We start from the raw sequence: 56,718 nt of genomic DNA on the forward strand, positions 1-56,718 counted from the left end.
GGGCTTTTTATAGAAAAGTCGCGGCGTATAATATATCTACAACTATAAACGAAGATTCAACAAAGCATTTTGCAAAAGATTCCATTCTGCTATTTCCTCATGAATTAACTCGATACGGCTATCAGGCGGTGTCGTCTGACGGGTTTCAATATGAAAGTCCGCACCCTGACGATTAATACTCACTAACCCTTCCGGAATGCGTAATACACCCTTAACACGCGAAACCGGTGCCAGTCTGGCCCATTCAAGCAGGCCGATGGTATCAAATACAGTTTCACTGTCGAAAATCCAACCCGCCGCAAAGTAACCCTGTCCCTGATTCACTGCCCGCCGCCAGCGCGCGTTGTCGTCCAGCTTCAGCGCGGCCAGCCCGGACTGCGACGGGCGATGATGATGATGGTGCGAGGGTGTTGGCAGCGCTTGCAGGTTGGCGCGCGGTTGATCGAGTAGTGCAGCATCGATCTGGCCGTGAGAGGTGGCAACCAGCTGACGAGGCGTTGCTGTGAGCTGCTGCCACTGATCAAGCCTTTCCCGGTCGGCCTCTTCCCAGCGATCTTGCTTGTTGGCGATAATAATATCTGCGGCGGCAAGCTGGTCGCGGAAGTTTTCATTTTCTACCACGCGTTTATCGGCAAGCTGACGCGGGTCGAGCAGACACAGGGTGGCGCGCAGGTCGATCCAGGGCTGATAAACGGTGGCTGACAGCATATCAAGGATCTGCTTTGGATGACCAAGCCCGGTAGGTTCAATCAGCAGGCGGTCAGGCTTAGCATGCTTCAGCAGCATATTTAGCCCTACCTGCATGGGCAGCCCGTTGACACAACACATGCAGCCACCGGGGATCTCTTTCAGTACCGCCCCCGTTTCTGCCAGCAGGGCACCGTCGATGCCAATTTCACCAAACTCATTCACCAGAACGGCCCACTGCTCACCTTCGGGTTTACTGGCCAGTAAATGGCGCAGAGTGGTGGTTTTTCCGCTGCCAAGAAAGCCGGTAATCAGATTGACTCGGGTCATATTCACTCCTCAGGAAAACTTTAATGATATTTATCGTTCTTGGCCCGTATTTGTTTTCATCACATCAATGTATGTAATTGGCTAAAGTCATCGAGAAGAAGATGAACAGTGAGGTTGATATGAACATTATTGCAACGACAGCCGTCGTTATGTTTTTCGCCTCATGGACGAGCAATGTAGTGGCAGACCAGCGTCAGTTACCAGGCAGTTCGGGAGTCATCCAGTTCAGCGGGAGGATTGTGGAGTCTGAATGCACCCATAAGATTCAGCAAAAACAGGTGCAAGTCTCATGCGAGCGTAATGGCCAGGCAAGACTCAGTCATATGTCGTTGAAAAGCACGGCCCCACAGTCTTTACCCTACAATCTCGGCACCAGCCAGATTCGCTGGCTCGACCAACAACACAAGACGGGCATTCTCTTGGTTGATTATCGGTGATACTGTTATGTTATAACATATTATAAATGGCGCCGTCACCTGACCGCGCCATTTTTCACGATGACTAGTCCGCGCGGCTCATATAACGACGCTCAGGGATATGAATGCGAATCTTATCACCATTGCTGAGGTACTCCGGCACCTGAACGACCAGACCTGTGGCCATTTTTGCGGGTTTTGTGCGGGCGCTGGCGGAAGCACCTTTAATTCCCGGGGTGGTTTCGACAATTTCCATATCTACCGTCTGAGGCAGCTCCAGCGCCAAAATCATACCGTCCATCGTCAGTACCTGAATACCCGGAATACCGCCTTCCGGCAGGAACAGCAGTTCATCTTCGATCTGCTCCTGCTTGAAGTTGTACGGCGTGTAATCCTCATCATCCATAAAGACGTATTCATCGCCATCAATGTACGAGAAGGTCACCTGGCGACGGCTGAGTGAAATGGTGTCGATGATGTCGTCACCTTTGAAACGTTCTTCCACTTTCATCCCGGTGCGGATATCCGTGAAACGCATTTTGTACAGCGTGGACGCGCCGCGTGCGCTCGGGCTTTGTACGTCAATATCTTTAACTAACAGCAGTTTGCCGTTAAAGCTGACGGCCATGCCTTTTTTGATTTCATTGGCTCTTGGCATAAAACAGGTCTCGTATGAAAGATGAGGGGGAAATTTATCGCGACACGTTACTCGCGCCCGCGTCGCCAGGCAAGATGGCCCGGAGAAAAATATGCGCCTGAAGGAATACGCACGGGCCGGACAGGGGGTTCGATCGGACCGAACCGGTTACAGGACAAGAATAGTATTCGCGAGGGCGACCTGCTATTGTCGCGCTTTCGTATTGGAGGTCAGTGATGGAGTGTCGCGCCGCCTGTGGTGCCTGCTGTACAGCACCGTCAATTTCATCGCCTATCCCAGGCCATCCGCACGGAAAACCGGCGAATACACCCTGTATTCAGCTCGATGCTCAGATGCGCTGCAAAATCTTTGGTTCGCCACTGCGGCCTAAAGTGTGCTCAGGATTGCAGCCGCAGTTTGAGATGTGTGGCACAAGCCGCGAGCAATCGATGGTGTATTTGCTGGACCTGGAAGCACAGACCGCCCCCTGAATCAGCCTGCGGGCTGTTCTGTGCTGGTTTCCCCTGACTGAGGTTCCGGCACGCGCAGCAGGCAAAGCAGCGAGGCGGCCATCATGACAACGGCAAACCAGAATACCGCGTGGAAACTCCAGACCTCAGCCACCATCCCAGCCAGCGAGCCGCCAACAATCCAGCCCATACGGGTTGAATTGGTGAACAGCGTTGTCGCTGCACCGGCCTGGCCTGGCATCATGTCCTGAAAGTAAATCATCCCGATGGCTGCCACCACCCCAATAAACATCGCATTCAGCCCCTGCAACAGCAGCATCGATACTTCGCCATCAAACATCAGCGTGCCGCTGTAAAACAGCAATCCTGAAAACGCGGCGCCACGCATCAGGCGGCGCTTACCGCAGCGTTTGGCATAATACCCCGCCAGCAGCATCACCGGGATCTCCAGCCCGGCAGCCAGACCCATCATCAGCCCGGCCAGTTTTTCCGGCAGATGCAGCTCATTCACCACATATAACGGCATGGTAATGAGATACAGACCATTGCTCGACCACATCAGCGTGCAGGCAATAAACAACATCAGCGTGGCACGGCGATGACGGCGCGGAGCCTGAATGGGCTGACGCATCACCAGGGTGGTTTTGCGCATTGAGGGCAGCAGATAGCGCACAATCACCGCGCAAAGTACAAAGGCCACGGCGGCTGTCAGATACATGGTGCGAAAGCCGTAGCCCAGCGCCAGAGCAAAGGCCAGCGGCGGACCCACCATCCAGGCCAGAGAGATCTGCGCACGCATGACCGAACTGAACATCACGTTTTCACGCCCGGTTTTATCTGAATGCTCACGCGCCAGCGCAAACATCTGCGAGGTGGCGCTGGTGCCGAAACTGGAAAGCAAAACGCCTACGAACAGTAAAATAAAGTAGTTGCGGTTCCAGGCAAACAGCAGCGACGCCATTGCGCCCAGCAAACAGCAATAGAGGATCAGTGTTTTACGATCGCCTTTGCGGTCTGAATAGCGCGCCAGAAGCTGGCTGACGACAATGCCAATCACGGCGCTGAGCGTGAAGAACAGGCCAACCATAAAGGGGCGAACATGAACTTCAGTGCTCAGGAACAGGCTGAGGGTTGGCGTTTGCAGCGCACCGGCCAGCCCGGAAATAAATGCCACGATCAGAAATGCAAGGGATTTGCTGTCAGGCAAGGTACGGGCGGGCGCAGCAGGTAATGACATGGGTTCGATAAGCCTGGTGAGGAAAAACGGCGAGATTTTACGCCCTAATATGAAAGTCGGGAAACCTTTTTCAATCGGGGGCGAAAGCGTTTTCATTTTAGGCACTTTTTGCACAATTCAGCGGTGAGAATGCTCGTCAGCATGCCTTCAGCTTTTCACTCTTTTGAGGTGCGTTTTTCTGAAAATGATTGATGAAATGTGCGGAGCGTCAAAAATCTGCTACGCGATTCACAGTAAAACTTGCAACAGATCCGCTATCGGGACCAAACTCATTGAAACGTTTCAGCGTTGTCTCCTCAGGTTGTTAGTGCAGAGATAGCGCTTTTTTTCTCAAATTAGCTGAAACGATTCAAATCAGCAGCGAGGAGAACCATGTTCCAGTTAGAACTCAACGCCATTAAGCCTGGAGCCCAGGCAGGCGACAAACAAGATGCTATCCGTCAGGTCGCCGCCGCGCTGACCGCCGCCGGTAATGTCGGCGAAGGTTATGTCGACGGCATGCTGGCACGCGAGCAGCAGACCTCCACTTACCTCGGTAACGGTATTGCTATCCCGCATGGCACCACCGATACCCGCGATCTGGTGTTAAAAACCGGTGTGCAGGTGTTCCAGTTCCCGCAGGGCATTGCCTGGGGCGAAGATCAAACGGCCTACGTGGTGATTGGTATCGCCGCGAAGTCTGACGAACACCTCGCGCTGCTGCGCCAGCTGACGCATGTGCTGAGTGATGACAGTGTGGCAGAACAGCTGCGCACCACCGACTCCGCAGAAACCCTGCGCAGTATTTTGATGGGTGAAAAACTGGCGGCAGAATTCAAATTCGATACCTCGCTGATCACGATCGATGTGGCCGCCAGTGACCTGATGACCTTACAGGCACTGAACGCCGGTCGTCTGCAACAGGCAGGCGCAGTGGATGCTTCCTTCGTGAGCTGCGTGATTGCCGGTAAGCCGCTGAATCTGGGGCAGGGTATCTGGCTTAGTGACAGCACCAACGGTAACCTGGCCAGTGCGGTTGCCATCAGCCGTGCTGCTGCCCCGTTCAGCGTTAACGGTGAAAGCGCGTCACTGTTGATCACCGTTTCCGTCACCGACGACCAGCCGCTGAATGTGCTGAACTACTTAAGCGATCTGCTGATTAAGCAGAAAGCGGATCGTCTGCTGAGTGCGGACGCAGCCGGAATTCTCGCCTTGCTGACCAGCGACGTCTCCGAACAGGCTGACGTATTGACCGAAGAGTTCACCATTCGTAACGAACATGGCCTGCATGCGCGTCCGGGTACAGCACTGGTCAGTGTGATCAAACAGTTTAACTGTGATGTGACTGTCACAAACCTTGATGGTAGCGGTAAACCGGCTAACGGTCGCAGCCTGATGAAAGTCGTGGCGCTTGGCGTGAAAAAAGGCCATCGCCTGCGCTTCAGCGCCAGCGGTGAAGATGCCCGCGCAGCACTGGATGCCATTGGTGAAGCCATCGCTGCCGGTCTGGGCGAGGGTGCATCATGAGCAGACGTGTCGCCACTATTACTCTGAACCCTGCCTACGATTTGGTGGGGTACGTTCCGGAAGTTGAGCGCGGCGAAGTCAACCTGGTGAAAACCACCGGGCTGCACGCAGCGGGTAAAGGTATCAACGTGGCCAAGGTTCTCAAAGACCTGGGCATTGATGTCACCGTGGGCGGCTTCCTGGGTAAAGAGAATCAGGACGGCTTCCAGCACCTCTTCAGCGAGCTGGGGATTGCTAACCGCTTCCAGGTGGTTGAAGGCCGCACCCGTATCAACGTCAAACTGACCGAGAAAGATGGCGATGTCACTGACCTGAACTTCTCGGGTTTTGACGTAACGGCACAGGACTGGGAGCGCTTTACGGCGGATTCACTGACCTGGCTGGGGCAGTTCGACATGGTCTGCGTCAGCGGAAGCCTGCCAGCAGGCGTTGACCCGGATGCCTTCACCGAGTGGATGACGCAACTGCGTACCCACTGCCCATGCATTATTTTTGACAGCAGCCGTGAGGCGCTGGTTGCGGGCCTGAAAGCCGCACCGTGGCTGGTCAAACCCAACCGCCGTGAGCTCGAAATCTGGGCAGGCCGCAAATTACCGACATTACAAGATGTGATTGAAGCAGCACATGCGCTGCGTGAGCAGGGGATCGCTCACGTGGTTATCTCTCTCGGTGCCGAAGGGGCGCTGTGGGTGAATGCTTCAGGCGAATGGATTGCAAAACCACCTGCCTGTGAAGTTGTGAGCACCGTGGGTGCGGGCGATTCTATGGTTGGCGGGCTGATATATGGCCTGCTGATGCGTGAATCGAGCGAGCACACACTGCGTCTTGCAACGGCAGTGGCGGCTATGGCCGTCAGCCAGAGCAACGTGGGCGTTACCGATCGTACCCAGTTGGCCGCAATGATGGCGCGTGTCGACCTACAACCTTTCATTAACTAACAGCAGGAGACGCATAATGAAAACGCTGCTGATAATCGATTCTTCGCTGGGGCTGGCAACGGGCTATCTGGCAAAAAATATCACCACAGCGGCTGCGGCAAGCGCCGGTCTGACTCTGACGGATAATCCGGCAGAAGCGGATCAAGTCATTGTGGCAGGCAAAAATATTCCGGCAGACAGCACGCTGAACGGCAAAGCCATTTATCTGGCTGACATCGAACAGCTGCTGCGTCAGCCAGCCGAGGTGCTGGCAAAGGCGCAAACTCACGCACAACCTTATCAGGCACCGGCGGCATCAGCGGCTGCGCCTGATAAGGTCAGCACCGGGCCTAAACGTGTTGTCGCGATTACCGCGTGTCCGACTGGTGTGGCACATACGTTTATGGCCGCCGAAGCCATTGACACCGAAGCGAAAAAACGCGGCTGGTGGGTGAAGGTGGAAACCCGTGGTTCAGTGGGTGCTGGCAATGCCATTACCGCTGAAGAAGTGGCGGCAGCCGATCTGGTGATTGTTGCGGCAGACATCGAAGTGGACCTGGCAAAATTTGCCGGTAAGCCGATGTACCGCACCTCTACCAGCCTGGCGCTGAAGAAAACCGCTCAGGAACTGGATAAAGCCGTGGCAGAAGCCCGTGTTTACCAGCCTCAGGGTGGACAGTCTGCTGCACAGGATGAGAAAAAAGAGAAAGCAGGGGCCTATCGTCACTTGTTGACCGGTGTGTCCTACATGCTGCCGATGGTGGTCGCAGGGGGGCTGAGCATTGCCCTGTCCTTCGCCTTTGGTATCACTGCGTTTAAAGAGCAGGGTACGCTGGCAGCAGCGCTGATGCAGATTGGTGGCAGCAGTGCGTTTGCCCTGATGGTGCCGGTGCTGGCAGGCTTTATCGCCTTCTCGATTGCAGACCGTCCGGGTCTGACGCCTGGCCTGATTGGCGGGATGCTGGCGACCAGCATTAACGCCGGCTTCCTTGGCGGTATCATCGCCGGTTTCATTGCCGGTTATGCCGCGAAGTTCCTTAGCCAGAAGGTCAAACTACCGACCAGCATGGAAGCATTAAAGCCGATTCTGATCATTCCGCTGGTCGCGAGTTTGATTACAGGTCTGCTGATGATCTACGTGGTGGGCAAACCGGTGGCCGGTATCATGGCAGGTCTGACGGCCTGGCTGGCAAACCTGGGTACGGCTAACGCGGTGGTTCTGGGCGCCATCCTCGGTGGCATGATGTGTACCGATATGGGTGGCCCGGTGAACAAAGTGGCTTATGCCTTTGGTGTCGGACTGCTCAGTTCGCAAACCTATGCGCCGATGGCGGCGATTATGGCAGCCGGTATGGTGCCACCGCTGGCGATGGGTCTGGCAACGCTGGTTGCACGCAGGAAGTTCAACAAAGGTCAGCAGGAAGGGGGCAAAGCGGCGCTGGTACTGGGTCTGTGCTTTATCTCTGAAGGTGCGATTCCGTTTGCTGCCCGTGACCCGATGCGCGTTCTGCCTTGCTGCATCATCGGCGGTGCCGTAACCGGCGCAATGTCGATGGCGATTGGTGCCAAACTGATGGCGCCACACGGCGGTCTGTTTGTCCTGTTAATCCCTGGCGCAATCACTCCGGTCGTCGGTTACCTGGCGGCGATTATCGTGGGTACGCTGGTGGCAGGTCTCTCTTACGCGGTGTTGAAACGCCCGGAAGCAGAAGCGCTGAAAGTATAATCTTATCCCCGTAGGGGCGAGGCACGCCTCGCCCGTTTCACAGGGTCAGGCATACCTGACCCCTACGGGTTTTATTTCTGCTCTGACTTCAACCACGCAATTTCATCTTTCCAGATATCCGGATTGACCGTTTCAAGAATCATCGGGATCCCATCAAAGCGTTTATCCTTCATCAACCAGCTAAATACCGTCTTACCGATATTCCCCTCACCCAGGCTGTGGTGACGATCGACACGGCTGTTAAACTCGCTTTTCGCATCATTGAGGTGCATACCGCGCAGATACTGAAAGCCCACGATGCGTTCGAAATCGGCAAACGTCTTCACGCACTCTTCTTCACTGCGCAGGTCGTAACCCCCGGCAAAGGCGTGGCAGGTATCAATGCAGACACCGACGCGGGATTTATCTTCCACGCCATCAATGATCGCCGCCAGATGTTCAAAGCGGAACCCCAGGTTACTGCCCTGACCGGCGGTATTCTCGATCACCGCCGTCACGCCTTCCGTTTTATCCAGCACGATGTTGATCGACTCAGCAATGCGCTGAAGGCAGTCGTCTTCGCTGATTTGATGCAGGTGGCTACCGGGGTGGAAATTCAACAACGTCAGCCCCAATTGCTGGCAGCGTGTCACTTCATCGAGGAAAGCTTCGCGTGATTTTTCCAGGGCCTCCTCTACCGGGTGGCCGAGGTTGATCAGATAGCTGTCGTGGGGCAGGATTTGCCCGGGAGTGTAGTGATACTTTTCACAGGCAGTGCGAAAGGCCGAAATCACTTCATCAGTCAGCGGAGCCGCGCGCCACTGACGCTGATTTTTCGTAAAGAGCGCGAAAGCAGTGGCTTCCAGTTCGTATGCGCGTTCAACCGCTTTATCCACACCGCCAGCTGCGCTGACGTGGGCACCGATATATTTCATGCCGTTCTCCTGTTAATGGCCTGCCTAATGGCAGTCAGGTCATCATAACCGGAAAAGAGCGGAAACTATGCCATCAAATGTTGAACCAACAGGTTGATAGCACCACCGCCTACGATCAGCCAGATAAACAGCGTCAGGCCCAGAAGAATCGGGCGCATCCCGGCGCGCTTCAGTTGGCTGACCTGCGTCGTGACGCCGAGCGCCGCCATGGCCATCGCCAGAAAGACATTATCCAGCTGATTAATGGCGTTGACGACGGACTGTGGGAACAGATGCAGAGAGTTAAACAGCGCGACAACAATAAACAGCAGAGCGAACCATGGGAAAGAGAGTGCGCTTTTGCTCTGGGTTTCAGTGGCTGGCCGCATGCGCTTCATCTGCCAGTTGAGGATCACTAGGAAGGGGGCCAGCATCATCACGCGCAGCATTTTACTGATCACCGCCGCGTTCTCTGTTTCCGGGGCGATAGCATGTCCTGCCGCGACCACTTGCGCGACTTCATGCATCGTAGAGCCCGTGTAAATACCATAGCTTTCAGGTGTCACCGACGGAAACATCTGTAAGACATGCGGATATAACAGCGGATAAAGGAAAATCGCGATAGTGCCAAAGATCACAACCGTAGCCACGGCCACCGCGACTTTTGAGGCTTCGGCTTTCAGCACGGGTTCTGTTGCCAGCACGGCCGCGGCACCACAGATACTGCTGCCGGCGCCAATCAACCAGGCCGTGTCGCGATCCAGCCCGAAGACTTTACGCCCCAGCCAGCAGGCAATAAAGAACGTGGAGCTCAGGGTCATGATATCGATGATCACGCCACTGATGCCGACGTTGGCTATTTGCTGGAAGGTTAACCGAAAGCCATAGAGAATAATGCCCAGCCGTAGCAGCTTCTGCTTTGCCAGCAGAATACCGCTATCGCAAGACGGATAAATAAGGGGATACAGCGTATTGCCAGCGACGATGCCAAATACAATCGCCAGGGTCAGTGCTCCCAGCCCCAGTCCGGCAACCCAGGGGATATTGCCCGCCCAGATAGCCAGCGCGGCAATCCCGCCTGCCAGCGCGAGGCCTGGAATAAAGTGCTGTATCGAGTGATGATGATTTTTGAGAGCGATGTCAGCCAAAATATCTTCCTCCATAAGATGATGGCGATATGATGATGGCAACTTACTTAAAAGAGAAATTGATTATATACTTATAATCAACCACTCTAAGTGTTAAGCAGTCTACTTGTAAGCCACTTTTTTTGTGAAAGGAATGACGATGCATATCACCCTGCGCCAACTGGAAGTCTTCACCGAAGTCCTGAAAAGCGGTTCAACCACTCAGGCCTCTCAGGTGCTGGCACTTTCCCAGTCAGCGGTCAGTGCCGCATTGGCCGATCTTGAAGGCCAACTGAGTGTCCAGTTGTTTGACCGGGTCGGCAAACGCCTGGTCATTAACGAACATGGCCGCCTGTTATATCCACGTGCCGTTGGGCTGCTTGAGCAGGCGCAGGATATTGAGCAGTTATTCCGTGAAGACAACGGGGCATTGCGCGTATCGGCCAGCAGCACCATCGGTAACTATCTGTTACCCGGCATGATCGCCCACTACCGCCGCGATTTCCCGATGCTGCCTTTAGAGCTGAGCGTCGGTAACAGCCAGGATGTGATTACGGATGTCGCTGATTTTCGGGTGGATATTGGCCTGATTGAAGGGCCATGCCATATGGCTGAATTGATCACGGAGCCCTGGCTGGAAGATGAGCTGGTGGTTTTTGCGGCCCCGAATGCCGATATTCTCAACCAGCCGGTGACGTTACAGAGCCTGGCCGCCGCGCCCTGGATCCTGCGCGAACATGGCTCCGGCACGCGTGAAATCGTCGACTATCTGCTGTTGTCACATCTGCCGCAGTTCGATCTGGCGCTGGAACTGGGCAACTCTGAGGCGATTAAAAACGCGGTGCGTCACGGCATGGGGATCAGTTGCCTGTCGCGGAGGGTGATTGCCGAGCAACTGGAGATGGGGACGCTGGTCGAAGTGACCATTCCGTTGCCAAAACTCAAACGCACGCTGTACCGGATTCATCATCGGCAGAAACACCTCTCGAAGGCGCTGAACCGTTTTCTGAGCTATTGCACGGAATAAAACCCGGGTCGGGCATGCCCGACCCCTGCGAAATCATGCGCTCTGGCAGGGGAGAGCACGCCTCTCCCGTGTTACGCTAATAATTTCCCGCCGATCATGAAGCTAACTTATAACGTGGCGTAATCGCTATACGACCCCCGCCAGGTTGCTATAATCGCGCCTTATTTTTTGCAAGGCGCAGCGTTAAAACATGGATCATGACACAACAACAACACAACCCACTGGATTAAGACGTGAACTGAAAGCACGTCACTTAACCATGATCGCCATTGGCGGTTCGATTGGCACAGGCTTATTTGTCGCCTCAGGTGCCACTATTTCTCAGGCGGGTCCAGGCGGGGCATTACTGTCCTATATGCTGATTGGCCTGATGGTTTACTTCCTGATGACCAGCCTCGGTGAGCTGGCGGCCTTTATGCCGGTTTCAGGCTCATTTTCTACCTACGGCGCCAAATACGTCGAAGAAGGCTTCGGTTTCGCGCTGGGCTGGAACTATTGGTACAACTGGGCGGTCACCATCGCCGTTGACCTCGTTGCTTCACAGCTGGTGATGACCTGGTGGTTCCCGGACACCCCGGGCTGGATCTGGAGCGCACTGTTCCTCTGCCTGATCTTCCTGCTGAACTACATCTCCGTAAAAGGCTTTGGTGAAGCGGAATACTGGTTCTCATTGATCAAAGTGGTCACCGTCATCATCTTTATTATCGTGGGTGTAGCGATGATCGTGGGCATTCTGCGCGGCGGTGAAAGTGCAGGCTGGCATAACTGGCAGATTGGTGATGCGCCGTTTTCCGGTGGCTTTGCCGCGATGATTGGCGTGGCGATGATCGTTGGCTTCTCGTTCCAGGGCACCGAATTAATTGGTATTGCCGCCGGTGAGTCGGAAGACCCGGCGAAGAACATTCCGCGTGCCGTTCGTCAGGTATTCTGGCGCATCCTGCTGTTCTATGTGTTTGCGATTCTGGTGATCAGCCTGATTATCCCTTACACCGACCCGAGCCTGCTGCGTAACAATGTGACCGATATCAGCGTCAGCCCGTTCACGCTGGTCTTCCAGCATGCCGGCCTGCTGTCGGCAGCGGCAGTCATGAATGCGGTGATCCTGACGGCGGTGCTGTCAGCGGGGAACTCCGGGATGTATGCCTCCACGCGTATGCTCTATACCCTGGCTTCAGAGGGTAAAGCACCGCGTATCTTCGCCAAACTGTCCAAAGGCGGTGTGCCGCGTAATGCGCTGTATGCCACAACAGTGGTGGCGGGGTTGTGCTTCCTGACCTCGATGTTTGGCAATCAGACGGTGTACCTGTGGCTGCTGAACACCTCCGGGATGACGGGCTTTATTGCCTGGCTGGGTATTGCTATCAGTCATTATCGTTTCCGTAAAGGGTATGTGGCTCAGGGCCGGGATCTGGCCGATCTGCCGTACCGTTCTGGTTTCTTCCCGCTGGGGCCGATCTTTGCGTTTGTGCTGTGTCTGATTATTACCCTGGGCCAGAACTATCAGGCGTTCCTGTCGGATACCATTGACTGGGGCGGCGTAGCGGCCACCTATATTGGCATCCCGCTGTTCCTGATTATCTGGTTTGGCTTCAAGCTGACGCGCAAAACGCGTTTTGTGAAGTACAGTGAGATGGAATTCCCTAAGTTCGAAAAGTAATGGCGATGGGATAACAGAAGAAGGCGCGGATCCCGCGCCTTTTTTTATCTGAATCATTTATGTCAATAAAACAGACTAAAAATATTACTGATTAGTATTCGCATTTGCTTTATTTTAAGCGGCATTAAATACATTTCTAGCAGGTATTGAGAATGAGTCTGACCCAGGAACCCGTGCAGCACGCGGGCAACATCCCGCCTGAAGGTGTCATGGGGCGTTACCACCAGCTGCTGCGCCACCGACTGTTAATTATGGCCGTACTGGTGCTGGCGATCGCCGCTTCGCTGGTGCTGGACTTCACGCTTGGCCCGTCCGGCCTGTCGTTACAGGTATTATGGCAAACGCTGCTGTCACCGGAGACGGTTGATGCCGGTACCCGGGTGATCGTCTGGGACATACGCCTGCCGTATGCGTTGATGGCTGTGGTGGTGGGCTTAGGACTGGGCCTTGCCGGGGCTGAGATGCAGACCATCCTGAATAACCCGCTGGCCAGCCCGTTTACCCTTGGGGTGTCGTCTGCCGCCGCCTTTGGTGCTGCACTGGCCATTGTGCTGGGCATTGGTATCCCGGGCATCCCGGACCAGTGGTTTATCTCCGCCAATGCGTTTGTCTTTGCGCTGCTGGCTGCACTGATGCTGGACGCGGTTACGCGCTGGACGCAGGTGTCCACCTCTGGTGTGGTGCTGTTTGGTATCGCGCTGGTGTTTACCTTCAATGCACTGGTCTCGATGATGCAGTTTATTGCCAGCGAAGATACTTTGCAGGGGCTGGTATTCTGGACGATGGGCAGCCTGGCGCGCGCCTCGTGGGAAAAGCTGGCGGTGCTCTGCGTGGCGCTGCTGATCCTGGTGCCGTTCTCGATGTTAAGCGCGTGGAAACTGACGGCGCTGCGTCTGGGTGAAGATAGGGCCGTGAGTTTCGGTATTGATGTGCGCCGCCTGCGTCTGGTTACGCTGCTGCGCATCAGCGTGATCTCGGCACTGGCGGTGGCGTTTGTCGGCCCGATTGGCTTTATCGGCCTGGTAGCACCGCATATTGCCCGCATGATTTTTGGTGAGGATCACCGCTTCTATTTGCCCGCCAGTGCGCTGACGGGGGCACTGGTGCTGTCGATGGCATCGGTAGTATCGAAGAACCTGATCTCTGGCGTCATCATTCCTGTAGGGATTGTCACCTCACTGGTGGGCGTGCCGTTCTTCCTGAGTATTATTCTGCGCCATCGGGGGAGTGTCTGATGCAGGGGCTGAAAATTAGCGGTTTCCATGCCGGTTATCCAAAACGTCAGGTGATCAGCAATCTCAATGTTCCGCTGCTGCCACGTGGCAAAATTACCGTGCTGTTGGGGCCTAACGGCTGCGGCAAGTCAACGCTGCTGCGCTCGCTGGCCGGGCTGAACCGCGCCAAAGGTGAACTGTGGCTGAACGGTGAAGACCTGATGGCACTGCCGTTTGCCCGCCGTGCCTCACGCGTGGTGTATCTGCCGCAGTCGCTGCCGGCCGGGGTGCATCTGCATGTGCTGGAGTCGATTATTGTGGCGCAGCGAGCCAGCGGCGGGCGCAGTAATGCCAGCAGCGAAGCCGAAGTGATGGCGCTGCTGGAGCAACTGGGTATCGCGCATCTGGCGCTGAGTTATCTTGACCAGCTGTCCGGCGGTCAGAAACAGTTAGTCGGGCTGGCGCAGTCGCTAATCCGCCGCCCGGAGCTGTTGCTGCTGGACGAGCCGTTAAGTGCACTCGACCTCAATTACCAGTTCCACGTGATGGATTTAGTGCGGCGGGAAACCCGCCTGCGCAACATCGTGACCGTCGTGGTGGTGCATGATATTAATATCGCGCTGCGTCACAGCGAGCACGTATTGATGCTGCAAAACGGTGAGTTGATTGCCGATGGTTTACCGGAAGCGGTGATTACGCCGGAAAGTCTGGCGCGGGTGTATGGTGTAAAAGGGCGCATTGAGCGCTGCTCGCAGGGTGTGCCGCAGGTGTTGATTGATGGTTTAGTGGCAGAGGCCATCAGCTAGCGCGGGCCTGTAGCAGCAGGGTCGGGCATGCCCGACCCCTACGTTCAGGGTGGGTACGGTGATATTGGTAGGGTCGGGCATGGCCGCCCCCTACGTTCAGGGAGGGTACGGTGATATTGGGCAGGGTCGGGCATGCCCGACCCCTACGTTCAGGAGGGTGCGGTGATCTTGGGTAGGGGCGAGGCATGCCTCGCCCTGAGTCGTGCGCGATTTACACCAGCAGATGCTGCGCATGGAAGCGCAGGTGATCTTCCACAAAGCTGGCGATAAAGAAGTAGCTATGGTCGTAACCGGGCTGTTCCCGCACGGTTAACGGATAGTTTAGCTCCAGCGCGATGGCCTCCAGCCGTTGCGGCCTCAGCTGATCGGCGAGGAACTGATCGTTATCGCCCTGATCGACCAGCATCGGCAGAACGGCACCACCGTTACGCATCAGCCAGCAGCTGTCGTACTGCTTCCACGTGTTGATATCATCCCCCAGATAGGTGCGGAAGGCCTTCTGCCCCCATGCCACTTCCAGCGGATTCACAATCGGTGCGAACGCCGACGCCGAACTGAATTTACCCGGGTTACGCAGTGCAATCATCAGTGCACCGTGGCCGCCCATCGAATGCCCCATAATCGCCTGACGATCGCTGACATTGAAATTACCGGCAATCAATGCAGGTAATTCAGTGTTGATGTAATCGTACATGTGAAAATGGTCTGCCCAGGGCGCTTCGGTGGCATTGAGGTAGAAACCGGCACCCTGACCGAGGTCGTAACCGTCGTCGTTGGCAACGCCTTCGCCGCGCGGGCTGGTATCCGGCATCACCAGCACCAGGCCCAGTTCGGCCGCCACGCGCTGTGCACCGGATTTCACGCTAAAGTTCTCGTCGCTACAGGTCAGTCCCGCCAGAAAGTAGACCACGGGTGGCGGTGAACTGCTTTTCGGTCCCGGTAAAAAGACGCTGAAGGTCATCGCGCAGTTCAGCGTCTCAGACTGATGCTGGTAGCGCTGCTGCCAGCCGCCAAACAGGCGATGTTCTTCCAGAAGTTCCAGAGTCGATGGCATCCTTTCCTCTCTTATTTTTTGGCGAAATGCACCACAGAACGAATCGATTTCCCTTCGTGCATCAGGTCGAATGCGTCGTTGATCTCTTCCAGCGGCATGGTGTGGGTAATAAAGTCATTCAGCTGGAAGTCACCCGCCATATAACGATCCACGATGCCCGGCAGCTGCGAGCGGCCTTTTACGCCACCGAAGGCAGAACCGCGCCAAACGCGCCCGGTCACCAGCTGGAAGGGACGGGTAGAAATCTCTTCACCGGCACCGGCTACACCGATGATCACGGACTCGCCCCAGCCTTTATGACAACACTCAAGAGCTGAACGCATCACGTTGACGTTACCAATACACTCGAAGGAGTAGTCAACCCCGCCGTCGGTCATTTCAACGATCACATCCTGAATCGGCTTGTCGAAATCTTTCGGGTTGATCAGATCGGTCGCGCCCAGTTTGCGTGCCAGATCGTATTTGTTGGTATTGATATCAATCCCGATGATGCGTCCGGCCTTCGCCATTTTCGCGCCAATAATCGCCGACAGGCCAATGCCGCCGAGGCCGAAAATCGCCACGGTATCGCCTTCTTTCACTTTCGCGGTATTGGTCACGGCACCCATGCCGGTGGTGACGCCGCAGCCCAGCAGGCACACTTCTTCCAGCGGCGCTTCTTTACTGATTTTCGCCAGGGAGATTTCCGGAATCACGGTGTATTCAGAGAACGTTGAGGTGCCCATATAATGGAAAATCGGCTGACCGTCTTTGAAGAAGCGAGTGGTGCCGTCTGGCATCAGGCCTTTGCCCTGGGTGGAGCGGATCGCCTGACACAGGTTGGTTTTACCGGACAGACAGAATTTACATTTGCCACACTCCGGGGTGTACAGCGGGATCACATGGTCGCCCACGGCCACGCTGGTAACGCCTTCACCCACGGCTTCCACCACGCCGCCGCCCTCATGGCCCAGCACCGCCGGGAACACACCCTCCGGATCTTTACCGGACAGCGTGTAAGCATCGGTGTGGCAGACGCCAGTGGCAACGATACGGACCAGCACTTCGCCTTTTTGCGGTGGCATCAGATCCAGTTCTTCAATTTTCAGTGGTTCACCGGCGGCCCATGCTACGGCGGCACGCGTTTTAATCATCTGCATATGTTGCTCCTGTCTTTCTTTCAAAGGGGTGTAATAAGCGTAACCAGAGTTGAAGGAAACAGCGGTTAATCGCTGGACTTCTCATCAAATTGTTCAATAATCAGATACTTCAGCGCCTCAACGTTGGGCGTGAAGGCATCACGGCGCCACACCAGTCGGGTCTCGGTTTCGCGCATTTCAGGTGGCAGCGGGTGCTGGCGCACGCGTTTGTGGCCCGGCATCTGCGCCAGCACGGCGGCAGGCAGCAATGCCAGCCCGCCGCCGCTGGCAACGCAGGCCAGCATCGCGTGATACGACTGAATCTCCATCACATTGCCCGGCTGGACGCCAGCATCGCGGAACCAGTTCTCTAAGCGAATGCGATAGGAGCAGCCCGGACGAAAGGCAAACAGCGTGCTGCCTGCGGCATCGGCGGGCGTTATGATCCCGGCATGATCCAGACTGGAAATCAGCACCATCTGCTCGGGAAATGCCACACAGCTGTTGAGTTCATCCGCATTGACCGGGCCATCCGCCAGCGCGGCGGCCAGAGTGCCAACGCGCACTTTTTCGATAATCTCAGAAGAGGTACCGGTACTCAGCGCCAGGTTTACGGCGGGATAACGCTGATGAAACTCTGCCAGCAGTGATGGCAGCCGCGTCGCGGCCGTGCTCTCCATCGATCCGAGGGCAAAATTGCCCGCCGGTTTGCCACCGTGAGCCATGTTCAGCGCCTCTTCGCTCAGCGCAAGGATACGCTGAGCATAACAGAGGAAGTTATGGCCCATCGGCGACAGGCGCAGGCGCTGCTTCTCGCGGATAAACAGGTCGGTGCCCAGCTCTTCTTCCAGCTGGCGCAGGCGCGTAGTGAGGTTTGACGGCACCCGATGTAACTGCTCCGCTGCCCGCACGACGGAACCGCTGTCAGCCACCGCGCAGAACATTTTAAGTTGGGTCAGGTCCATTCGTTCTCTTATCGTCAGCAACTTAGTTAGTATTATTCACTTTTCGTGATTTTAACCATCACTCATGCTGATGGCAACTGAAAATCGGCTCGGGAGTCAAAAATGGCAGTACGTGTTGCGCTATGTGCTTTTCTGACGTTGGTGGTGGCGATGGGGATAGGGCGCTTTGCCTTTACCCCACAGGTGCCTTTAATGATAGGCGAAAATCAGCTATCGCTGACGAGTGCGGCGGTGGTGGCGGCGCTGAACTATCTGGGGTATCTGTGCGGTTCGTTTGATGCCATGCGTGCTACGCGGCGCGTGGAATGGCGCTTACAGGCGGGGGTCTGGGGAGCCGTCGTGCTGACGCTGATTTCCGCCCTGGTTTCCGGCCCGTGGCAGCACGGCGTGGTGCGCTTCCTGATTGGCTGGGCCAGCGGCTGGGCCATGGTGCTGATTGCAGCCTGGAGCAATGAGCAGTTGCACCGTTATCAGCGTCCGGGGCTGAGTGCCGCCGTGTTCGCCGGGCCGGGAACCGGGATTTTGATCAGCGGACTGCTGGCGGTGTGGCTGCACAGCCAGCAGGTCAGCGCGGCCTGGGCCTGGGGCGCTTATGGCGTGCTGGCGCTGGCCCTGGTGGCGCTGATTGCCCGCACCTTACCGCGTACCGGTCAGTTGCATCGCCCGGAAACCGCCCCGGAGCCGCTGCGCCTGACACCTGGGCTGAAGCGGCTGGTATGGAGCTACAGTCTGGCCGGATTTGGCTATATTCTGCCCGCAACCTTTCTGTCACAGATGGCGACCACACGTTTTCCCGGCCTGATCAGCCAGTTTGTCTGGCCGGTGTTTGGTGGGGCTGCCGTGGTGGGGATCGCTATCGGTATTCTGACCCGTCACCTGGGTGACAGTAACCGTCGCCTGGCGCTGGTGCTGTGGGTGCAGGCGCTGGGGGTTTTTGCAGCGGATCTGATCCCCGGATTGGGCGGATTGGCGCTGGGATCGGCGCTGATTGGTGGCGGCTTTCTCTGTGTAGTACAGCTTTCTCTGCAATATGCCCGTGAACTGGCCCCGCTGCACACGCGCTATCTCGCCGGATTACTGACCACCGGTTACGCAGTCGGGCAACTGGTGGGGCCGATGTTATCGGCGATCTCTACGGCGCTGACGCACCGTCTTGAACCCGCGTTGTATGTGGCCGGGGCGGCGCTGCTGGTGGCGGGAGTACTGGTGTGGCATCGCGAGGCGGCAGCTGAATGAAACTGTTTCATCGACAATTAAATTGATTCACTGGATCAGACTCCAAATGTGTTCCAAAATAGCGCCTCAGAAATCCTCTTCATCTTTCACGCTGCAGGTGCGTTGTCTGCCCTTACTCACCCCGGTCACTTACTTGTTGTAAGCTCCCGGGGATTCGTTCGGTTGCTGCCTTCCTGCATCATGAAATCTATTGAGGATTGGATTTTGTCAGACCTGCTGGAGAAAAGAGACAAATGGCGACGTTAAGTCAGGAAGCCACACTGGTTCATGAGGCGCTGGTTGCCCGCGGCCTGGAAACCCCGCTGCGTTCACCTGTGCGTGAAATGGATGACGATACGCGTAAGCAGCTGATCGCCGGTCATATGACCGAAATTATGCAGTTGCTCAATCTTGATCTGGAAGATGACAGCCTGGCTGAAACACCGCAGCGTATTGCCAAAATGTACGTTAATGAAGTGTTCTCCGGCCTGGACTATGCCAACTTCCCGAAAATCACCGTTATCGAAAACAAGATGAAAGTGGATGAAATGGTGACCGTGCGTGATATTACGCTGACCAGCACCTGTGAACATCACTTTGTGATTATCGATGGTCAGGCGACCGTGGCCTATATCCCGAAAGAGAAGGTGATTGGTCTGTCGAAAATCAACCGTATCGTGCAGTTCTTCTCCTCGCGGCCGCAGGTGCAGGAACGGTTGACGCAGCAGATTCTGGTCGCACTGCAAACACTGCTGGGCACCAGCAACGTCGCGGTGTCCATTGATGCCGTGCACTATTGTGTGAAAGCGCGCGGTATTCGCGATGCCACCAGCGCCACCACAACGACCTCGTTGGGTGGGCTGTTCAAGTCCAGCCAGAACACGCGCCAGGAGTTCCTGCGCTCGGTACGCCATCGCTAATGTTCAGGGCCAGGCATGCCTGGCCCCTACAGGATTGCCTCCATGTCCCGTATTCTTCCTCTCGATTTTATTCGTGGACTGGCCATTCTTGGCATTCTTCTGCTGAATATCACCGCCTTTGGTTTGCCGAAGGCGGCTTATCTGAATCCAGCCTGGCAAGGATTGCCATCGACCCGCGATTTTCTGGTATGGGCGGCGATGGATCTGTTTGCCCAGGCAAAATTCCTCACGCTATTTGCCATCCTGTTCGGTGCCGGGCTACAACTGCTGTTGCCGCGCGGTAAGCGCTGGATACAGTCACGCCTCTCCTGGCTGGTGATCTTCGGTTTCCTGCACGCCTTACTGCTATGGGAGGGCGATATCCTGCTGGCTTACGGGCTGACCGGGCTGGTGACCTGGCGCATGATCCGCGATGTCCCCGGTACAAAGCAGCTGTTCAATACCGGGTTAATGCTTTATCTGATTGGCAGTGCGGTGCTGGTGGTGCTCGGCATGGCATCCGGGCCAAATCCGAACAGTTCATGGCTGGCAGGCGCGGCCGACGTGCAGTATGAAACCTTCTGGCGCACGCAGGGTGGCTGGGAGGCGATGGTCAATCGCCTGGATATGCTGGGGTCGGCGCTGATGGCGCTGGCGGCGCAGTATGGCTGGCAGCTGGCGGGCCTGATGATGGTGGGTGCCGCATTGATGCGCAGCGGCTGGCTGCGCGGCACCTGGAGCCTGAAACATTATCGCCGTACGGGCGCGATGCTGGTGCTGGCCGGCATGCTGATTGAAGCACTGTCGATTGCGTTACAATGGCACGTCAAATGGGAGTTTCGCTGGGCGGGCTTCTTCCTGCAGGTGCCGCGTGAAATCAGTGCCCCCTTGCAGTCGCTGGGCTACGCCGCGCTGTGCTTTGGCTGGTGGCCGCAGCTCCAACGTTTTCGCCTGACGCTGATGGTGAGTGCGGTGGGCAGAATGGCACTCTCCAATTATCTGTTACAGACGCTGATTTGTACCACGCTGTTTAACCACTTTGCATTGTTCAATCACTTCGATCGCCTGCAATTGCTGCTGATTGTTCCGCTGGTCTGGGTCGTTAACCTGTTGTTTTCCCACTTTTGGCTGCGGATATTCCGTCAGGGCCCCGTCGAGTGGTTATGGCGCCAGCTGACCGGGGTGGGGGTAGAGAAAAAACCGTTGGAAGATGATGTTCATCACAAAGGTTAAAAAATTGTATGTAACCGTTTTCAAGCCTGTGACGGATTTCACGTAGCCCGGGTCTTTCACCTGACAGAATAGACGTCAGAATGCGTCTGGGTCAGGAAGAGCTATGCAAATAACAGGCTTCAGTGGTAATCGCTCATGATTACCATACGTGATGTTGCCCGCGAGGCGGGCGTTTCGGTCGCTACGGTCTCCCGGGTGCTGAATAACAGTGCGGCGGTGACCGGAGACACCCGCGAGGTGGTGCTGAAAACGGTTGCACGCCTCGGTTATCGTCCCAATGCGAACGCCCAGGCGCTGGCCACGCAGGTCAGCGACACCATTGGTGTGGTGGTGATGGACGTGTCCGATCCCTTCTTTGGCGCGCTGGTGAAAGCGGTTGATACCGTGGCCCAGCGTCTGCACAAACATGTATTAATCAACAACTCCTATCATCAGGCGGATAAAGAGCGTCACGCGATTGAAGTATTGATTCGCCAGCGCTGTAACGCCTTGATCGTCCATGCGAAAGCCTTACCAGACGCCGAGCTTGCCTCTCTGATGCAGCAGGTGCCGGGTATGGTACTGGTTAACCGTATTGTGCCTGGTTTTGCCCATCGCTGTGTTTGCCTCGACAACGTCAGCGGGGCGCTGATGGCGATGCGTATGTTGCAACAGCACGGTCACCAGCGCATTGGCTACTTAGGTTCCGTACATCCGATTGAAGACAACGATCAGCGCCGTGAGGGCTGGTCTCAGGCGCTGAGCGAGCAGGGCGTGACGCCCGTTGAAAGCTGGTGTGCCAGCGGTGAGCCTGATTTACAGGGCGGTGAGGCGGCGATGGTGGAGCTGCTGGGGCGTAACCTGCAGCTGACGGCAGTGTTTGCCTACAACGACAGTATGGCTGCCGGGGCGCTGGCCGCCCTGAAAGATAATGGTATTGCGGTGCCGCAGCAGCTTTCTGTCGTCGGGTTCGATGATATTCCCATCTCGCGTTACACCGATCCGCAGCTCAGTACCGTGCGCTACCCGATTGTTTCTATGGCAAAACTGGCCACTGAGCTGGCGCTCAAAGGCGCCGCCGGGGAGCTGGACAGCAGCGCCCAGCACTGCTTTATGCCGACCCTGGTGCGACGCCATTCAGTGGCAACACGACAAAATGTGGCGGCCGTCACTAACTCAGGCGAATCTACGATGTAACCGTTTCCAATCTGTGAGTAAATTCACAGTTAATTAACAAGGCCTTCTCTATGATGGCAGCGTCCTGCAGGGTTTGAAACATTATGTAACGGCAGAACGTCCCATTGTGACGCTCATTTGCCCTCCCTGCGAAACAGTTTCACACACAGCATTCAGGAAGCATTCCGTACAGGGAAGTCGGGTTTGATGTTAGCAATATGTCGGTGCCGCAGATCGTAGATGTAACATTTCGCGCCGCCGCCAACAAACTGATCGCCCCGTGCCTCATCATTGACTGGCACGTGGCGTTGAGTACTACCCTACAAAAACCGGAGATACCATGAATAAGAAGGTTTTCACTCTCAGCGCCCTGGTGGCCACCATGCTGTTTGGCGCAACTGCTCAGGCAGCAGATACCCGTATTGGCGTCACCATTTATAAATACGACGACAACTTTATGTCCGTCGTGCGCAAGGATATTGAGAAAGAAGCCAAGCTCAACCCGGGCGTGCAGCTGCTGATGAATGACTCGCAGAACAGCCAGTCTACTCAGAACGATCAGGTTGACGTACTGGTTGCTAAGGGCGTAAAAGCGCTGGCCATTAACCTGGTTGACCCGGCTGCTGCTGCCGTTGTGATCAGCAAAGCAAAAGCTAACGATATCCCGGTTGTGTTCTTCAATAAAGAACCGACTGCGAAAGCACTGGCCAGCTATGACAAAGCTTACTACGTTGGTACTGACTCTAAAGAGTCTGGCGTGAAGCAGGGCGAGCTGATCGAGAAACACTGGAAAGCGAATGCCAACTGGGATCTGAACAAAGATGGTCAGATTCAGTTCGTGCTGTTAAAAGGCGAGCCAGGTCACCCGGATGCGGAAGCCCGTACCAAATACGTGATCGATACGCTGAACAAAGATGGCGTGAAAACGCAGCAGCTGCATCTGGACACCGCGATGTGGGATACCGCACAGGCGAAAGATAAGATGGATGCGTGGTTGTCTGGCCCGAACGGCAACAAAATTGAAGTGGTTATCGCCAATAACGATGCGATGGCAATGGGTGCAGTAGAAGCACTGAAAGCACACAACAAGTCCTCTGTACCGGTCTTTGGTGTGGATGCGCTGCCAGAAGCTCTGGCGATGGTGAAATCTGGCGCAATGGCCGGCACCGTGCTGAATGATGCGAAAAACCAGGCGAAAGCGACCATTGATATGGCGATTAACCTGGCGGCGGGTAAACCTGCCACCGAAGGTACTGATTACAAACTGGATGGCAAAGTGGTTCGTGTTGCCTATGTCCCGGTCGACAAAGACAACCTGGCCGACCTGCCTAAATAAGTACAATCTGATACGGATGCTGGTTCCAGCATCCGTTTTTCAGGCGTTGAATAAAAAACCTTCAGCCGGGTAGAAATATGGGCAGCGATAACGTGCAAACACAGCGCGAGTTTTTACTGGAGATGACTGACGTCAGTAAGTCATTCCCCGGTGTTAAAGCGCTCGATAATGTTAATTTAAAAGTCCGTCCACATTCGATTCACGCCTTGATGGGGGAGAATGGTGCCGGTAAGTCAACACTCTTAAAATGCCTTTTTGGTATTTACAGTAAAGATACGGGGAGCATTCTTTTTCAGGGCGAGGAAATTAATTACAAAAGCTCCAAAGAGGCGCTGGAAAATGGCGTGTCGATGGTGCATCAGGAATTAAACCTGGTTCTGCAACGTACGGTTATGGATAACATGTGGCTGGGTCGTTATCCAAAAAAAGGCTTTTTCGTCGATCAGGATAAAATGTATCGCGATACCAAAGCGATTTTCGACGAGCTGGATATTGATATTGACCCGCGTGACAAAGTGGTTTCACTGTCTGTTTCTCAAATGCAGATGATTGAGATTGCGAAAGCATTTTCCTATAACGCAAAAATCGTCATTATGGATGAGCCCACCTCATCGTTGACGGAAAAAGAAGTTAATCACCTGTTTACGATTATTCGTAAGCTGAAAGATCGTGGCTGCGGCATTATCTATATCTCTCACAAGATGGAAGAGATCTTCCAGCTGTGTGATGAAATTACCATCCTGCGCGACGGACAGTGGATTGCCACTCAGCCGCTGGAAGGGCTGGATATGGATAAGATTATTGCCATGATGGTTGGGCGGTCGCTGAATCAGCGCTTCCCGGATAAGACCAACGTGCCGGGTGAAACCATCCTGGAAGTGCGTAATCTGACCTCACTGCGTCAGCCGTCGATTCGCGACATCTCCTTTGATTTGCGTAAAGGGGAGATCCTCGGGATTGCCGGTCTGGTCGGCGCGAAACGTACTGACATTGTTGAAACACTGTTTGGTATTCGCGAAAAATCAGGCGGTACGATTAAGCTGCATGGTAAGGCCATTAATAACAACAGCGCCAATGAAGCCATTAATCATGGTTTTGCTTTGGTGACTGAAGAACGTCGTTCTACCGGGATTTACGCTTACCTTGATATTGGTTTTAATTCACTGATTTCAAATATCGGTAAATATAAAAACAGTATTGGTTTGCTGGATAACACCCGAATGAAGAGTGATACCCAATGGGTGATTGACTCTATGCGGGTGAAAACGCCCGGGCATCATACCTCGATTGGTTCATTGTCCGGTGGTAACCAGCAGAAGGTGATTATTGGTCGTTGGTTATTAACGCAACCAGAAATACTGATGCTCGATGAACCCACACGTGGTATTGACGTTGGGGCGAAATTCGAAATCTATCAGCTGATTTCTGAACTGGCGAAAAAAGGAAAGGGGATTATTATCATCTCTTCCGAAATGCCAGAGTTGTTGGGCGTTACCGATCGTATTCTGGTAATGAGTAATGGCCTGGCCGCAGGCATTGTCGAAACGAAGACTACCACGCAAAACGAAATATTGCGTTTGGCATCGTTGCACCTTTAATGATGTAAGGGCTGTTACTATGAAAGCAGTGAATAAGAAAAGTTTGCTCACCTGGCTGAAAGAAGGTGGGATTTATGTGGTGCTGCTGGTATTACTGGCCATCATTATTATCCAGGATCCAACGTTCTTAAGTTTAATGAACCTGAGTAATATCCTGACCCAGTCTTCGGTGCGTGTGATTATCGCGCTGGGTGTGGCGGGTCTGATTGTTACCCAGGGGACCGACCTGTCAGCAGGACGTCAGGTGGGTCTGGCTGCGGTTGTGGCCGCAACGCTGTTACAGGCAATGGATAACGCCAATAAGGTGTTCCCGCATCTGGAAACCCTGCCGATTGCTGTTGTTATCGGGATTGTCTGTGCGATTGGCGCCGTAATTGGTCTGATTAATGGTCTGATCATTGCTTACCTGAAGGTGACGCCATTTATCACCACGCTGGGCACCATGATTATTGTTTACGGTGTTAACTCACTGTATTACGACTTCGTTGGGGCATCTCCGGTCGCGGGCTTTGACGAGAAATTCTCTACCTTTGCTCAGGGATTCCTGCGTTTCGGTGATTTCAAACTGTCATACATTACCTTCTACGCGATTATCGCCATCTTTGTGGTGTGGATCCTGTGGAACAAAACCCGCTTCGGTAAAAACATTTTCGCCATCGGTGGTAACCCGGAAGCGGCACGCGTCTCTGGTGTTAACGTTCCCTTCAACCTGATTCTGGTCTATGCACTGTCCGGTGTGTTCTATGCCTTTGGCGGGATGCTGGAAGCGGGGCGTATCGGTTCTGCTACTAACAACCTCGGCTTTATGTATGAGCTGGATGCGATCGCTGCCTGTGTGGTCGGTGGGGTGTCATTTGCAGGGGGCGTGGGTACGGTTGCGGGTGTTGTGACCGGGGTGATTATCTTTACGGTGATCAACTACGGTCTGACCTATATCGGGGTTAACCCTTACTGGCAGTACATCATCAAGGGCGGCATTATTATCTTCGCCGTTGCGCTGGACTCCCTGAAGTACGCACGTAAGAAATAGCGGCGAGGCGAGCTCGACGGGTTTCGGGACGGGCATGCCCGTCCCCTACGATAAGCGCTCACTCGACGATACGTAGAGGCGAGGCACGCCTCGCCTGAAGGGCTGACCTTTTCTGGTCAGCCCTTTTGTTATTTCTTCTTCTGTATCTCCAGTAACTGCTCCGGGGTCACCGCTGGATAACTCTGGGCGTCTTCCGGTACTTCATGCCGCGCCGGGATGGGCACCAGCGGCCCGAGGAAGCGCGGCTCACGCTTCATCAGATACAGATCGGCCAGCGCACCCAAACGTGCACCGACTTCACGCGTTCTCACGCTCCACATATTTTTGGGCGAGGGAACGGCATAACACTGGGCCTGAATCCCCATATGCAGGGCGATAAACAGCGCACGCTCACAGTGGAAACGCTGAGTGATAATAATAAAATCGTTGGTATCGAACACTTTCCGGGTGCGCACAATCGAATCGAGGGTGCGGAAACCAGCATAATCCAGCACGATATCGGAGGGTGCCACGCCTGCGGCAATCAGGTCGCGGCGCATGGTCATCGGTTCGTTATAGCTTTGCTGCGCATTGTCGCCACTCAGCAGCAGATAACTGACTTTGCCACTGTTATACGCGTTAATCGCTCCCTGCATGCGGTACAGATAATACTGGTTGATAACCCCGGTCCGGTAATATTTGGCGGTACCCAGAACCACGCCAACCTGACGGTGCGGCAGTGCTTTCAGATCGTCATAGACGTAAGGTGCGGTTTTCCAGCTCATCCAGCGATCGAGGCCAAGCGCGGTCAGTACCACCAGGGCAATGATGATAATCAGACCATAAATCAGGCGTTTCAACATGCGGAATGGCGCTCAGGTTGGCGGTGGAATGTGGATTCAAGGCTACTTGAGGCGGAGAGGTGAAGCAAGTCACACCGTGTCGGATGGGGCTTTTTCGCGCAATAACCCCTCCCAGGCGGAGAGTAAGACCCGCCCGGAAGGGAAATCGCGCTATCAGATTGAGGTGCGGCGATAATTACGGTACTGCGGAAGCCAGAAGTTGGCCGCGATAGCCTTCGACAGCACATCTTCGGAGGTCACCACTGCCACGCCTGATAGCTGTGCGGCTTTTCCCACTGCCATGGCGATCAGTTTTGACACGCCCTGAATATCTTTCACTTCAGGCAGGACCGGGCCAGAACCCTCGTTGGCCAGCGGAGAACACTCTGCCAGCGCCCGGCTTGCCGCCATCAGCATGCCGTCCGTGACGCGCGTTGCACCCGACGCAATCACGCCAAGGCCAATCCCCGGGAAGATATACGAGTTATTACACTGGGCAATTGGGTAGATCTTATCCTTCCAGGTGACCGGGGAGAACGGACTGCCCGTCGCCACTAAAGCATTACCGTCGGTCCACGCCATAATATCCTGCGGTGTTGCTTCTACACGAGAGGTCGGGTTAGACAGCGGCATGATGATGGGACGCGCGCAGTGTTTGTGCATTTCGCGCACAATCTCTTCGCTGAACAGGCCTGGCTGGCCGGACACGCCGATCATAATGTTTGGCTGCGCGTTACGCACCACATCGAGCAGTGACAGCGAGTCGCTGCTGCTGTCCCAGGCGGTCAGGTTTTCGCTTTTCTGCACCAGTTTGCTTTGGAAGTTAAGCAGGTTGGGCAGCTTATCGGTCAGCAGGCCGAAACGATCGACCATAAAGACGCGGCCACGGGCCTCTTCATCGCTGAGGCCTTCAGATTTCATCTGCGCGATGATCTGCTCGGCAATACCACAACCGGCTGAGCCCGCCCCCAGGAACACCACTTTCTGTTCACATAGCTTGCTGCCTGCTGCACGGCTGGCGGCAATCAGCGTACCCAGCGTCACTGCCGCGGTGCCCTGAATATCATCATTGAAGCAGCAGACTTCATCACGATAGCGCTCAAGCAGCGGCATCGCATTTTTCTGTGCGAAATCTTCGAACTGCAACAGCACGTTAGGCCAGCGGCTTTTCACGGCATGAATAAAGTCATTCACGAAGCTTTCGTACTCTTCACCCGTAATACGCGGATGACGCCAGCCCATATACAGCGGGTCATTCAGCAACTGCTGGTTGTTGGTCCCCACATCCAGCACCACCGGGAGGGTATAGGCCGGGCTGATCCCGCCACAGGCGGTGTAGAGGGAGAGTTTACCGATAGGAATACCCATCCCGCCAATGCCCTGGTCACCCAGGCCGAGGATACGCTCACCGTCGGTGACCACAATCACCTTCACATTCTGCTTGGTGGCGTTTTGCAGCATATCTTCAATGTTGGCACGGTTCGGGTAAGAGATGAACAAACCGCGTGCACGACGATAAATCTCAGAGAAGTGCTCGCAGGCAGCGCCCACCGTTGGGGTGTAAATGATCGGCATCATCTCTTCCAGATGATTATCGAGCAGGCGGTAGAACAACGTTTCGTTGGTGTCCTGGATATTGCGCAGATAGACGTGTTTATCGTTATTGTTCTTAAAGTCCTGGAACTGACGCCATGCGCGCTCTGCCTGCTCCTCAATGCTTTCCACTGTTTCTGGCAGCAGGCCATTCAGGTTGAAGTCATTACGCTCTTCAATTGAGAACGCACTGCCTTTGTTCAGAAGGGGGAATTCCAGCAAGATAGGGCCAGCATAAGGGATGTATAGCGGTCGTTTACTTTCGTATTCGAGTTCCATGCAATTCATACTCTATTAGGATCGGGATGTTGTGGCGCCAATCCTAAAATAATTCATCTGAAAGTACAGCTTTTGTTAACATGCAATAACAAAAGCTGCGATCTTTCTCGAATTATAAAGACTCTTTTACGATTTTTTCAGCACAACCGTAGTCAAACGCGTGCAACCCAGCGCGGCCAGCGTGGCTGCTGTGGCGCTCTGTTGGCTTAATGCGGCATCCGGGGCTTCGGCCAGAACGGCCTGGTGAATATCGCTCAGGCTATGTCCGCTAAGGCTGAGTAAATTCAGTGCGCCCTGCAACGGAGGCAGGCTGGGATTAAACGCCGCGTTTTCTGCATAACGCCCGGCAAAGATCGCGCCGCTGACGGTTTGTAAGGCGACACCGCTCCAGGCTTTGCTGTAAGGCGCATGACTGTGGCTGGCGGCGTTAATGGCGGCTTGCGTCAGTGCATCGCCCGCCGCGATAAAGCCGTGGTCAATATCGTCCATCAGCAGGGTGGTGATGGCCAGGTCGTGCGGGCCAAAGGAATCCGGCAGATAGTCCCCCAGCGTGGCCGCAGCACGGCCAGGCAGTTCAATCGTCAGCCCGCTGCCGCTGTTCAGCTCATTCATAAACTGTCGGCAGTGGCCGCATGGCGTGTAGTTGACGGTGATGCACGCCAGTGCACTTTCTCCCCGCAGCCAGGCATGCGTCACCGCACTCTGCTCGGCATGAACGGTCTGCTGCATCGTGGTACCGGCAAACTCCATATTGGCACCAAAGAACAGCGTGCCGCTTTTACCACGTGCAATGGCACCCACTTTAAAATCAGACAAGGTGGCTACCGCGCAGGCGGCCGCCAGCGGCAGCAGGGCAAAGGCCAGTTCACTGTCGTTAAATCCGCAGTGCTTCTTCAGTTCACCCGCCTGGCTGGCCGTGATAAATCCGGCGAAGTCATCCGCGGCCAGGATCGGCTGAAGTGCGCTTTGTAACAGGGTAGGAAGCGTGGCAAATGCCTGCTGGTAACGTGGGTGCATAGTGGGGCCTCTTTCGCTGAATGCAGCCCATGTTAGCGGGCCGGCAGCCAGTTATATGTGATCTAAGTCTCTCTATCAATGTAATAAATGAAATTGATCAACAAAATGCGAGACTTATCGCAAGTTTTAACCCCACAGCATCATTAATAGCGGAAAAATAAACGGTGCCAGAAGCGAAGTGATAATGCCGCATAGCACCAGTGCCAGTGAGCTGAACGCCCCCTCCTGGTAATCGATCTCGGCAGCCCGTGCTGTCCCCAGTGCGTGCGAAGCATTTCCGATAGCCAGACCGCGTGAGGATTTACTGCGCACCTGCAGCAGGTTGAGCAGCATATGGCCGAAGACAGCCCCCAGCACGCCCGCCAGCAGCACGCAGATAGCACTAATAGCCGGGATGCCACCCAGCGTGCCGGAGATGGCCATCGCAATCGGCGTGGTGACCGATTTGGGTAACAGCGTGGCGGCAATCTGTGGCGTCGCGCCTAACCACAGCGCAATCGCCGTACCGGACACCATTGCGGTGATGCTTCCGACAAAGCAGACGCTGATAATCGACTTCCAGCGCGAACGGATTTGATGCATCTGCTCATACAGCGGCAGCGCCAGCGCCACCACGGCCGGTTGCAGCAGTTCATTGAGTAGGGCGCTGCCCTGGAAATAGCGCGTGTAGGGCAGTTGCAGCAGCAGCAGCAGCGGAATAATCACCGCCATCGCAATCAGCAGCGGGTTAACGATCGACATTTTGACTTTTGCCGCCAGCTTGCGTGCGGCAAGAAAGACCAGCACGGTCAGCGGCAGCGACCACCAGATATCACTCATCGCTTGCTCCCGTGCGTCGCTGATGGCGGTCATTAAGGCGCTGTGACATCAACCCAATGGTGACCAGCACAATCAGCGTACTCACCACGCAGGAGATCACAATCGGGCCGAACTGAGCGGTCAGAATATCCATATCGTTCATGACGCCAACGCTGATGGGGACGAACAACAGGGCCATATAACGGATCAGCAGATGGCAGCCGGGTTTTACCCAGTGGATCGGAAGCAGTTGCGAAGCCAGCAGCGAAAACAGCACCAGCATACCGAGAATACTGCCGGGAATGACAACAGGCAGCAGGGCCGAAAGGCCGCGACCGGCATAGAGGCAGAGGTAGATAATGATGAAAGCGCGAAGATATTGCCATAAAACCAGGAGAGCGCTGCGCATGGTCAGATCCCAGAGTGCATAGGGGCGGGGCATGCCCCGCCTGGGTCAGGCATGCCTGACCCCCTACGAATTTACTTAACTTGTTGGCCTGGCTGAGCGCCGCTATCCGGGCTGAGCAGGAAGATATCTTTCCCGCCAGGACCCGCCGCCATCACCATACCTTCTGAGATGCCGAAACGCATTTTGCGCGGCGCGAGGTTTGCCACCATCACCGTTAGACGGCCAACCAGTACCGCCGGGTCCGGGTAGGCCGCACGGATGCCGGAGAACACGTTGCGCTTCTCTCCACCCACATCCAGTGACAGACGCAGCAGCTTATCGGAGCCTTCAACAAATTCCGCGTTTTCGATCAGCGCAATACGCATATCGACTTTGGCAAAATCATCGAAGCTGATGGTGTCCTGAATCGGATCCTCCGCCAGCGGACCGGTCACAGGTGCCTTCGCTGCGGCGGCATCTTCTTTTGATGCTTCAATCAAACCGTTCACTTTGTCCATCTCAATGCGGCCATAAAGAGCTTTAAATGGCGCAATGCTGTGGCTCAGAAGAGGTTGCTGAATACCATCCCAGCTCAGCTCCTGATTCAGGAACGCTTCGGTGCGGGCGGTCAGCGATGGCAGCACAGGCTTCAGCCAGGTCATCAGCACGCGGAACAGGTTGATACCCATAGAGCAGATAGCCTGCAGGTCGGCATCACGTCCTTCCTGCTTCGCCACCACCCACGGAGCCTGCTCGTCAACATAGCGGTTAGCCACGTCGGCCAGCGCCATAATTTCGCGCACAGCACGGCTGAATTCACGGCTGGCCCAGGCTTCACCAATGCTGGCTGACGCATCCGTGAAGGTTTTGTACAGCGCCGGATCTGCCAGTTCAGCAGAAAGCTGCCCGTCAAAACGTTTGGCGATAAAGCCGGCATTACGTGATGCCAGGTTAACCACCTTGTTGACGATATCGGCATTCACACGCTGCACGAAATCTTCCAGATTGAGGTCGATATCGTCGATGCGTGATGAAAGCTTCGCTGCGTAGTAGTAACGCAGGCTGTCGGCATCCAGATGTTGCAGCCAGGTGCTGGCTTTAATAAATGTGCCGCGTGATTTAGACATTTTCGCGCCGTTAACCGTGACATAGCCATGCACAAACAGGTTGGTCGGTTTACGGAAGTTGCTGCCTTCCAGCATGGCTGGCCAGAACAGGCTGTGGAAGTAGACGATATCTTTACCGATAAAGTGGTAGAGATCGGCATCCGAATCTTTTTGCCAGAACGCATCGAAGTCGATATCACCGCGCTTATCGCACAGGTTTTTGAAGGAACCCATGTAACCGATAGGTGCATCCAGCCAGACGTAGAAGTATTTGCCTGGGGCATCAGGAATTTCGAAGCCGAAGTACGGCGCATCGCGGGAGATATCCCACTGCTGCAAGCCGGAGTCGAACCACTCCTGCATTTTGTTCGCCACCTGCTCCTGCAACGCACCGGAACGGGTCCAGGCCTGTAACATGGCGCTGAATTCCGGCAGATCGAAGAAGAAATGCTCAGAATCACGCATCTCAGGCGTTGCGCCGGAGACGACAGATTTTGGATCAATCAGCTCAGTCGGGCTATAGGTGGCGGAACAGACTTCGCAGTTGTCGCCATACTGATCCGGTGCCTTACATTTCGGGCAGGTGCCTTTCACAAAACGATCGGGCAGGAACATACCTTTTTCCGGATCGTAAAGCTGAGAAATGGTGCGGTTCTTAATAAAACCGTTCTCTTTCAGTCGGGTATAGATCAGTGCAGACAGCTCACGGTTCTCTTCGCTGTGCGTAGAGTGGTAGTTGTCGTAGCTGATATCAAAACCGGCAAAGTCGGTCTGATGTTCCTGACTCATCTCGGCAATCATCTGCTCCGGCGCGATGCCCATCTGCTGAGCTTTCAGCATAATTGGCGTGCCATGTGCGTCATCGGCACAGATGAAGTAAACCTGATTGCCGCGCATTCGCTGGTAACGGACCCAAATATCTGCCTGGATATGCTCGAGCATGTGGCCGAGATGAATGGAACCATTTGCGTACGGCAGTGCGCACGTTACCAAAATTTTTTTCGCGACTTGAGTCATATTAAGACTTAGCTCATACCTGTTGAAAAAGGGGTTTAGATGGTAACCGATTGCCTGACCCTGCGTAAACAAGGGGTTCAACTCCCTGCGGTTTTTTCCGGCTGGTTACGTCAGTTCGGGCCAGATCTGATATGCTTAATGACATAAATGCAGGCAGAACAACCAGCAATATCAAGGAACACAGATGACTTCACAATCCCAGGGGCATCATTCCCCCGAAGCGCTACGCGCGATAGTGATGGGCGTGCTGACCACGTTTGAACACCCCACGTTGCACCATAATCTCACCGTACTGAAGGCGCTGCGCCACTGTGCGCTGCTCGATAACACTCTGCATATTGAATTGAATATGCCGTTTGTCTGGCAGGGGCCGTTTGAAAGCCTGAAAGCGACGGTCAGTGCTGACCTGCTGCGTCTGACTGGCGCGGTAGCGATTTCATGGCGCTTAACGCTGAATGTGGCGACGTTACAACGGGTCAAAAATCGCCCTGGCGTCAACGGCGTAAAAAACATTATTGCCATCAGCTCTGGTAAAGGGGGCGTCGGCAAATCGACCACGGCGGTCAACCTCGCGCTGGCGCTGGCCGCAGAGGGAGCGAAAGTCGGACTGCTGGATGCCGATATTTACGGACCGTCGATCCCGGATATGCTCGGTGTTGAAGATCAGCGGCCAACCTCACCGGACGGCACACATATGGCACCGATTATGGCCCATGGCCTGGCCACCAACTCAATTGGTTATCTGGTGACCGAGGATAACGCCATGGTATGGCGTGGTCCGATGGCCAGCAAAGCGCTGATGCAGTTGCTTAACGAAACGTTATGGCCGGAACTGGACTACCTGGTGCTGGATATGCCGCCTGGCACAGGGGACATTCAGTTAACCCTCGCACAGAACGTGCCGGTGACCGGTGCCGTGGTCGTGACCACGCCGCAGGATATTGCGCTGATCGATGCGCGCAAAGGCATTGTGATGTTTGAAAAAGTGAATGTCCCGGTGCTGGGCGTAGTGGAAAACATGAGTATGCATATTTGCAGCCAGTGTGGTCATCATGAAGCGATCTTTGGTACGGGGGGGGCCGAAAAGCTGGCGGAACAGTATCACACTCGTCTGCTGAGCCAGCTTCCGCTGCATATCAGCTTGCGCGAAGACCTGGATAATGGCGAGCCCACCGTTGTGCGTCGTCCCGACAGCGATTTCACCGCACTGTACCGTCAGCTGGCGACACAGGTGGCCGCGCAACTTTACTGGCAGGGTGAGGTTATCCCGGAAGATATCGCGTTCCGCGCGGTGTAGTGAGACGGGCCGGCCTTTTTCCGGTCGGCCCGTGATGAATCCGTTACACCAGTCTGACGTGCCGCTGCTGAAATCCATCCACCATTGAATAATCGAAATCAATTTTCCCACCGTCGAAAAGCTGAGTAATCAACGTGAAATCATTGTCCGGTGTGACATTGCAACGATGGTTAAGCAGGGTGTCCTGAATAGTAAACGAACGGTCACCGCGCGCGATACGCTTCAGATATTGCAGCATGTCGTATGCACGTACACTTACGCCTGCCTGTTCATGAGGGGGTCTGCTTGTCATCTGCTACGGCCATTTTCAGTGCTAAAACGTCATTATAATCCGTTGTGTTTAATCGACGGCAAGCCGATTTTGTATTTTAGTGAAATCAGACGGAGCAACGTACAGCTAATAATCGCGAACCAGGCGCTGTAGATCTGCGGGATCAGCCCGGCTGAGCCGGTCAGCTCAATCGCGGCGCCAATGAGCGCCGCGCTGGCATAAATATCCTGGCTGAAAATCGCCGGAGTTTTTCCAGTTAACACGTCGCGCAGGCAGCCGCCACCGACGGCGCTGATGCAGCCCAGTATCAGGGAAAGCTCAATATTGTGGCTGTGCTCCCAGGTTTTATTGGCACCGAAGGCAGCAAAGAAACCCAAACCCAGCGCATCAAAGAACAGGGTGGCTTTTTCAAAAGAGAGGATGAGTTTTTGAAAAAAGGCAACGCAGATGACGGCTGTCATGATTACCACCAGATAGGCTGAACTGACCAGCCCGGCGGGGGGAAGGCTGGCAATACAGATATCTCTGATCACGCCACCGCCAATCGCGGTGGTCGCCGTCAGTACAAACACCCCGAAGAGATCAAAATCCTCGCGTACTCCGGCGGTCGCGCCACTTAACGCAAAGGCCAGCGTGCCAGCTAAATCAAGCAGATGAAAAACATTCAACATGTCACACATCCCTGATGAGCGTGAAAAATGATTTTCCAACGCCTGTAAAGAGAGTGACAGATAACCCTGCCTCTGCGCTGTCGTCGTGAGCAGAGGGTGCGGTAGGGGGGGTTACAGCACGTAGTGCATCAGCAGGTACTCGCCCTGATCGCTTTCCCCTTCGGCCACCACCCGCCAGCCGTGCTTTTTATAAAACAGCTGAGCCTGCAGGTTTTCCGCCAGACATTTGAGCGCGCCAGTGGAGGTAAAGCTTTTTTGCACGGCCTGCAATAATGCACTGCCCGCGCCGCTGCCCTGCCAGGCCGGGTCGATAAACAGGCTGTGCAGAAAATTATCGTTATCCAGTACGGCGGCAAATCCGATGCGGTGGCCGTCTTCTTCGGCCACCAGCACCCGCTCGCCCCGCGTCACCCGATCGAAATCCTCTAACTGCCATTGACTGTCATCCAGCCAGGTCCAGTTGGTTTTACGCGAGGCAAGAAACAGTGTGCGTAGGAATGGCCGATCCGCTTCGGTGAAAGGACGGATATTCATGGAAAAACTCCTGCAACATAAACGCCGGGTGGCAACGGCGCAGAGTGTAGCGTAAAAGCGCGTCGGTAGCAGCGAAAGGCATCAGGCAGGAGGAACGCATGAGAGAAGGGCGCAAAAAAAAGAGATGATGGGCTCATCTCTTTGCAGGGGACAGTGCGTTTTTTACTTCAATTTTGCCGCGATCGCCGCCACGTGTTGCCCCTGGTGTTTTGCTATAGCCAGTTCACGTTCGCTGGGTTGTCGCGACCCATCGCCACCCGCCAGTGTGGACGCGCCATAGGGTGTGCCGCCACGCACTTCTGAAATATCAAATAGTTCGGGGGTGCTGTATCCGATGGGGACAATAATCATCCCGTGATGCGCGAGGGTGGTCCAGGTCGAGGTAATGGTCATTTCCTGCCCACCGCCGGTGCCGGTAGAGGTAAACACACTGGCCACTTTGCCTACCAGAGCCCCCTTGGCCCACAGGCCGCCGGTCTGATCGAGGAAATTACGCATCTGCGCTGACATGTTGCCAAAGCGGGTGGGCGTGCCAAAAATAATCGCATCATAGTCAGCCAGTTCTGTCGGGCTGGCAATCTCGGCGGTCTGATCGGCTTTACCGCCGTACGCTTTGAACGCCTCGCTATCCATGGTCTCCGGCACGCGTTTGACGGTGACCTCGGTGCCCGGCACGCTGGCTGCCCCTTGCGCAACGTGCTGCGCCATGGTTTCAATATGCCCATACATTGAATGGTAAAGAACTAAAATCTTTGACATTTTACTTTCCTTATTGGGATGGATGGCATTTTCTTTTGGTGCTAATAAACGTGAAATAAAACGACGTAATACAGACACTGATATCACCCCTGGTGAAGGCGTTGATAAGCCACATTATTTAAAAATAGGCATGGAGGTGGGCTGAGGTTGGCCCTCCATTTCCTCACGCAGGCGACGACCGATGTCGTTAATTCTAGCTTCGCCTGCGCGTAATGCCGCATCACTGGTGTGCACAGAATAATTCCCCAGTGAGAGGGACCACGGATGAGCAACAGCGGAACCGATCACGAAGCGCGTTTCGGCGTCTCCGGCGTGAAGGGTGACGGGTTGAGAACCGGCTGCGAAGATGACCATTTCACCTGTAGCGATCTTTTCAGGTGAAACCAGCGTGCCGCGACTGATACTGAGCCACAGGCTGGAGTGATTTTCCGGCGGAATATACTGCCAGGATGAGTGTGCGGGCAGGGTCACCAGCAGATAATTGATGCCCTCATGCGAGCGAACCGGGCTTTTTACGCCCTGATATTCACCCAGAATGACGTATGCCGGGCCGGTTTGCGGCATCGACTGCGCTTCAAGATACTGACTGTCAACGGGGCCATTTTCCAGTTCAGGTGGCAACGCCAGCCAGAGCTGAAATCCCTCAACATACTCAGAATCACCTGCCGACATTTCTTTGCCGTGCCAGACGCCGCCGCCTGCGCGCATCCATTCCACTCCCCCATAGCCAATCATGCCTTTACCCGAATCCGGATCGTCAAAGCGCAGATTGCCTTCCGTGATTACGGTGACAGTGGCAATACCAGAGTGCGGATGAAGCGGCATACGATCAATCATCGTGCGATCGCCGGTGAAGCGATCGAGGAAAACGAAAGGTCTGACGATCGTGCCATAGTCTGACGGGCTCATCAGACGGATAATGGGCCCCGTTCCTCTGCCGCGTGTCCGGTGTTCGATGTGGCGGGAAACGGGGTGTTCCTCGGGCGCTAACGGTGACATTTGACTTCCTCTGGTAAGCGGTGAACGCAAGGTTATTCCGCTGGAGTACATGATAGTGTTGTATCTTAACCATTCGAACACTGCTTGATTAGAGGGCGTAATATCATTGGACTCATCCATTTTTGGACGTAATAAGATGCTCGATCTGAACGACGTCGCGATCTTTATCCATATCGTTGAAACGGGAAGTTTCGCCGCTGCTGCGCGACGGCTGGGAGTGCCACCGAATACACTGAGTCGACGGATTAAGCTGCTGGAAGCGAGTCTGGCGGCGCGGTTATTTCATCGTTCCACCCGCAAACTGACCCTGACCGGTGCCGGTGAGCAGCTGTATGACCACAGTGCACAAAAAATCAGTGAGTTAAACGCCATCAGTACGCAGCTGGTCAGTGAGAATCAGGTGCCGATGGGACGGATAAAAGTCGCCGCGCCTGCTGACTTCTTCGATCTGTTTTTAATGGAGTGGGTGGCCGATTTTCTGGCGTTATATCCGCAGCTGCAGCTGGATTTTATTCTCAGTGATACACATGCGGATATGATCGGCGAGGGCATTGATGTCGCGTTTCGTGGTGGACGCTTAAAGGATTCCAGTCTGGTTGCCCGAAAAATCAGTACTGGCCGCCGTCTGATGGCCGCCAGCCAGCATTATCTGGATACCTTTGGTGTGCCTGACAGCATCGACGCGCTGCAGCATCATGCCTGCATCGGCCAGTCTGCATCCTCTTCACCGGCTATCTGGCATCTGGTGGGGCCGCAAGGTGCGGTGCAGGTTGAGGTGACTGGCCGTTTCTCGGCCAATACCGCGCAGGCCCAGCTTAAAGCGGCTCTCAGCGGGCTGGGCATCTGTTTTTTACCTGAATCCCTGTTATACGACAGCCTGACCCGCCAACAGCTGGTCGCTGTGTTGCCTGATTATGGCCAGCTGAATAACGATTTGTCGATTGTCTATCCCAGCCGTCATTACATTCCGTTGGCGGTATCGACTTTTGTCGAACACACGGTGGCGCTGCTCAAGAAAACCATCGCTGATAAGCACAGCCGTTCATGATGTGATGCGGCTGCGAAGGCTATTGAACACCGGCGAGGCGCAGCAGGGCGGTGACTGCCGCTGCCGCCAGGATCACCCCAATCAGCGGCACTTTGCGCCAGGCCAGCAGCACGGCCACCGCCACCCCGGCGACACGTGCCGTCCCGGCAAAGTGGTCACCTGCATAAAATGTGCTGCCCAGCGCCACCGCAAACAGCAGCGTAGTGGCCGCATCAGACAGCAACTTACGCGCGTTTTCAGACAGGGTCATGCGGTTACCCAGCGTGGCACCGGCAAAGCGCATCAGCCAGGTTCCCACGGCCAGAATCACGATCCCGCAGATAATCAGTGCGTTGTCTGCCATTATTTCCTCCTCGCCAGCAGTCCGGCCATTGAGAGCAATACCGGCAGCCCGATAGGCGTAAAGGGCACGGCCAGCAGTGAGATTACCGCCCCGCAGGCGGCGCGGATCAGCGTGGTGCGGGATTTCAGGGCGGGGATCACCAGCGCCAGTAAAATGGCCGGAAACACCGCATCCAGCCCAATCACCTGGGTATCAGGCAGCAGTGTGCCAATCACACTGCCCAGCATGGCCCCCAACGGCCAGACCACGGCGACGCCGAGGCCACACAGCCAGAAGGCGGCTTTACGCTGCGCGTGCGTGGGCTGCGACAGGCCAAACACCACGCTTTCGTCATTCATAATATGGCAACCGAGCACGGCAGAGAGACGCGAACCTACCAGGTCACGTACGGCAATGCCAAAGGGGAAGTGGCGCGCATTGACCAGCAGCCCGGCCAGCGCAGCGGCCAGCGGATTGCCCCCGCCAGCGACGATGGCAATAAACATAAACTCTGAGGCACCGGCCAGCACAAACAGGCTGGAGAACAGCGGAACCCATAGCGGGAATCCATAAGCGGTGGCCAGCGAACCGTAGGAGATGCCCACAACGCCGACCGCCAGGCAGATCAGATAAATCGCTTTACGCGTGTCCGGGCTGAGTGATGAAAAATGCCGACTGAACATAATTTGTTTTCCATAACGAACGAAGTTGTCATTATAATGAACGCAGGTGCTTCTAAGATCAACACGAACGTTTCGTTCATTTTGGCGAACGATAAGGCGAAAGATGACACAGCCCATAGCGGTAATTGCGGAAAGTTTGATTCGGGAACGCACACAGGCCGGGCTTTCACTCGCCGAAGTGGCCCGAAGGGCGGGAATTGCAAAGTCGACGCTGTCGCAGCTGGAGGCGGGCAACGGTAACCCCAGCCTGGAGACGCTGTGGGCGCTGTGTGTGGCACTGAATATTCCCTTTGCCAAACTGCTGGAACCTGAAGGCAACAAAACCCAGATCATCCGGCGTGGCGAAGGGGCGAAAGTGGTGGCCGGAGAAGCGAACTATCAGGCTATTTTGCTGGCCAGCTGCCCACCGGGTGCGCGGCGCGATATCTATCTGTTAATGACCCAGCCGGGTGCTGACCGTCTGTCACAGCCGCATCCTGTTGGATCGGTTGAGCACATTATCGTCACCCAGGGGCGGGCGCTGGTCGGGCTTAAGGATGCCCCGGAAGAGCTAGCGCCAGGCGATTACATCTGCTATCCCGCCGATCGTGAGCATATCTTTAAAGCGCTGGAACCCGACACCCTGGCACTGCTGGTGGCAGAGCAGGGATAAAGGGAGGATGGGGACGGAAAACCGTCCCGTAATCGGGTTTTTATACCGTGTCGCTGAATAGCGGTTGACGGGGAGTTATGATTCTATCGAACCGATTTTTTGTTGAGACTATTCTTATCGTTAGCTAGAATGCGGCCTGAAAAAGTGAAGGTGTATTATTATTTCTACATAAAATGTGTATTTGCTTTTAATAAAGCAATCTGGGATTTAAATCAAAATCGGTCAGGCTGACGTTCAGAATGTTCTGGCCGAAATAAATTATAAAATGGAGTTAAGAATGAAAGGCATCAGTAAACTGGTCTGGGCAGGTCTCGCGCTGAATATCTGCTATCTTGGCGCGGTAGGGTATCTCACTACCCAGGTGGGAGATGATGAGTTAACTATTTTTGCACGCAATGCGATTGCTTTTTTACAGTACTTCTCCATCCCATTTTTAGTTTCTATTTTATTGCAGATCATCAGTTTGCCCCTGTTATTCAAAAGCCCAAAGTGGGGACTGGCGCTGGCTATCATTGGCTCGCTTATTATCCTGCCATTAAGTATGGTTTTCCTCGCCGGTTATATGTTTAGCTATGAAAAGCATTGCAACAAGGGCCTGGAAGTATTTTCGCCAGGTGATAAAAACACACCTTCACAGGCTTTAACATTTAAAACATCGATGTTCTATGTGCAGGGCGGGATTTCCCTTGCTATCGGATTGTTTATTCTGGCCGATGGTGTGAGCGTTGGCGGATTATTAGTCTGTACCGGGATCATTTTTATCTCAAATGCGATGCGTTTAAAGCAACGCGTGATGATTGGGGTGTCAGGCGATAAATTGATCCTGACCCCGGCTCTGTATGCTGAAACCTGTCTGATCCCGCTAACCGATGTCACGTTAATCAAAGAAAATAAAAATGTCTTCAAACTGCATATCCACTCTGCTGGTGTTGACAGGAAATGTAGCTTTAGTAAAAAAATGATCGCCGGAGAGAATGCTCAGGCAGACCTTGCGGAGATTTTGTCAACATTGCCGAAAGCGGACAGCGAGGCTGTGGCGGTGAGTGACAAGCCTGAATAACCTCCAGCCCGGGCGGCGGGAGACGTAAAAGCTTGTTTCTCTGCCATCTAACTGGCATGATTCTGAAGGGTGATTATCGCAATGGTAATTACAACACATTGATTTTACTATTTAAATGACTCGGGGTGCCCTTCTTCGTGAAGGCTGAGAAATACCCGTACCACCTGATCTGGATAATGCCAGCGTAGGGAAGTCAGATGCCCGACCGGCATCGCCTTCTTGATCGCCGGTTGGGAGCATATATGATCCAACCTGAACGCCTGAGCCACGCCGATGTGGCCCATTCCCTGACGCTGTTTCAACAGCAATCTCCCCTGATTCACTGTATGACCAATGATGTGGTGCAAACCTTTACCGCCAACGTGCTGCTGGCGCTGAGGGCTTCCCCGGCGATGGTGATCGATCAGGACGAAGCCGCGCAGTTCAGCGCCATTGCTGATGCCCTGCTGGTAAACGTTGGTACGCTGACCCATTCCCGCAGTGAAGCGATGCGGGCTGCGATCCATGCGGCCAGCGCTGCCGGACGACACTGGACATTAGATCCGGTGGCGGTAGGGGCGCTGGATTTCCGTACCACTTTCTGTCACCAACTCCTGTTACTCAAGCCCGCTGCGATCCGCGGCAATGCTTCGGAAATTATGGCACTGGCAAAACAGGCGGTCAGCGGACGGGGCGTAGACACTCAGCATGCGTCAACGGCGGCATTACAGGCAGCCGTTGCGCTGGCGACGGAAACGGGGGCGGTGGTGGCGGTTACCGGGGAAGTGGATTTTGTCACCGATGGCGTGCGCACCCTCAGCGTCAGCGGCGGTTCCCCGCTGATGACGCGCGTGGTCGGCACTGGCTGTGCGTTGTCCGCCGTGGTCGCCGGATTTGCCGCGCTGCCCGGCGATCGTCTGGTGCATGTCGCCAGCGCCTGCCGTGTGGTGGCGCTGGCGGGAGAGCGTGCAGCGGCAGCGGCGCAGGGGCCGGGCAGCTTCATCCCCGCGTTCCTTGATGCACTGTATCAACTGAACCCGGAGGCACTGGTATGAAACGGATTAACGCCATGACCATTGCCGGAACTGACCCGAGCGGTGGCGCCGGGATCCAGGCCGATCTGAAAGCCTTTTCCGCGCTGGGCGCCTATGGCACCAGCGTGATCACCGCGCTGGTGGCGCAGAACACCACGGGCGTGCAGTCGGTGTATCGCATTGACCCATCGTTCGTGGCTGCGCAACTGGATTCCGTCCTGTCTGATGTGCGTATCGACACGATAAAGATTGGCATGCTGGCAGAAAGCGCCATCGTTGAGGTGGTTGCCGAACGGCTGAAAGAGACCCCGGTGCCCTGGGTGGTACTGGATACGGTGATGCTGGCAAAAAGCGGCGATCCGCTGCTCTCTGCTGAGGCGGTTGCCACCTTACGCGAGCGTCTGTTACCGCAGGTCTCCCTGATTACGCCCAATCTGCCAGAAGCCGCCGCGCTGCTGGCCTGCGATCCGGCACGCGATGAGGCCGAGATGCGTGAACAGGGCAGGGCGCTGCTGGCGCTGGGCTGTCAGGCGGTACTGATGAAGGGCGGCCATCTTAGCGAATCGGAAAGCCCGGACTGGCTGTTTACCCACCAACTTGAACAGCGGTTTACCGCGCCTCGCATTATGACGCGCAATACGCACGGTACGGGCTGTTCGCTGTCGGCGGCGCTGGCGGCACTCCGTCCGCGACACGATGATTGGGTTGCCACCGTACAAGCGGCTAAATACTGGTTGCAGGGGGCGCTTGAGCAGGCAGACTCGCTGGAGGTCGGCCACGGGCATGGCCCGGTGCATCATTTTCATCAGTGGTGGTGACCACGATGGTCCGCGTTTTTTTGTGCGGATCGTTCTGAAAAATGGAGTCAGCAATTTGCCTTAATAACAGTTTTGGGTCCACCCTGTTGGGGTCAGGAAAACTGACCCGCGGGCCATCAAAATGGCCCTCACACATTTTAACAGGAGTTATCATGACGGACATCGTACAGTTATTGGGCAAAGAAGCGGATTCTCTTTTGCAACATCGCTGCATGACTATTCCAGCGGACAACCTCTATCTTCCAGGGGCGGATTATGTGGATCGGGTGATGGTCGATAACAATCGTCCCCCGGCAGTTTTACGCAATATGCAAACACTGTACAACACCGGACGTTTAGCCGGGACAGGTTACCTCTCTATCCTCCCCGTAGACCAGGGCGTCGAGCATTCGGCGGGCGCCTCTTTTGCTGCGAACCCGCTCTACTTCGATCCGAAAAATATTGTGGAGCTGGCGATTGAAGCGGGCTGTAACTGTGTGGCTTCCACGTATGGCGTACTGGCTTCTGTCTCACGGCGTTACGCACACCGCATCCCGTTTATGGTTAAGCTCAACCATAACGAGACGCTGAGCTATCCCACCCAGTATGACCAGACGCTGTATGCCAGCGTTGAGCAGGCGTTTAACCTCGGTGCTGTCGCCGTCGGGGCCACCATCTATTTCGGTTCAGAGCAGTCACGGCGTCAGATTGAAGAGATCTCTGCAGCCTTTGAACGCGCCCATGAACTGGGGATGGTCACCGTACTGTGGGCGTATCTGCGCAATAATGATTTCAAAAAAGACGGGGTGGATTACCATGCCAGCGCTGATTTGACAGGCCAGGCAAACCATCTGGCGGCCACCATTGGTGCGGATATTGTGAAACAGAAAATGGCGGAGAATAACGGCGGTTATAAAGCAGTGAAATTCGGCCATACCGATGAGCGCGTCTACAGCACACTGACTACAGATAACCCTATCGACCTGGTACGTTATCAACTGGCGAACTGCTATATGGGGCGCGCCGGGATGATCAACTCCGGCGGTGCGGCAGCAGGGGATACGGATATTGCTGAATCCGTACGTACGGCGGTGATCAATAAACGTGCAGGCGGCATGGGGCTGATTTTAGGGCGCAAGGCCTTTAAGAAATCGATGAAGGACGGCGTGGCGCTGATTAATTCAGTGCAGGATGTCTACCTCGCGAAAAACGTCACCATCGCCTGATTTATCGTAGGGGTCAGGCATGCCTGACCCTGTATCAACCGTGCCTTGTCCCGCCGGTTTCAGAATGGCTCAAACCACTCGCTGTTCTGCTCGGCAATCGGGGTAATAGAGAAAATCATCTCCTGCAAATGGCGGCGCAGCGCCTGTTCAGCGGCATCGGCATCTTTCGCACACAAGGCCAGGTAAATCTGGTGGTGCTGCTCGATCAGGCTCTCTGGCGGTGACACTTTACTTAACGTCAGAAAACGCACGCGGTCCATGGTGGCTTTAATATTTTCCACCGTCTCCCACGCCAGTTCACAGGCAATACTTTGCGCGATCAATCGGTGAAACTCATCGTCCAGCAAGAGAAACGATTGGCTGTCGTGGCGATCGGCGGCCAGCTTTTGTAATTGCAGATTATGCTCCAGCGCCGCCAGCCCGACAGGTGTGGCTTCTGCAGCTGCACGGCGTACCACTGCAACTTCAACAGCTTCACGTATAAAGCGACCATCGGCAACGCGCTGTGCGGAGATTTTACGCACGAAGGTGCCGCGCTGCGGAAGGACCTGCACCAGGCCCGCTTCTGCCAGTTTGATAAAGGCTTCACGAACCGGCTGACGCGATACGTTAAAGCGCGTGGACACCTCTTTTTCCGACAGCAGTGAGCCGGGATGGATCGCACAGGTGACGATATCCTGACGCAGGAATCGATAAATCTGCTGGTTGACCGGCTCACTGGCGGTGATGGTATAAACTGTCGACATTCGGCAACGTCCCTTTAGCGGCGGGTCAACAGCCTGCCCGCCTATGGCGTGAAAGCCTTCAGTCTAATCAGGCAGGCGCATCAGCGCCAGAGTTAAACGCGGGCAACCAGTTGATGCACCGTTTGTTTCGCTCCCTGGCTCAACAGCAGACGGTAAAAATGGTTAACCTGGTGGACAAACTGCGGGTTACCGGACAAATCCTCACCAAAGACATGTTTCAGACCCAGCAAGGCGGCCACGCGGGGTTCTCCTTCGGCACTTTCCGCGACCCTTTTTGCCAGCTCGGCACTAAGGGGATCGTTGATCACCATCGGCTGACCCTGCTCATCGTAACCGCTGACATAGCGGATCCATCCTGCCACGCCAAGTGCCAGTAAATCGAAATTGCTGTCATGCGCGAGGTGCCAGCGGATGCTGTCCAGCCAGCGCTGGGGCAGTTTCTGGCTGCCATCATTGGCGATCTGCGCGGTGCGGTGCCTGATAGCACGGTTGCTGTAACGCGCAATCAGCGAGTCGGCGTAGGCCGTCAGATCAACGTCCGTTGTGCGTAGCGTCGGAGCCTGCTGTTCGAGCATCAGCTGGCGCGCCGCCTGTTTGAAATGAACATCTGTCATACAGTCGCTGATGTGCTGATACCCGGCGAGGTTACCCAGGTAGGCAAGGAACGAGTGGCTGCCATTCAGCATACGCAGCTTCATCTCTTCAAAGGGCAGCACGTCAGCCACCAGTTCCGCTCCGGCCAGTTCCCACGCCGGGCGGCCGCTGACAAAGTTATCTTCGATAACCCACTGGAAGAACGGCTCACAGGCCACCGCCACCGGATCCTCACAGCCCAGTTTTTCACGCAAGGCGCGGTGGGTTTCATCGGTCATCGCCGGAACAATACGGTCTACCATGGTGGAAGGGAAGGTCAGCGTTTTTGCGATCCAGTCGGCCAGTTCCGGCGCCTGCTGGCGTGCCAGCGCGGTGATTGCGTTGCGGGTGACATGGCCGTTTTCCGGCATATTATCGCAGGACATCACGCTGAAAGGTGCCAGCCCTCGCTCACGGCGTCGACGAATGGCCGCGAGAATAATGCCCGGCAGCGACTGTGGCACATCGGGATGTTCGAGATCATGACGGATCGCCGGATGGTCAAGATTTAATTCACCACTGGCGGGATAGTGGCAGTAGCCTTTTTCCGTGACCGTCATGGAGACAATCGCGACGTCGGGCTGGCTCAGCGCGTCCAGCACCGCCTCAATACCGTCGGACTGGCCGTGCAGGGCGGCAGTCACCACGCCTACTACGCGCAGATTGAGCTGGTCATCGGCCATTTCGGCCACGGTGTAGCAGAGTTGCTGCTGGCGCAGGGCGGTAATCAGTTCGCCGCTGTTAAGATTGATTTCGCAATATCCCCAGTCGCTGCACTGTTCAGCGGCGAGCCGATCGCTACAGACGGCCTGGTGAGCACGATGGAAAGCACCAAAGCCAATATGGACCATGCGGGTCCGTAGCGCGTGACGGTCGTACTGGGGGCGTTCTACATCGGGCGGGAGGGTATCAAGAGACAACATAACGCATCCTTACAGATAAACGGGTGGTGCAAGCCCACCCGCGCTAATCAAATGGACACCGGAGTATCCAGTTTCTTCGGTGGTTTAATCACAAACAGCACCAGGAACGCGCCCAGCGCGGCCACCACGCCCGCCAGCACAAAGGCGCTGTCGAACTTACCGGTGTGCTGCACGATATAGCCGGTGACAATCGGCCCGACAATCCCGGAAAGGCTGCCGATCAGGTGAATAAATCCGCTGATACTGCCGACGCGGCTTTTATGCACCACATCCTGAATAATCGCCCAGTAAATTGCCCCGGTGATGTAGAGGAAGAAGATAGAGACAGACATCAGACCGACGGCCGATGTGACTTCTTTTACCGTACCTGCAAAGCCGACACAAATTGCAGCAGCCATTAACGAGACCACCAGCACGATTTTGCGTGAAAGCAGCAGCTTGCCGGTCACTTTGAAAATTTTGTCCGAAATAATCCCCCCGAGCGCCAGACCGACGAAGCCGACGATCCATGGGATCATGGTGGTAATGCTCATCGCTTTAATATCCAGCCCGTGCGCCTGGACCAGATAGGCCGGGAACCAGCTGAGGAAAAAGAACAAGATGTAGTTGTAGCAGAAGAAAGCGAATGCCGTGACCAGAATAATCGGCTGACGCAGATAGTAGCCTAAGCCGTGCTGTGACTGTGACAGTTCCTCTTCAGGACTGAGCTGCTCGTCTTTCATCTGCGCAATCAGTGCACGTTCACGTTCGCTGATTAATTTGCTTTTCAGTGGATTGTCAGCGGCAATAAAGAACCACACGACCATCCAGATGATGCCAATCGAGCAGATAATGGCGAAGGCCGGACGCCAGCCGAAGGCAAGGGCCAGGTAGCCGATGATCGGCCCGGCGACTGCGCCGCCAAGGGGCGAACCGGCGCTTAGCAAGCCCATCGCCGTGGCGGCCTGTTTTTTCGGGAACCAGCCGTTAATCGCTTTATTCGCCGAGGCACAGATCGGCCCCTCTGCCATGCCGAACAGCACGCGCAGGATTAACATTGACCAGAAACCGGTGGCCAGGGCGGTAAAGCCGCAGAACAGTGACCACATCCCGACGGCAACGCCGAGGGTGATCGTCGGGCCGAACTTATCGGTCGCGAGGCCACCGACAAAGTTGAAGATGGCATAGCCGAAGAAGAAGCTGCCGAAAATCAGGCCAAACTCTTCCGCATTCAGCATCAGATCTTTTTCAATCATTGGCACGGTCAGGGACAGCGCCACCCGGTCAAGGTAGTTAATCATGTAAACAAGGAACAGCAGTAATACGATGGTCCAGCGCAGGTTCTTAAACATGGTAATAACTCCGCGTTCTATTTGTCATTGTAGGGTAGAGGTGATGGCCGGGCGTCACCCCGGCTTTAGGGTTAATGCATGCTGATGATCACCTTGCAGCAGCTGCGCGGGTCCTTCTCGAACAGTGTCATGGCCTGTTCAATCTGGCTCAGGGGCAAGGTATGGGTCACCAGTTTTTCTGGCTGAATCAGCCCCTGCTCCATCCACGCGATAACCTGGGGGAAGCGGTGACTGTTCAGCCGTGATGTAAACAACGACAGCTCTTTGCTGGTCAGGCTTTGCTGCGTCAGGGTGCAGGGGTCGCCAGAGAAGCCCAGCAGGCCAATGCGCCCGGCCGGAGAGGCCAGTGCGGCGGCTTCGGACAGAATTGTCGGATGGCAGGCCGCATCAATAATCAGCGTGGGCTGTACGCCGTTAAGCTGTTCTGCCAGCGGCGTGGTGCTGTTGTTCAGTGCCTGGTCCGCACCATTTTCCCGTGCCATCGTCAGGCGCTCTTCCAGACGGTCAGCAACAATCACCGTCTTGACCTTGTAGACGCGTTTCAGCACCTGAATCGCGGTCAGCCCCATTGGCCCGGCGCCGTAAATCAGTGCCACATCATCGGGAACCGGCTTGAGGAACGCGCTGATATTGGCCGCAATGGTAAACGGCTCGACCAGGCTGGCCAGCGTGTCCGGTATCGCCTCCGGCAGCACATAAGCATTCGCCGCTGGCGCAATCGCATACTCACTGAAACCGCCATCGCGATGCACGCCGATGACCTGCAATTCGCTACAGACATTCGGTCGACCGATTGAGCAGGGATAGCAGTGGCCACAGCTGACAACCGGATCGACCGCCACGCGCTCACCGACGCGCGCACTGTCCACACCGCTGCCAGTGGCATCAATCAGACCGAAAAACTCATGACCGATCACACGCGGATAGCGAGCGAACGGGTTGTGGCCGTGCCAGATATGCACATCCGACCCACAGATACTGGCGTACTTCACTTTAACCCGTACTTCACCGGCAGCCGGTTCCGGCAGGGGACGATCCTGCAACTGCAACTCGCCCGGACGTTCAATCACCACGCTTTTCATGTTGTGCTCCTTACCAGTTCCACAAGGTGCCGTCTTCCAGGCGGGCCACAGGCAGATAGGCGGGTTCATAGGGGTATTTCGCGGCCAGTTTTTCGTCGAACTCAATACCCAGTCCTGGTTTATCGCCCGGATGCATATAACCGTTATCGAAGCGCCAGCTGTTCGGGAAGACTTCCAGCATTTGCTCGGAGTAGCCCATGTATTCCTGCACGCCGAAGTTCGGCACCCACAGGTCAAAGTGCAGCGCTGCCGCCATGCAAATCGGTGACAGATCGGACGGCCCGTGCGATCCGGTTCGTACCTGATACAGCGAGGCGAAATCTGCGATGCGGCGCATACCGGTAATGCCACCTGCGTGGGTGATGGTGGTGCGGATATAATCGATAAGCTGCTCTTCGATCAGCTGTTTGCAGTCCCAGATACTGTTGAACACTTCGCCCACGGCAATCGGCGTTACGGTGTGCTGACGGATCAGGCGGAAGCTTTCCTGATTTTCAGCCGGTGTTGGGTCTTCCATCCAGAACAGGCGATAGTCTTCGATGCTTTTGCCGAAGCGGGCCGCTTCGATAGGGGTCAGGCGGTGGTGCATGTCGTGCAGCAGGTGCTCATCAAAGCCGAATTTATCGCGAATGGCCTCAAACAGTTTCGGGGTGAAATCGAGGTACTTCTCGGTTGACCACAGCTGCTCTTCCGGGCGTGCGCCTTTGGTCGCGGGTTCGTAAGCTTCACCTTTGCCTTTAGCCATTCCGTAGGTGGTTTTCATTCCCGGTACGCCGCACTGAGCGCGAATGGCTTTGAAGCCCAGCTCTTTATGCTTCGCATAGTCGTCCATCACTTCGTCAATGCTGTGCCCGGTGGTGTGACAGTAGACCATCACGCCCGTGCGCGAAGCGCCACCCAGCAGTTGATAGACCGGCATATTGGCCGCTTTGCCTTTAATGTCCCATAGCGCCTGGTCTACGGCGGAGATGGCCGACATGGTAACCGGGCCACGACGCCAGTAGGCACCCTTGTAGAAGAACTGCCAGATATCTTCGATCTGATGGGCATCGCGGCCAATCAGCTGCGGGCAAACGTGATCTTTCAGGTAAGACGCCACCGGCAGCTCGCGGCCGTTCAGCGTGGCATCACCAATACCGGTCAGTCCCTGGTCGGTGGTGATTTTTACGGTGACAAAGTTTCTGCCCGGGCAGGTGACAAACACTTCTGCGTTAACAATTTTCATTCTGAACCGCCTTGTACGTCAACAATGGTGAAAAAATACGCTTATAACGTACTACCATACAAGTTATGCGTGTGGGATTCGCGAGAGGGATCACATTTCGTCGGTGGAGCAGGAGGGGGGAAAAAGCGCCCAGGGGCGCTTTTAGTGAGTGTGGTATTAACGCACAGGCGACGATTCAGCCTGAGTGGTGGCCTGTTTTCTCTCAACAGCTTTTATCGCATCTACCGCCTCTCCGACTTCGCGCATTCTCTGACCCAGTTTATCCACTGCTTTTTGTAGAGCGATTTGCTGTTCTTGTTCATAGATAGCATCGCGGCGTTCGTATGACATATCCCCTCCTGTTGGGTTGAAAACCTGACTCAAGTGTATTTCCTGATACAAAATGCTTTTTGACGATACGCTGATATATTTTGCATAGCTTGTCATTAACAGCAAGAAAGAGATACATACCAGCATGGTACTGAATATAGTGTTCAATAAGTGCTCTTTCGACATGGCGGATAACATGTATAGACGAAATATTTCCACGCGGAGGATGAAAGCATGTTGAGTTTTTTACGCGATTATCACGAGTATCAAAAGAAACTTCATAAGCGCCATTGTGGCTCAAGGTAAAGCCTGCTTGTAAGTGGATACCTGAATCACTTTGTTGAGTAATCTGCTGAATAACCAACTCATATTCTACATCTTTTGATGTAAAATCATTAAAGTAGGTAACTCTGTTGGTGTAAAGATAGAATGGCCTGAATTCCATTTCCGTCATCTCCTTATTTATCCGCAACAAAAATAAAGACATCTGTTATTACAGGGGATAATAACGATAACGTTTAATGGTTTCCTCTAATCAGGTCTGCTTATTCATTATTCTGGAGCTGCGCCGCAAAAATTCACCCTGACGTTAATAACGACAGGGTGAGCAGAACATTGCGCAGAGAATATTACATCAGTAATTCACAGGAGGGTGGCAGGCGGCATTCCAGTGCATCCGGCATCACCTCAATGCGAAATTCTGTCCCGCTCAGGGGTTCGCCATCGAGATTAAAGGTCATCTCATTCGGCGCACGAATGGTCAGCCATGGCAGTGAGGCGGTGATCAGATTAGGATTTTCTTCGTTACTGGTTAACTTATGCACCAGCGTGGGCAACAGCTCCTGCGAGGTGGCGATACTCAACTCCAGTTTGCCATCGTTAATCAGCGCCGTTGGGCACAGACGCTGACCGCCACCCGCCTGACGACCATTCCCAATACCAATCACCAGCGCATCGCCCTGCCAGTGAAAATCCGGGCCTTCCAGCGTACAACTGTCGGCTTTCAGGGTATCCATGCGCATCAGCCCATGAATAAAGTAGGACACGCCCCCCAGGGCAGATTTCAGTTTTTCCGGGGTTTCGGTGGTAATCCGCGTTCCGAACCCGCCAGTGGCCATATTGATGAAGTAGTGATCATCATTCACCCGCGCGAGGTCAATGGCCGTGGCTTTCCCGAGAATCGCCAGGCGCAGTGCGTTTTCCATCTCCAGCGGGATACCTGCGCTGGTGGCAAAGTCATTGGCGGTGCCCAGCGGCACCAGGCCCAGCACCGGACGGCGCTCAGGCGATAATCCGGCGAGCGCAGTCGCCACTTCGTTAATGGTGCCATCGCCGCCAGCGGCAATGACGGTTTCAGCCTGCAATGCTACCGCTTCGCGCACGTAGCGCTCGCCGTCACCGTGCTCCCAGGTCACCCGCACTTCCAGCGGGAATCCCTCATTGCGCAGTGTCGCTATGGCCTCACGCAGCGCTTCATTGCCTGCGCTTTTACCATTTAAGATTGCCAGCGTAAGTGAATGTTTTTCCATTTTTAATCCCTGAAGGCATTTGCGGTTTGCATCAACATATAGCATACCCTGCCACAGAGGGTTACCTCAGGTCGAAAAAGCGCGGAGTTTTCTGAAAAAAACGCGGGGGCTGAAAAAAGAAATGGCCCGCACGGGGGAGCCGTGTGGGCCGAATAAGGTGGTTCTGGACACCAGGGTCCAGATAACATGCTATTTGGATTTGTTCGTTAGGAGCGGGAGCATCATAACGATGATTGCCATGCGGTAATGTGATCGCATTCTAAGATCAGTAACATCATGTAACTTCTTTCGCAGTTTCCACCGCATGAGGATTGCGGGTGGTGGTGCCTGCGAGATTACGCATCAGCAGGGCATACTGAAGATCCATTTCCTCCGGCAGCGGCAGCCACACCAGATGGCCGTTGCCCGGTGCCACATCAATCGGCTGTGCTTTTCCATTTTCCATCTGCGTCAGGGTGAAGTTGATATTTCCCGCCGGGGACATCAGTTCCAGACTGTCGCCCACGCTAAATTTGTTCTTCACATCCACTTGCGCCAGGGCGCCACGGCGCTCACCTGTAAATTCACCGACAAACTGCTGACGGTCTGAGACCGAGTAGCCAGCATCATAGCTCTGATAGCTGTCATGCGTATGGCGGCGCAGGAAGCCTTCGGTATAACCGCGATGTGCCAGCCCTTCCAGGGTTTCCAGCAGGGCAGGGTCAAAGGGCTTCCCGGCGGCAGCATCGTCAATAGCGCGCCGATATACCTGAGCGGTGCGTGCGCAGTAATAAAAGGATTTGGTGCGTCCTTCGATTTTCAGCGAGTGGATGCCCATCTGCGTCAGACGCTCAACGTGCGCCACGGCGCGCAGATCTTTCGAATTCATAATGTAGGTGCCGTGTTCATCTTCGAAGGCGGTCATATACTCACCCGGGCGCATGGCCTCTTCGATCATAAACACTTTATCCGTTGGCTGCCCGGCGCCCAGCGTGGGCTCGACATTCTGTACGGTAATCGGCGCCTGGCGATGCACGATATTGCCAATCGCATCCTCTTTGCCTTCCTGGACGTTATATTCCCAGCGGCAGGCATTGGTGCAGGTGCCCTGATTCGGGTCGCGTTTGTTGATGTAGCCGGAAAGCAGGCAGCGGCCGGAGTAGGCCATGCAGAGTGCGCCGTGGACGAAAATTTCCAGCTCCATCTCTGGCACCTGCTGACGAATCTCACCGATCTCTTCCAGAGACAGCTCGCGTGACAGAATCACCCTTGTCAGCCCCATCTGTTGCCAGAATTTCACCGTCGCCCAGTTGACGGCGTTCGCCTGCACTGACAGATGAATATCCATCTGTGGAAACGCTTCGCGCACCAGCATGATCAGCCCGGGATCGGACATGATCAGCGCATCTGGCTGCATATCAATCACCGGTTTCAGGTCACGAATAAAGGTTTTCAGCTTGGCGTTATGCGGGGCAATATTCACCACCACGTAGAATTTTTTGCCAAGCGCATGGGCTTCATTAATGCCCGTGGCCAGATTCTCATGGTTGAATTCGTTATTGCGCACGCGCAGGCTGTAACGAGGCTGACCGGCATACACGGCATCTGCGCCATACGCAAAAGCGTAACGCATATTTTTCAGTGTCCCGGCCGGAGAAAGCAGTTCCGGTTTTTTCATAATGTCTCAGTCTGATGTCAGGTCAGATATTGCGATGATGATATTTAGGTGCGGCGCGGGTCAGGCATGCCTGGCCCCTGGGGAGGAGCGAGACGGTCAAACCCGGAGATCAACGTAGGGGCGCGGCATGCCTCGCCCGGTGTTTTGCCCGGCGGGGATTGTAAGGCGGTGATTGTTTGGGGAAATTGATCTACATCAAACGACAGATATCTGCTTCCCAGCGATATCCCATGCCATAGACTGCACGGATAAATGGCTGGTCGGCATCCAGCAATTCCAGTTTGCGGCGCAGGTTCTTAATATGGCTGTCGATAGTACGGTCAGTGACCACGCGATAGTCGTCATAGAGATGATTCAGCAACTGCTCGCGTGAGAACACTTTGCCCGGCTCCTGAGCCAGGGTTTTCAACAGACGGAACTCCGCGGGCGTCAGATCGAGGGGTTTATCGTCCCAGCTTGCCTGGAAACGGTTTTCATCCACCTTCAGCAGCGACACCTGACGGGCTTCTTCCGGGGTGCGCTGACAGCGTTTAAGAATGGTTTTGACACGCGCCACCACTTCACGCGGGCTGAAAGGCTTACAGATGTAGTCATCGGCGCCAATTTCCAGACCGAGCAGGCGGTCAATCTCTTCAATCTTTGCCGTCACCATCACCACGGGCAGGTCGGAGAAACCGCGCAGTTCGCGGCACACCGATAAACCGTCCAGCCCCGGCAGCATCAGATCCAGCAGTACCAGGTCCGGTGAATGCTGTTTTACCCATCCCAGCACTTCATCACCGCGCAGCAGATGATGAGTACGAAAGTTAGCGGCCTGCAGGTAATCGATCATCAGTTGGCCGAGTTTGGGTTCGTCTTCAACGATTAAAATCAGCGGAGCGGGCGTGTCGAGCGTCATAGTATGGTCGCCATGGTCAGTGAGTCTTATACGGCAAGTGTACCGTAATTCGCACGCCACCGGCATCGGAGTGCTCCGCAACAATGGTGCCGTCATGCGCTTCGACAATATTATGGCAGATAGCCAGCCCCAATCCTGAGCCCCCGCTGGCCCGGTTACGTGAACCTTCAGCACGGAAGAAACGCTCAAAAATCTGCGTCCGCTGTTCATCGCTGATACCGGGGGCGCTGTCATCGAAGTGCAGCACATTGGCATTGGCACGTTGTTGCAGCGTGATATGCAGGCTGCCGCCGGGATCGGTATAGCGCAGGCTGTTTTCCATCAGGTTGGTGAACAGTTGCATCAGACGGTCCGGGTCACCAAACTGAGGTGCCTGGTCGGGTAACGTCAGCGTCAGGTTCAGCGGATGCTGTTCAAAACGATGGCGGAAATTGCCGGAGACCAGTTCGAGCAGCGGGACGAGGTCGGTCTGGCTTTTGCGATAGGCCAGTGCCCCTTCATCCGACAGTGATAACTGATGAACATCGTCCACCAGCTTGGTCAGCGTGGCGACTTCGCCCTGTAAGGACACAATCGATTCCGGGGTCAGTTTCCGCACCCCGTCCTGAATCGCTTCCAGTTCACCGCGCAGGATCGCCAGCGGCGTGCGCAGCTCGTGGGAGATATCGGCCATAAACGCCCGGCGCATTTTTTCGTTTTTTTCCAGCGTGTTGGCGAGGCGGTTAAAGTCCTGCGCCAGCCTGCCCAGCTCATCGCGGCTGGAGGCCTGCACCCGGCTGGTAAAATTCCCTGTCGCGAGGTGATGGGTGCCTTCCACCAGACGTTTTACCGGCGCCAGCAGCCCGCGTGACAGCAGCCAGGTAACGGCTGCGGCCAGCAGCATCGTCAGGCCGACGATCATCCAGCTGGTACGATTCTGCTGCCGATCGAAATTAATGTCGGCGCTGCGCGTCAGGCGTTCAGAGGGGGAGCCAATCACCCAGCCGACCACTTTGCCATTGCTGGTGGTAATACTGCGGCGGGAGCCTTCCTGCGGTACCGGTGCGCGTGGGCCAATCATCACATGATACTGCTGGTCGATAATCCAGAACTGTGTACGCCAGCCGTGAGGCGGAAGCTGATTGTTGGCATCCGGGTTCTGCTCCAGCGAGCGCAGAATATTGAACACCAGCTTGTTGTTATTACGCAGGAAATCCCAGTTTCCATGCTGCTCATACTGGTCTGCCAGCGCATCGCTGAGCAGCGTGAGCCGCTGCTCATTGCCACGTTTGATATAATCGATAAAACCGTGTTCGAAGCTCAGACGAACGCCCCAGTGCATGGTGATCAACACCAGCATGCAGGTGGAGAAGATCGCCGCGAAAAGCTTGGCAGTGATGCCGATACGTAATTTTGCCAGCATTAAGGCTTTCTCCTGCGCGCCGGAAGCGTATTAGGGGACGTCTCTTTGGGGACACGCCAGAAAACAAAGACCGGCAGGGCAATGATCAGTGCCATACACAGCCAGGTATAGATAAACGTCTCTGCGATTTGCGGGCTGCCGCTCGCGGCCTCGTGGCCGAAGGTGCCCAACAGCAGCCCGGCCACGGTCACGCCGATACTCATCGACAGCTGCATCACCATCGACAGCAGGCTGTTACCGCTGCTGGCAAGCTCGTCAGGCAGCTCTTTCAGCGTCAGTGTATTCATGGCAGAGAAGCGAATGGCGTTGACCATCCCTTGTAAAAACAGCACCACGGGCAGCAGGGCATGCCAGCCCATCAGCGCCACGGCAGGGAACA

The 56,718-nt window shown here is 55.1% G+C and carries 56 protein-coding genes and 1 riboswitch (1 of these 57 cut by a window edge); of the genes, 23 read left to right on the forward strand and 33 right to left on the reverse strand.

All coding sequences use genetic code 11. The features are described 5' to 3' along the window. Positions 1-42 precede the first annotated feature (42 nt). On the reverse strand, positions 43-1,017 hold the full coding sequence (locus tag HHI26_RS11405) for a GTP-binding protein (RefSeq protein ID WP_171149111.1): 975 nt from the start codon (positions 1,015-1,017) through the stop codon (positions 43-45). 77 nt (positions 1,018-1,094) lie between these two features. Here HHI26_RS11405 and HHI26_RS11410 point away from each other — a divergent pair, with 77 nt between their 5' ends. After that, positions 1,095-1,454, forward strand: coding sequence for a hypothetical protein (locus HHI26_RS11410; protein WP_171149112.1), 360 nt, complete (start codon positions 1,095-1,097; stop codon positions 1,452-1,454). A 64-nt stretch (positions 1,455-1,518) separates the two neighbouring features. On the opposite strand, the gene yeiP is transcribed toward HHI26_RS11410, so the two are convergent. Beyond that, positions 1,519-2,091: an elongation factor P-like protein YeiP gene (yeiP, locus tag HHI26_RS11415; protein ID WP_133841462.1), complete on the reverse strand. Its 573-nt coding sequence runs from the start codon at positions 2,089-2,091 to the stop codon at positions 1,519-1,521. A gap of 215 nt (positions 2,092-2,306) precedes the next feature. Here yeiP and HHI26_RS25485 point away from each other — a divergent pair, with 215 nt between their 5' ends. Continuing rightward, the gene (locus HHI26_RS25485) at positions 2,307-2,561 is read left to right on the forward strand and encodes a YkgJ family cysteine cluster protein (RefSeq protein WP_167863615.1); all 255 of its coding nucleotides are present in this window, start codon (positions 2,307-2,309) and stop codon (positions 2,559-2,561) included. Position 2,562: 1 nt separating this feature from the next. Here HHI26_RS25485 and HHI26_RS11420 read toward each other — a convergent pair whose 3' ends face one another. Next, entirely contained in the window at positions 2,563-3,777 is a 1,215-nt protein-coding gene (locus tag HHI26_RS11420; RefSeq protein WP_133841464.1) for a sugar efflux transporter, read from the reverse strand. 372 nt (positions 3,778-4,149) lie between these two features. Here HHI26_RS11420 and fruB point away from each other — a divergent pair, with 372 nt between their 5' ends. From fruB to fruA, 3 genes are read left to right on the forward strand one after another with little or no spacing between them, the layout of a single operon-like run. Further along, positions 4,150-5,283: a fused PTS fructose transporter subunit IIA/HPr protein gene (gene fruB, locus HHI26_RS11425; RefSeq protein ID WP_133841465.1), complete on the forward strand. Its 1,134-nt coding sequence runs from the start codon at positions 4,150-4,152 to the stop codon at positions 5,281-5,283. Beyond that, complete coding sequence (gene fruK, locus HHI26_RS11430) at positions 5,280-6,221, forward strand: 1-phosphofructokinase (protein WP_133841466.1); 942 nt, start codon at positions 5,280-5,282, stop codon at positions 6,219-6,221. The genes fruB and fruK overlap by 4 nt, the downstream gene beginning before the upstream one ends. A gap of 16 nt (positions 6,222-6,237) precedes the next feature. Next, positions 6,238-7,926 carry a PTS fructose transporter subunit IIBC gene (gene fruA, locus HHI26_RS11435; protein WP_171149113.1) on the forward strand — a complete coding sequence of 563 codons (1,689 nt, stop codon included), beginning with the start codon at positions 6,238-6,240 and terminating at the stop codon, positions 7,924-7,926. A gap of 71 nt (positions 7,927-7,997) precedes the next feature. Here fruA and nfo read toward each other — a convergent pair whose 3' ends face one another. Continuing rightward, positions 7,998-8,840: a deoxyribonuclease IV gene (nfo, locus tag HHI26_RS11440; protein WP_133841468.1), complete on the reverse strand. Its 843-nt coding sequence runs from the start codon at positions 8,838-8,840 to the stop codon at positions 7,998-8,000. 65 nt (positions 8,841-8,905) lie between these two features. Continuing rightward, positions 8,906-9,967 (reverse strand): YeiH family putative sulfate export transporter, encoded by a 1,062-nt coding sequence (locus HHI26_RS11445; RefSeq protein ID WP_159336306.1) that lies wholly within the window; start codon positions 9,965-9,967, stop codon positions 8,906-8,908. Between the two features lie 139 nt (positions 9,968-10,106). Here HHI26_RS11445 and yieE point away from each other — a divergent pair, with 139 nt between their 5' ends. The 4 genes from yieE to HHI26_RS11465 all read left to right on the forward strand — a co-directional run bounded on the left by yieE (position 10,107) and on the right by HHI26_RS11465 (position 14,650). Further along, positions 10,107-10,973, forward strand: coding sequence for a DNA-binding transcriptional regulator YeiE (yieE, locus tag HHI26_RS11450; RefSeq protein WP_133841470.1), 867 nt, complete (start codon positions 10,107-10,109; stop codon positions 10,971-10,973). 190 nt (positions 10,974-11,163) lie between these two features. Then, on the forward strand, positions 11,164-12,630 hold the full coding sequence (locus tag HHI26_RS11455) for an amino acid permease (protein WP_133841471.1): 1,467 nt from the start codon (positions 11,164-11,166) through the stop codon (positions 12,628-12,630). Between the two features lie 152 nt (positions 12,631-12,782). Further along, the gene (locus tag HHI26_RS11460; RefSeq protein ID WP_133841472.1) at positions 12,783-13,865 is read left to right on the forward strand and encodes an iron ABC transporter permease; all 1,083 of its coding nucleotides are present in this window, start codon (positions 12,783-12,785) and stop codon (positions 13,863-13,865) included. Further along, a complete protein-coding gene (locus HHI26_RS11465; protein WP_133841473.1) occupies positions 13,862-14,650 on the forward strand; it encodes an ABC transporter ATP-binding protein in 789 nt (262 codons plus the stop codon). Before HHI26_RS11460 ends, HHI26_RS11465 begins: the two co-directional genes overlap by 4 nt. Before the next feature lie 211 nt (positions 14,651-14,861). Here the strand turns inward: HHI26_RS11465 and fghA are convergent, their stop codons facing one another. The 3 genes from fghA to HHI26_RS11480 form a co-directional block, all read right to left on the reverse strand. Further along, on the reverse strand, positions 14,862-15,704 hold the full coding sequence (gene fghA, locus HHI26_RS11470; protein WP_133841474.1) for an S-formylglutathione hydrolase: 843 nt from the start codon (positions 15,702-15,704) through the stop codon (positions 14,862-14,864). A gap of 11 nt (positions 15,705-15,715) precedes the next feature. Continuing rightward, entirely contained in the window at positions 15,716-16,843 is a 1,128-nt protein-coding gene (locus HHI26_RS11475; protein WP_171149114.1) for an S-(hydroxymethyl)glutathione dehydrogenase/class III alcohol dehydrogenase, read from the reverse strand. 65 nt (positions 16,844-16,908) lie between these two features. Beyond that, entirely contained in the window at positions 16,909-17,787 is an 879-nt protein-coding gene (locus HHI26_RS11480; protein WP_171149115.1) for a LysR family transcriptional regulator, read from the reverse strand. Between the two features lie 102 nt (positions 17,788-17,889). Between HHI26_RS11480 and HHI26_RS11485 the strand changes: the two genes are divergently transcribed. From HHI26_RS11485 to mglC, 7 genes are all read left to right on the forward strand, one after another. Continuing rightward, positions 17,890-19,023 carry a YbfB/YjiJ family MFS transporter gene (locus tag HHI26_RS11485; RefSeq protein ID WP_133841477.1) on the forward strand — a complete coding sequence of 378 codons (1,134 nt, stop codon included), beginning with the start codon at positions 17,890-17,892 and terminating at the stop codon, positions 19,021-19,023. A gap of 233 nt (positions 19,024-19,256) precedes the next feature. Next, positions 19,257-19,922: a GTP cyclohydrolase I FolE gene (gene folE / locus HHI26_RS11490; protein WP_133841478.1), complete on the forward strand. Its 666-nt coding sequence runs from the start codon at positions 19,257-19,259 to the stop codon at positions 19,920-19,922. Between the two features lie 42 nt (positions 19,923-19,964). Beyond that, entirely contained in the window at positions 19,965-21,134 is a 1,170-nt protein-coding gene (gene yeiB, locus HHI26_RS11495; protein WP_171149116.1) for a DUF418 domain-containing protein YeiB, read from the forward strand. A gap of 135 nt (positions 21,135-21,269) precedes the next feature. Next, positions 21,270-22,310, forward strand: a complete 1,041-nt coding sequence (galS, locus tag HHI26_RS11500; RefSeq protein ID WP_133841480.1) for an HTH-type transcriptional regulator GalS — start codon at positions 21,270-21,272, stop codon at positions 22,308-22,310. A 319-nt stretch (positions 22,311-22,629) separates the two neighbouring features. Further along, positions 22,630-23,625: a galactose/glucose ABC transporter substrate-binding protein MglB gene (gene mglB, locus HHI26_RS11505; RefSeq protein WP_133841481.1), complete on the forward strand. Its 996-nt coding sequence runs from the start codon at positions 22,630-22,632 to the stop codon at positions 23,623-23,625. Between the two features lie 77 nt (positions 23,626-23,702). Beyond that, positions 23,703-25,223 carry a galactose/methyl galactoside ABC transporter ATP-binding protein MglA gene (gene mglA, locus HHI26_RS11510; protein ID WP_133841482.1) on the forward strand — a complete coding sequence of 507 codons (1,521 nt, stop codon included), beginning with the start codon at positions 23,703-23,705 and terminating at the stop codon, positions 25,221-25,223. 19 nt (positions 25,224-25,242) lie between these two features. Then, positions 25,243-26,253: a galactose/methyl galactoside ABC transporter permease MglC gene (gene mglC / locus HHI26_RS11515; protein ID WP_133841483.1), complete on the forward strand. Its 1,011-nt coding sequence runs from the start codon at positions 25,243-25,245 to the stop codon at positions 26,251-26,253. Positions 26,254-26,381: 128 nt separating this feature from the next. On the opposite strand, the gene sanA is transcribed toward mglC, so the two are convergent. From sanA to metG, 6 genes are all read right to left on the reverse strand, one after another. After that, a complete protein-coding gene (gene sanA, locus HHI26_RS11520; protein ID WP_171149117.1) occupies positions 26,382-27,095 on the reverse strand; it encodes an outer membrane permeability protein SanA in 714 nt (237 codons plus the stop codon). Between the two features lie 153 nt (positions 27,096-27,248). Continuing rightward, the gene (locus HHI26_RS11525) at positions 27,249-28,946 is read right to left on the reverse strand and encodes an NAD-dependent malic enzyme (RefSeq protein WP_133841485.1); all 1,698 of its coding nucleotides are present in this window, start codon (positions 28,944-28,946) and stop codon (positions 27,249-27,251) included. Positions 28,947-29,072: 126 nt separating this feature from the next. Further along, complete coding sequence (gene cdd, locus HHI26_RS11530; protein ID WP_159336314.1) at positions 29,073-29,963, reverse strand: cytidine deaminase; 891 nt, start codon at positions 29,961-29,963, stop codon at positions 29,073-29,075. 126 nt (positions 29,964-30,089) lie between these two features. Beyond that, complete coding sequence (locus HHI26_RS11535; protein WP_171149118.1) at positions 30,090-30,782, reverse strand: CidB/LrgB family autolysis modulator; 693 nt, start codon at positions 30,780-30,782, stop codon at positions 30,090-30,092. Next, positions 30,775-31,170 (reverse strand): CidA/LrgA family protein, encoded by a 396-nt coding sequence (locus tag HHI26_RS11540; protein ID WP_133841488.1) that lies wholly within the window; start codon positions 31,168-31,170, stop codon positions 30,775-30,777. Before HHI26_RS11540 ends, HHI26_RS11535 begins: the two co-directional genes overlap by 8 nt. A 71-nt stretch (positions 31,171-31,241) precedes the next feature. Next, positions 31,242-33,323: a methionine--tRNA ligase gene (gene metG, locus HHI26_RS11545; RefSeq protein WP_272952603.1), complete on the reverse strand. Its 2,082-nt coding sequence runs from the start codon at positions 33,321-33,323 to the stop codon at positions 31,242-31,244. Positions 33,324-33,456: 133 nt separating this feature from the next. On the opposite strand from metG, the gene apbC reads away from it, so the two are divergent. Beyond that, positions 33,457-34,569 (forward strand): iron-sulfur cluster carrier protein ApbC, encoded by a 1,113-nt coding sequence (apbC, locus tag HHI26_RS11550; protein WP_133841490.1) that lies wholly within the window; start codon positions 33,457-33,459, stop codon positions 34,567-34,569. A 43-nt stretch (positions 34,570-34,612) separates the two neighbouring features. Here apbC and HHI26_RS11555 read toward each other — a convergent pair whose 3' ends face one another. The 5 genes from HHI26_RS11555 to HHI26_RS11575 form a co-directional block, all read right to left on the reverse strand. Further along, positions 34,613-34,861, reverse strand: a complete 249-nt coding sequence (locus HHI26_RS11555; protein ID WP_133841491.1) for a hypothetical protein — start codon at positions 34,859-34,861, stop codon at positions 34,613-34,615. 32 nt (positions 34,862-34,893) lie between these two features. Beyond that, positions 34,894-35,511: a trimeric intracellular cation channel family protein gene (locus HHI26_RS11560; protein WP_133841492.1), complete on the reverse strand. Its 618-nt coding sequence runs from the start codon at positions 35,509-35,511 to the stop codon at positions 34,894-34,896. Positions 35,512-35,622: 111 nt separating this feature from the next. Further along, positions 35,623-36,045: a GNAT family N-acetyltransferase gene (locus HHI26_RS11565; protein WP_133841493.1), complete on the reverse strand. Its 423-nt coding sequence runs from the start codon at positions 36,043-36,045 to the stop codon at positions 35,623-35,625. A 162-nt stretch (positions 36,046-36,207) separates the two neighbouring features. After that, entirely contained in the window at positions 36,208-36,804 is a 597-nt protein-coding gene (gene wrbA / locus HHI26_RS11570) for an NAD(P)H:quinone oxidoreductase (protein ID WP_167863625.1), read from the reverse strand. 114 nt (positions 36,805-36,918) lie between these two features. Next, positions 36,919-37,803, reverse strand: a complete 885-nt coding sequence (locus HHI26_RS11575; protein WP_197931259.1) for a pirin family protein — start codon at positions 37,801-37,803, stop codon at positions 36,919-36,921. Positions 37,804-37,939: 136 nt separating this feature from the next. Here HHI26_RS11575 and HHI26_RS11580 point away from each other — a divergent pair, with 136 nt between their 5' ends. Continuing rightward, positions 37,940-38,851 carry a LysR family transcriptional regulator gene (locus HHI26_RS11580; protein WP_171149119.1) on the forward strand — a complete coding sequence of 304 codons (912 nt, stop codon included), beginning with the start codon at positions 37,940-37,942 and terminating at the stop codon, positions 38,849-38,851. A gap of 19 nt (positions 38,852-38,870) precedes the next feature. Here the strand turns inward: HHI26_RS11580 and HHI26_RS11585 are convergent, their stop codons facing one another. Together HHI26_RS11585 and HHI26_RS11590 are read right to left on the reverse strand one after the other, a co-directional pair. Further along, positions 38,871-39,194: an AzlD domain-containing protein gene (locus HHI26_RS11585; RefSeq protein ID WP_133841496.1), complete on the reverse strand. Its 324-nt coding sequence runs from the start codon at positions 39,192-39,194 to the stop codon at positions 38,871-38,873. Next, entirely contained in the window at positions 39,194-39,856 is a 663-nt protein-coding gene (locus HHI26_RS11590) for an AzlC family ABC transporter permease (RefSeq protein WP_133841497.1), read from the reverse strand. Before HHI26_RS11590 ends, HHI26_RS11585 begins: the two co-directional genes overlap by 1 nt. 103 nt (positions 39,857-39,959) lie before the next feature. Between HHI26_RS11590 and HHI26_RS11595 the strand changes: the two genes are divergently transcribed. The 5 genes from HHI26_RS11595 to fbaB all read left to right on the forward strand — a co-directional run bounded on the left by HHI26_RS11595 (position 39,960) and on the right by fbaB (position 44,604). Further along, a complete protein-coding gene (locus HHI26_RS11595) occupies positions 39,960-40,508 on the forward strand; it encodes an XRE family transcriptional regulator (RefSeq protein WP_133841498.1) in 549 nt (182 codons plus the stop codon). Between the two features lie 277 nt (positions 40,509-40,785). Beyond that, entirely contained in the window at positions 40,786-41,568 is a 783-nt protein-coding gene (locus HHI26_RS11600) for a hypothetical protein (protein ID WP_171149120.1), read from the forward strand. Between the two features lie 111 nt (positions 41,569-41,679). Beyond that, positions 41,680-41,776, forward strand: a riboswitch (TPP riboswitch). Between the two features lie 34 nt (positions 41,777-41,810). Beyond that, on the forward strand, positions 41,811-42,602 hold the full coding sequence (gene thiM / locus HHI26_RS11605; protein WP_171149121.1) for a hydroxyethylthiazole kinase: 792 nt from the start codon (positions 41,811-41,813) through the stop codon (positions 42,600-42,602). Beyond that, positions 42,599-43,399: a bifunctional hydroxymethylpyrimidine kinase/phosphomethylpyrimidine kinase gene (gene thiD, locus HHI26_RS11610; RefSeq protein ID WP_133841501.1), complete on the forward strand. Its 801-nt coding sequence runs from the start codon at positions 42,599-42,601 to the stop codon at positions 43,397-43,399. Before thiM ends, thiD begins: the two co-directional genes overlap by 4 nt. Before the next feature lie 152 nt (positions 43,400-43,551). Beyond that, on the forward strand, positions 43,552-44,604 hold the full coding sequence (gene fbaB, locus HHI26_RS11615; RefSeq protein WP_133841502.1) for a class I fructose-bisphosphate aldolase: 1,053 nt from the start codon (positions 43,552-43,554) through the stop codon (positions 44,602-44,604). A gap of 59 nt (positions 44,605-44,663) precedes the next feature. Here the strand turns inward: fbaB and HHI26_RS11620 are convergent, their stop codons facing one another. The 12 genes from HHI26_RS11620 to mdtD all read right to left on the reverse strand — a co-directional run. Beyond that, entirely contained in the window at positions 44,664-45,350 is a 687-nt protein-coding gene (locus HHI26_RS11620) for a GntR family transcriptional regulator (protein ID WP_133841503.1), read from the reverse strand. A 92-nt stretch (positions 45,351-45,442) separates the two neighbouring features. Further along, a complete protein-coding gene (locus HHI26_RS11625; protein ID WP_171149122.1) occupies positions 45,443-46,906 on the reverse strand; it encodes a mannitol dehydrogenase family protein in 1,464 nt (487 codons plus the stop codon). Between the two features lie 47 nt (positions 46,907-46,953). After that, entirely contained in the window at positions 46,954-48,237 is a 1,284-nt protein-coding gene (locus HHI26_RS11630; RefSeq protein ID WP_133841505.1) for an MFS transporter, read from the reverse strand. Positions 48,238-48,308: 71 nt separating this feature from the next. Beyond that, on the reverse strand, positions 48,309-49,319 hold the full coding sequence (locus tag HHI26_RS11635) for a Zn-dependent oxidoreductase (protein ID WP_171149123.1): 1,011 nt from the start codon (positions 49,317-49,319) through the stop codon (positions 48,309-48,311). A gap of 10 nt (positions 49,320-49,329) precedes the next feature. Next, positions 49,330-50,544 (reverse strand): D-mannonate dehydratase ManD, encoded by a 1,215-nt coding sequence (gene manD, locus HHI26_RS11640; RefSeq protein ID WP_133841507.1) that lies wholly within the window; start codon positions 50,542-50,544, stop codon positions 49,330-49,332. Positions 50,545-50,700: 156 nt separating this feature from the next. Continuing rightward, positions 50,701-50,874, reverse strand: a complete 174-nt coding sequence (locus HHI26_RS11645; RefSeq protein ID WP_159336322.1) for a hypothetical protein — start codon at positions 50,872-50,874, stop codon at positions 50,701-50,703. Further along, positions 50,843-51,298, reverse strand: coding sequence for a hypothetical protein (locus tag HHI26_RS11650; RefSeq protein WP_167863631.1), 456 nt, complete (start codon positions 51,296-51,298; stop codon positions 50,843-50,845). Before HHI26_RS11650 ends, HHI26_RS11645 begins: the two co-directional genes overlap by 32 nt. A gap of 184 nt (positions 51,299-51,482) precedes the next feature. Continuing rightward, positions 51,483-52,382, reverse strand: a complete 900-nt coding sequence (gene yegS / locus HHI26_RS11655) for a lipid kinase YegS (RefSeq protein WP_133841509.1) — start codon at positions 52,380-52,382, stop codon at positions 51,483-51,485. Between the two features lie 274 nt (positions 52,383-52,656). Beyond that, positions 52,657-54,039 carry a tRNA 5-hydroxyuridine modification protein YegQ gene (gene yegQ / locus HHI26_RS11660; protein WP_167863632.1) on the reverse strand — a complete coding sequence of 461 codons (1,383 nt, stop codon included), beginning with the start codon at positions 54,037-54,039 and terminating at the stop codon, positions 52,657-52,659. Between the two features lie 190 nt (positions 54,040-54,229). Continuing rightward, positions 54,230-54,937 (reverse strand): two-component system response regulator BaeR, encoded by a 708-nt coding sequence (gene baeR / locus HHI26_RS11665; protein WP_159336325.1) that lies wholly within the window; start codon positions 54,935-54,937, stop codon positions 54,230-54,232. A 16-nt stretch (positions 54,938-54,953) separates the two neighbouring features. Further along, positions 54,954-56,339 carry a two-component system sensor histidine kinase BaeS gene (baeS, locus tag HHI26_RS11670; protein ID WP_133841512.1) on the reverse strand — a complete coding sequence of 462 codons (1,386 nt, stop codon included), beginning with the start codon at positions 56,337-56,339 and terminating at the stop codon, positions 54,954-54,956. Then, positions 56,339-56,718 carry the final stretch of a multidrug transporter subunit MdtD gene (mdtD, locus tag HHI26_RS11675; protein WP_133841513.1) on the reverse strand. It continues 1,027 nt past the right edge of the window, so only the last 380 of its 1,407 coding nucleotides appear in the window; its start codon lies off the right edge, out of view; its stop codon occupies positions 56,339-56,341. The genes baeS and mdtD overlap by 1 nt, the downstream gene beginning before the upstream one ends.

Origin of the sequence: Erwinia sp. JH02 (assembly GCF_013074405.1) — a bacterium.
GTDB classification, from domain to species: domain Bacteria; phylum Pseudomonadota; class Gammaproteobacteria; order Enterobacterales; family Enterobacteriaceae; genus Erwinia; species Erwinia rhapontici.

What these genes read in the sequence shown, in the direction of transcription:
- HHI26_RS11405 (WP_171149111.1), bottom strand. Translation starts at nt 1,017, where the DNA reads ATGACCCGAGTCAATCTGATTACCGGCTTTCTTGGCAGCGGAAAAACC.
- yeiP (WP_133841462.1), bottom strand. Translation starts at nt 2,091, where the DNA reads ATGCCAAGAGCCAATGAAATCAAAAAAGGCATGGCCGTCAGCTTTAAC.
- HHI26_RS25485 (WP_167863615.1), top strand. Translation starts at nt 2,307, where the DNA reads ATGGAGTGTCGCGCCGCCTGTGGTGCCTGCTGTACAGCACCGTCAATT.
- HHI26_RS11420 (WP_133841464.1), bottom strand. Translation starts at nt 3,777, where the DNA reads ATGTCATTACCTGCTGCGCCCGCCCGTACCTTGCCTGACAGCAAATCC.
- fruB (WP_133841465.1), top strand. Translation starts at nt 4,150, where the DNA reads ATGTTCCAGTTAGAACTCAACGCCATTAAGCCTGGAGCCCAGGCAGGC.
- fruK (WP_133841466.1), top strand. Translation starts at nt 5,280, where the DNA reads ATGAGCAGACGTGTCGCCACTATTACTCTGAACCCTGCCTACGATTTG.
- fruA (WP_171149113.1), top strand. Translation starts at nt 6,238, where the DNA reads ATGAAAACGCTGCTGATAATCGATTCTTCGCTGGGGCTGGCAACGGGC.
- nfo (WP_133841468.1), bottom strand. Translation starts at nt 8,840, where the DNA reads ATGAAATATATCGGTGCCCACGTCAGCGCAGCTGGCGGTGTGGATAAA.
- yieE (WP_133841470.1), top strand. Translation starts at nt 10,107, where the DNA reads ATGCATATCACCCTGCGCCAACTGGAAGTCTTCACCGAAGTCCTGAAA.
- HHI26_RS11455 (WP_133841471.1), top strand. Translation starts at nt 11,164, where the DNA reads ATGGATCATGACACAACAACAACACAACCCACTGGATTAAGACGTGAA.
- HHI26_RS11460 (WP_133841472.1), top strand. Translation starts at nt 12,783, where the DNA reads ATGAGTCTGACCCAGGAACCCGTGCAGCACGCGGGCAACATCCCGCCT.
- fghA (WP_133841474.1), bottom strand. Translation starts at nt 15,704, where the DNA reads ATGCCATCGACTCTGGAACTTCTGGAAGAACATCGCCTGTTTGGCGGC.
- HHI26_RS11475 (WP_171149114.1), bottom strand. Translation starts at nt 16,843, where the DNA reads ATGCAGATGATTAAAACGCGTGCCGCCGTAGCATGGGCCGCCGGTGAA.
- HHI26_RS11480 (WP_171149115.1), bottom strand. Translation starts at nt 17,787, where the DNA reads ATGGACCTGACCCAACTTAAAATGTTCTGCGCGGTGGCTGACAGCGGT.
- HHI26_RS11485 (WP_133841477.1), top strand. Translation starts at nt 17,890, where the DNA reads ATGGCAGTACGTGTTGCGCTATGTGCTTTTCTGACGTTGGTGGTGGCG.
- folE (WP_133841478.1), top strand. Translation starts at nt 19,257, where the DNA reads ATGGCGACGTTAAGTCAGGAAGCCACACTGGTTCATGAGGCGCTGGTT.
- yeiB (WP_171149116.1), top strand. Translation starts at nt 19,965, where the DNA reads ATGTCCCGTATTCTTCCTCTCGATTTTATTCGTGGACTGGCCATTCTT.
- galS (WP_133841480.1), top strand. Translation starts at nt 21,270, where the DNA reads ATGATTACCATACGTGATGTTGCCCGCGAGGCGGGCGTTTCGGTCGCT.
- mglB (WP_133841481.1), top strand. Translation starts at nt 22,630, where the DNA reads ATGAATAAGAAGGTTTTCACTCTCAGCGCCCTGGTGGCCACCATGCTG.
- mglA (WP_133841482.1), top strand. Translation starts at nt 23,703, where the DNA reads ATGGGCAGCGATAACGTGCAAACACAGCGCGAGTTTTTACTGGAGATG.
- mglC (WP_133841483.1), top strand. Translation starts at nt 25,243, where the DNA reads ATGAAAGCAGTGAATAAGAAAAGTTTGCTCACCTGGCTGAAAGAAGGT.
- sanA (WP_171149117.1), bottom strand. Translation starts at nt 27,095, where the DNA reads ATGTTGAAACGCCTGATTTATGGTCTGATTATCATCATTGCCCTGGTG.
- HHI26_RS11525 (WP_133841485.1), bottom strand. Translation starts at nt 28,946, where the DNA reads ATGGAACTCGAATACGAAAGTAAACGACCGCTATACATCCCTTATGCT.
- cdd (WP_159336314.1), bottom strand. Translation starts at nt 29,963, where the DNA reads ATGCACCCACGTTACCAGCAGGCATTTGCCACGCTTCCTACCCTGTTA.
- HHI26_RS11535 (WP_171149118.1), bottom strand. Translation starts at nt 30,782, where the DNA reads ATGAGTGATATCTGGTGGTCGCTGCCGCTGACCGTGCTGGTCTTTCTT.
- HHI26_RS11540 (WP_133841488.1), bottom strand. Translation starts at nt 31,170, where the DNA reads ATGCGCAGCGCTCTCCTGGTTTTATGGCAATATCTTCGCGCTTTCATC.
- apbC (WP_133841490.1), top strand. Translation starts at nt 33,457, where the DNA reads ATGACTTCACAATCCCAGGGGCATCATTCCCCCGAAGCGCTACGCGCG.
- HHI26_RS11555 (WP_133841491.1), bottom strand. Translation starts at nt 34,861, where the DNA reads ATGACAAGCAGACCCCCTCATGAACAGGCAGGCGTAAGTGTACGTGCA.
- HHI26_RS11560 (WP_133841492.1), bottom strand. Translation starts at nt 35,511, where the DNA reads ATGTTGAATGTTTTTCATCTGCTTGATTTAGCTGGCACGCTGGCCTTT.
- HHI26_RS11565 (WP_133841493.1), bottom strand. Translation starts at nt 36,045, where the DNA reads ATGAATATCCGTCCTTTCACCGAAGCGGATCGGCCATTCCTACGCACA.
- wrbA (WP_167863625.1), bottom strand. Translation starts at nt 36,804, where the DNA reads ATGTCAAAGATTTTAGTTCTTTACCATTCAATGTATGGGCATATTGAA.
- HHI26_RS11575 (WP_197931259.1), bottom strand. Translation starts at nt 37,803, where the DNA reads ATGTCACCGTTAGCGCCCGAGGAACACCCCGTTTCCCGCCACATCGAA.
- HHI26_RS11580 (WP_171149119.1), top strand. Translation starts at nt 37,940, where the DNA reads ATGCTCGATCTGAACGACGTCGCGATCTTTATCCATATCGTTGAAACG.
- HHI26_RS11585 (WP_133841496.1), bottom strand. Translation starts at nt 39,194, where the DNA reads ATGGCAGACAACGCACTGATTATCTGCGGGATCGTGATTCTGGCCGTG.
- HHI26_RS11590 (WP_133841497.1), bottom strand. Translation starts at nt 39,856, where the DNA reads ATGTTCAGTCGGCATTTTTCATCACTCAGCCCGGACACGCGTAAAGCG.
- HHI26_RS11595 (WP_133841498.1), top strand. Translation starts at nt 39,960, where the DNA reads ATGACACAGCCCATAGCGGTAATTGCGGAAAGTTTGATTCGGGAACGC.
- HHI26_RS11600 (WP_171149120.1), top strand. Translation starts at nt 40,786, where the DNA reads ATGAAAGGCATCAGTAAACTGGTCTGGGCAGGTCTCGCGCTGAATATC.
- thiM (WP_171149121.1), top strand. Translation starts at nt 41,811, where the DNA reads ATGATCCAACCTGAACGCCTGAGCCACGCCGATGTGGCCCATTCCCTG.
- thiD (WP_133841501.1), top strand. Translation starts at nt 42,599, where the DNA reads ATGAAACGGATTAACGCCATGACCATTGCCGGAACTGACCCGAGCGGT.
- fbaB (WP_133841502.1), top strand. Translation starts at nt 43,552, where the DNA reads ATGACGGACATCGTACAGTTATTGGGCAAAGAAGCGGATTCTCTTTTG.
- HHI26_RS11620 (WP_133841503.1), bottom strand. Translation starts at nt 45,350, where the DNA reads ATGTCGACAGTTTATACCATCACCGCCAGTGAGCCGGTCAACCAGCAG.
- HHI26_RS11625 (WP_171149122.1), bottom strand. Translation starts at nt 46,906, where the DNA reads ATGTTGTCTCTTGATACCCTCCCGCCCGATGTAGAACGCCCCCAGTAC.
- HHI26_RS11630 (WP_133841505.1), bottom strand. Translation starts at nt 48,237, where the DNA reads ATGTTTAAGAACCTGCGCTGGACCATCGTATTACTGCTGTTCCTTGTT.
- HHI26_RS11635 (WP_171149123.1), bottom strand. Translation starts at nt 49,319, where the DNA reads ATGAAAAGCGTGGTGATTGAACGTCCGGGCGAGTTGCAGTTGCAGGAT.
- manD (WP_133841507.1), bottom strand. Translation starts at nt 50,544, where the DNA reads ATGAAAATTGTTAACGCAGAAGTGTTTGTCACCTGCCCGGGCAGAAAC.
- HHI26_RS11645 (WP_159336322.1), bottom strand. Translation starts at nt 50,874, where the DNA reads ATGTCATACGAACGCCGCGATGCTATCTATGAACAAGAACAGCAAATC.
- HHI26_RS11650 (WP_167863631.1), bottom strand. Translation starts at nt 51,298, where the DNA reads ATGGAATTCAGGCCATTCTATCTTTACACCAACAGAGTTACCTACTTT.
- yegS (WP_133841509.1), bottom strand. Translation starts at nt 52,382, where the DNA reads ATGGAAAAACATTCACTTACGCTGGCAATCTTAAATGGTAAAAGCGCA.
- yegQ (WP_167863632.1), bottom strand. Translation starts at nt 54,039, where the DNA reads ATGAAAAAACCGGAACTGCTTTCTCCGGCCGGGACACTGAAAAATATG.
- baeR (WP_159336325.1), bottom strand. Translation starts at nt 54,937, where the DNA reads ATGACGCTCGACACGCCCGCTCCGCTGATTTTAATCGTTGAAGACGAA.
- baeS (WP_133841512.1), bottom strand. Translation starts at nt 56,339, where the DNA reads ATGCTGGCAAAATTACGTATCGGCATCACTGCCAAGCTTTTCGCGGCG.